Annotated in this window: 53 protein-coding genes, 1 tRNA gene and 1 pseudogene (2 of these 55 cut by a window edge); 27 read left to right on the top strand and 28 right to left on the bottom strand. The window is 66.2% G+C overall.

Annotated elements, in window-relative coordinates; all coding sequences use genetic code 11:
* Window positions 1–573 carry the 5' portion of a hypothetical protein gene (locus tag QSK37_RS33685; protein WP_285629375.1) on the bottom strand. The gene continues 3 nt to the left of window position 1, outside the view, so the window shows 573 of its 576 coding nt (coding positions 1–573); the start codon lies at window positions 571–573; its stop codon lies beyond the left edge, outside the window.
* Window positions 574–3,233: 2,660 nt separating this feature from the next.
* Window positions 3,234–3,434, bottom strand: a complete 201-nt coding sequence (locus tag QSK37_RS33680; RefSeq protein WP_285629374.1) for a hypothetical protein — start codon at window positions 3,432–3,434, stop codon at window positions 3,234–3,236.
* A gap of 206 nt (window positions 3,435–3,640) precedes the next feature.
* Here QSK37_RS33680 and QSK37_RS33675 point away from each other — a divergent pair, with 206 nt between their 5' ends.
* The 4 genes from QSK37_RS33675 (at window position 3,641) to QSK37_RS33660 (ending at window position 7,266) form a co-directional block, all read left to right on the top strand.
* A complete protein-coding gene (locus tag QSK37_RS33675; protein WP_285629373.1) occupies window positions 3,641–4,765 on the top strand; it encodes a hypothetical protein in 1,125 nt (374 codons plus the stop codon).
* 1,050 nt (window positions 4,766–5,815) lie between these two features.
* Window positions 5,816–6,382, top strand: a complete 567-nt coding sequence (locus QSK37_RS33670; RefSeq protein WP_285629372.1) for an ATP-binding protein — start codon at window positions 5,816–5,818, stop codon at window positions 6,380–6,382.
* 207 nt (window positions 6,383–6,589) lie between these two features.
* On the top strand, window positions 6,590–6,913 hold the full coding sequence (locus QSK37_RS33665) for a MerR family transcriptional regulator (protein WP_285629371.1): 324 nt from the start codon (window positions 6,590–6,592) through the stop codon (window positions 6,911–6,913).
* A gap of 38 nt (window positions 6,914–6,951) precedes the next feature.
* Window positions 6,952–7,266 carry a hypothetical protein gene (locus tag QSK37_RS33660; RefSeq protein WP_285629370.1) on the top strand — a complete coding sequence of 105 codons (315 nt, stop codon included), beginning with the start codon at window positions 6,952–6,954 and terminating at the stop codon, window positions 7,264–7,266.
* A 199-nt stretch (window positions 7,267–7,465) separates the two neighbouring features.
* On the opposite strand, the gene QSK37_RS33655 is transcribed toward QSK37_RS33660, so the two are convergent.
* From QSK37_RS33655 to QSK37_RS33640, 4 genes are all read right to left on the bottom strand, one after another.
* Window positions 7,466–7,990 carry a hypothetical protein gene (locus QSK37_RS33655; RefSeq protein ID WP_285629369.1) on the bottom strand — a complete coding sequence of 175 codons (525 nt, stop codon included), beginning with the start codon at window positions 7,988–7,990 and terminating at the stop codon, window positions 7,466–7,468.
* A gap of 1,034 nt (window positions 7,991–9,024) precedes the next feature.
* Entirely contained in the window at window positions 9,025–10,941 is a 1,917-nt protein-coding gene (locus QSK37_RS33650) for an MGMT family protein (RefSeq protein ID WP_285629368.1), read from the bottom strand.
* A 104-nt stretch (window positions 10,942–11,045) separates the two neighbouring features.
* The gene (locus QSK37_RS33645; protein WP_432705630.1) at window positions 11,046–11,606 is read right to left on the bottom strand and encodes a transposase; all 561 of its coding nucleotides are present in this window, start codon (window positions 11,604–11,606) and stop codon (window positions 11,046–11,048) included.
* A 158-nt stretch (window positions 11,607–11,764) separates the two neighbouring features.
* Window positions 11,765–13,252, bottom strand: coding sequence for a hypothetical protein (locus QSK37_RS33640; protein WP_285629367.1), 1,488 nt, complete (start codon window positions 13,250–13,252; stop codon window positions 11,765–11,767).
* Window positions 13,253–13,820: 568 nt separating this feature from the next.
* Between QSK37_RS33640 and QSK37_RS33635 the strand changes: the two genes are divergently transcribed.
* Together QSK37_RS33635 and QSK37_RS33630 are read left to right on the top strand one after the other, a co-directional pair.
* Complete coding sequence (locus tag QSK37_RS33635) at window positions 13,821–15,416, top strand: tetratricopeptide repeat protein (protein ID WP_285629366.1); 1,596 nt, start codon at window positions 13,821–13,823, stop codon at window positions 15,414–15,416.
* Between the two features lie 44 nt (window positions 15,417–15,460).
* Window positions 15,461–15,862: a tetratricopeptide repeat protein gene (locus QSK37_RS33630; RefSeq protein ID WP_285629365.1), complete on the top strand. Its 402-nt coding sequence runs from the start codon at window positions 15,461–15,463 to the stop codon at window positions 15,860–15,862.
* A 1,038-nt stretch (window positions 15,863–16,900) separates the two neighbouring features.
* Here QSK37_RS33630 and QSK37_RS33625 read toward each other — a convergent pair.
* The 3 genes and pseudogenes from QSK37_RS33625 to QSK37_RS33620 form a co-directional block, all read right to left on the bottom strand.
* A complete protein-coding gene (locus QSK37_RS33625) occupies window positions 16,901–20,524 on the bottom strand; it encodes a P-loop NTPase family protein (protein WP_285629364.1) in 3,624 nt (1,207 codons plus the stop codon).
* Window positions 20,446–20,775: pseudogene (locus tag QSK37_RS51865) on the bottom strand (helix-turn-helix domain-containing protein); the annotation flags it as partial. The pseudogene QSK37_RS51865 and the gene QSK37_RS33625, both read right to left, overlap by 79 nt.
* Before the next feature lie 51 nt (window positions 20,776–20,826).
* Window positions 20,827–21,614, bottom strand: a protein-coding gene (locus tag QSK37_RS33620) for an IS5 family transposase (protein ID WP_285629630.1) whose coding sequence is annotated in 2 segments (ribosomal slippage) — window positions 20,827–21,281 and window positions 21,281–21,614 — 789 coding nt in all. Because the reading frame shifts where the segments join, the coding sequence is not laid out codon by codon here.
* 122 nt (window positions 21,615–21,736) lie between these two features.
* Between QSK37_RS33620 and QSK37_RS33615 the strand changes: the two genes are divergently transcribed.
* A complete protein-coding gene (locus tag QSK37_RS33615) occupies window positions 21,737–22,222 on the top strand; it encodes a hypothetical protein (RefSeq protein ID WP_285629363.1) in 486 nt (161 codons plus the stop codon).
* Between the two features lie 24 nt (window positions 22,223–22,246).
* Here the strand turns inward: QSK37_RS33615 and QSK37_RS33610 are convergent, their stop codons facing one another.
* Together QSK37_RS33610 and QSK37_RS33605 are read right to left on the bottom strand one after the other, a co-directional pair.
* Window positions 22,247–22,543 (bottom strand): hypothetical protein, encoded by a 297-nt coding sequence (locus tag QSK37_RS33610; RefSeq protein ID WP_285629362.1) that lies wholly within the window; start codon window positions 22,541–22,543, stop codon window positions 22,247–22,249.
* Window positions 22,544–23,086: a Panacea domain-containing protein gene (locus tag QSK37_RS33605; protein WP_285629361.1), complete on the bottom strand. Its 543-nt coding sequence runs from the start codon at window positions 23,084–23,086 to the stop codon at window positions 22,544–22,546.
* A gap of 179 nt (window positions 23,087–23,265) precedes the next feature.
* On the opposite strand from QSK37_RS33605, the gene QSK37_RS33600 reads away from it, so the two are divergent.
* Window positions 23,266–24,891 (top strand): hypothetical protein, encoded by a 1,626-nt coding sequence (locus QSK37_RS33600; RefSeq protein WP_285629359.1) that lies wholly within the window; start codon window positions 23,266–23,268, stop codon window positions 24,889–24,891.
* 383 nt (window positions 24,892–25,274) lie between these two features.
* Here the strand turns inward: QSK37_RS33600 and QSK37_RS33595 are convergent, their stop codons facing one another.
* Window positions 25,275–26,045: a hypothetical protein gene (locus QSK37_RS33595; protein WP_285629357.1), complete on the bottom strand. Its 771-nt coding sequence runs from the start codon at window positions 26,043–26,045 to the stop codon at window positions 25,275–25,277.
* A gap of 280 nt (window positions 26,046–26,325) precedes the next feature.
* On the bottom strand, window positions 26,326–27,060 hold the full coding sequence (locus QSK37_RS33590) for a phospholipase D-like domain-containing protein (protein ID WP_285629355.1): 735 nt from the start codon (window positions 27,058–27,060) through the stop codon (window positions 26,326–26,328).
* 156 nt (window positions 27,061–27,216) lie between these two features.
* On the opposite strand from QSK37_RS33590, the gene QSK37_RS33585 reads away from it, so the two are divergent.
* The 3 genes from QSK37_RS33585 (at window position 27,217) to QSK37_RS33575 (ending at window position 28,662) form a co-directional block, all read left to right on the top strand.
* Entirely contained in the window at window positions 27,217–27,552 is a 336-nt protein-coding gene (locus QSK37_RS33585) for a hypothetical protein (RefSeq protein WP_285629353.1), read from the top strand.
* A 13-nt stretch (window positions 27,553–27,565) separates the two neighbouring features.
* Window positions 27,566–28,024, top strand: coding sequence for a GntR family transcriptional regulator (locus QSK37_RS33580; protein WP_285629351.1), 459 nt, complete (start codon window positions 27,566–27,568; stop codon window positions 28,022–28,024).
* Window positions 28,025–28,095: 71 nt separating this feature from the next.
* Window positions 28,096–28,662, top strand: coding sequence for an HD domain-containing protein (locus QSK37_RS33575; protein WP_285629349.1), 567 nt, complete (start codon window positions 28,096–28,098; stop codon window positions 28,660–28,662).
* On the opposite strand, the gene QSK37_RS33570 is transcribed toward QSK37_RS33575, so the two are convergent.
* On the bottom strand, window positions 28,630–29,106 hold the full coding sequence (locus tag QSK37_RS33570; protein WP_285629347.1) for an NUDIX hydrolase: 477 nt from the start codon (window positions 29,104–29,106) through the stop codon (window positions 28,630–28,632). The genes QSK37_RS33575 and QSK37_RS33570 overlap by 33 nt on opposite strands.
* 2 nt (window positions 29,107–29,108) lie before the next feature.
* On the bottom strand, window positions 29,109–29,849 hold the full coding sequence (locus QSK37_RS33565; RefSeq protein ID WP_285629345.1) for a helix-turn-helix domain-containing protein: 741 nt from the start codon (window positions 29,847–29,849) through the stop codon (window positions 29,109–29,111).
* Between the two features lie 156 nt (window positions 29,850–30,005).
* Between QSK37_RS33565 and QSK37_RS33560 the strand changes: the two genes are divergently transcribed.
* Complete coding sequence (locus QSK37_RS33560) at window positions 30,006–30,221, top strand: hypothetical protein (RefSeq protein ID WP_285629344.1); 216 nt, start codon at window positions 30,006–30,008, stop codon at window positions 30,219–30,221.
* Window positions 30,222–30,398: 177 nt separating this feature from the next.
* Here the strand turns inward: QSK37_RS33560 and QSK37_RS33555 are convergent, their stop codons facing one another.
* Window positions 30,399–30,764, bottom strand: coding sequence for a GntR family transcriptional regulator (locus QSK37_RS33555; RefSeq protein ID WP_285629342.1), 366 nt, complete (start codon window positions 30,762–30,764; stop codon window positions 30,399–30,401).
* A 127-nt stretch (window positions 30,765–30,891) separates the two neighbouring features.
* On the opposite strand from QSK37_RS33555, the gene QSK37_RS33550 reads away from it, so the two are divergent.
* The 8 genes from QSK37_RS33550 (at window position 30,892) to QSK37_RS33515 (ending at window position 36,725) form a co-directional block, all read left to right on the top strand.
* Entirely contained in the window at window positions 30,892–31,236 is a 345-nt protein-coding gene (locus QSK37_RS33550) for an SCO3933 family regulatory protein (RefSeq protein WP_285629340.1), read from the top strand.
* On the top strand, window positions 31,229–32,578 hold the full coding sequence (locus QSK37_RS33545) for an FtsK/SpoIIIE domain-containing protein (RefSeq protein ID WP_285629338.1): 1,350 nt from the start codon (window positions 31,229–31,231) through the stop codon (window positions 32,576–32,578). Before QSK37_RS33550 ends, QSK37_RS33545 begins: the two co-directional genes overlap by 8 nt.
* Before the next feature lie 21 nt (window positions 32,579–32,599).
* On the top strand, window positions 32,600–33,253 hold the full coding sequence (locus tag QSK37_RS33540; protein WP_285629336.1) for a DUF2637 domain-containing protein: 654 nt from the start codon (window positions 32,600–32,602) through the stop codon (window positions 33,251–33,253).
* Between the two features lie 14 nt (window positions 33,254–33,267).
* Window positions 33,268–33,633 (top strand): hypothetical protein, encoded by a 366-nt coding sequence (locus QSK37_RS33535; protein WP_285629334.1) that lies wholly within the window; start codon window positions 33,268–33,270, stop codon window positions 33,631–33,633.
* Window positions 33,630–33,770 (top strand): hypothetical protein, encoded by a 141-nt coding sequence (locus tag QSK37_RS33530; protein WP_285629332.1) that lies wholly within the window; start codon window positions 33,630–33,632, stop codon window positions 33,768–33,770. The genes QSK37_RS33535 and QSK37_RS33530 overlap by 4 nt, the downstream gene beginning before the upstream one ends.
* 134 nt (window positions 33,771–33,904) lie before the next feature.
* Window positions 33,905–35,251: a replication initiator gene (locus tag QSK37_RS33525; protein WP_432705629.1), complete on the top strand. Its 1,347-nt coding sequence runs from the start codon at window positions 33,905–33,907 to the stop codon at window positions 35,249–35,251.
* Entirely contained in the window at window positions 35,248–35,430 is a 183-nt protein-coding gene (locus QSK37_RS33520; protein ID WP_285629328.1) for a helix-turn-helix domain-containing protein, read from the top strand. Before QSK37_RS33525 ends, QSK37_RS33520 begins: the two co-directional genes overlap by 4 nt.
* The gene (locus tag QSK37_RS33515; RefSeq protein ID WP_285629323.1) at window positions 35,430–36,725 is read left to right on the top strand and encodes a tyrosine-type recombinase/integrase; all 1,296 of its coding nucleotides are present in this window, start codon (window positions 35,430–35,432) and stop codon (window positions 36,723–36,725) included. Before QSK37_RS33520 ends, QSK37_RS33515 begins: the two co-directional genes overlap by 1 nt.
* A gap of 68 nt (window positions 36,726–36,793) precedes the next feature.
* Here QSK37_RS33515 and QSK37_RS33510 read toward each other — a convergent pair.
* Window positions 36,794–36,866: transfer RNA gene (locus tag QSK37_RS33510), tRNA-Arg, on the bottom strand.
* A 248-nt stretch (window positions 36,867–37,114) separates the two neighbouring features.
* Between QSK37_RS33510 and QSK37_RS33505 the strand changes: the two genes are divergently transcribed.
* Complete coding sequence (locus tag QSK37_RS33505) at window positions 37,115–38,248, top strand: glycerophosphodiester phosphodiesterase (RefSeq protein WP_285629322.1); 1,134 nt, start codon at window positions 37,115–37,117, stop codon at window positions 38,246–38,248.
* Window positions 38,249–38,466: 218 nt separating this feature from the next.
* Entirely contained in the window at window positions 38,467–39,666 is a 1,200-nt protein-coding gene (locus QSK37_RS33500) for a sigma factor (protein WP_285629320.1), read from the top strand.
* Here QSK37_RS33500 and QSK37_RS33495 read toward each other — a convergent pair whose 3' ends face one another.
* Both QSK37_RS33495 and QSK37_RS33490 read right to left on the bottom strand, forming a co-directional pair.
* On the bottom strand, window positions 39,667–40,422 hold the full coding sequence (locus QSK37_RS33495) for a hypothetical protein (RefSeq protein WP_285629317.1): 756 nt from the start codon (window positions 40,420–40,422) through the stop codon (window positions 39,667–39,669).
* 109 nt (window positions 40,423–40,531) lie between these two features.
* Complete coding sequence (locus QSK37_RS33490) at window positions 40,532–40,753, bottom strand: hypothetical protein (protein ID WP_285629315.1); 222 nt, start codon at window positions 40,751–40,753, stop codon at window positions 40,532–40,534.
* 253 nt (window positions 40,754–41,006) lie between these two features.
* Between QSK37_RS33490 and QSK37_RS33485 the strand changes: the two genes are divergently transcribed.
* Window positions 41,007–41,810, top strand: a complete 804-nt coding sequence (locus tag QSK37_RS33485) for a GntR family transcriptional regulator (RefSeq protein ID WP_285629313.1) — start codon at window positions 41,007–41,009, stop codon at window positions 41,808–41,810.
* 77 nt (window positions 41,811–41,887) lie between these two features.
* Here QSK37_RS33485 and QSK37_RS33480 read toward each other — a convergent pair whose 3' ends face one another.
* Window positions 41,888–42,562, bottom strand: a complete 675-nt coding sequence (locus QSK37_RS33480) for a hypothetical protein (protein WP_285629311.1) — start codon at window positions 42,560–42,562, stop codon at window positions 41,888–41,890.
* Between the two features lie 390 nt (window positions 42,563–42,952).
* Entirely contained in the window at window positions 42,953–43,594 is a 642-nt protein-coding gene (locus QSK37_RS33475) for a hypothetical protein (RefSeq protein ID WP_285629309.1), read from the bottom strand.
* A 418-nt stretch (window positions 43,595–44,012) separates the two neighbouring features.
* Between QSK37_RS33475 and QSK37_RS33470 the strand changes: the two genes are divergently transcribed.
* Both QSK37_RS33470 and cphA read left to right on the top strand, forming a co-directional pair.
* A complete protein-coding gene (locus QSK37_RS33470) occupies window positions 44,013–44,843 on the top strand; it encodes a cyanophycinase (protein ID WP_285629307.1) in 831 nt (276 codons plus the stop codon).
* 3 nt (window positions 44,844–44,846) lie between these two features.
* The gene (cphA, locus tag QSK37_RS33465; RefSeq protein WP_285629305.1) at window positions 44,847–47,504 is read left to right on the top strand and encodes a cyanophycin synthetase; all 2,658 of its coding nucleotides are present in this window, start codon (window positions 44,847–44,849) and stop codon (window positions 47,502–47,504) included.
* Window positions 47,505–47,507: 3 nt separating this feature from the next.
* Here cphA and QSK37_RS33460 read toward each other — a convergent pair whose 3' ends face one another.
* The 5 genes from QSK37_RS33460 to QSK37_RS33440 all read right to left on the bottom strand — a co-directional run bounded on the left by QSK37_RS33460 (window position 47,508) and on the right by QSK37_RS33440 (window position 52,934).
* Window positions 47,508–48,122, bottom strand: a complete 615-nt coding sequence (locus tag QSK37_RS33460; RefSeq protein ID WP_285629303.1) for a response regulator transcription factor — start codon at window positions 48,120–48,122, stop codon at window positions 47,508–47,510.
* Window positions 48,123–48,241: 119 nt separating this feature from the next.
* On the bottom strand, window positions 48,242–48,970 hold the full coding sequence (locus tag QSK37_RS33455) for a hypothetical protein (RefSeq protein WP_285629301.1): 729 nt from the start codon (window positions 48,968–48,970) through the stop codon (window positions 48,242–48,244).
* 319 nt (window positions 48,971–49,289) lie between these two features.
* Complete coding sequence (locus tag QSK37_RS33450) at window positions 49,290–50,336, bottom strand: C40 family peptidase (RefSeq protein ID WP_285629299.1); 1,047 nt, start codon at window positions 50,334–50,336, stop codon at window positions 49,290–49,292.
* Between the two features lie 532 nt (window positions 50,337–50,868).
* Window positions 50,869–51,873: a metallophosphoesterase gene (locus QSK37_RS33445; protein ID WP_285629297.1), complete on the bottom strand. Its 1,005-nt coding sequence runs from the start codon at window positions 51,871–51,873 to the stop codon at window positions 50,869–50,871.
* Window positions 51,874–52,043: 170 nt separating this feature from the next.
* Window positions 52,044–52,934, bottom strand: coding sequence for a chaplin family protein (locus QSK37_RS33440; RefSeq protein ID WP_285629295.1), 891 nt, complete (start codon window positions 52,932–52,934; stop codon window positions 52,044–52,046).
* A 697-nt stretch (window positions 52,935–53,631) separates the two neighbouring features.
* On the opposite strand from QSK37_RS33440, the gene add reads away from it, so the two are divergent.
* Window positions 53,632–54,615, top strand: coding sequence for an adenosine deaminase (gene add, locus QSK37_RS33435; protein ID WP_285629293.1), 984 nt, complete (start codon window positions 53,632–53,634; stop codon window positions 54,613–54,615).
* Window positions 54,616–54,715: 100 nt separating this feature from the next.
* Window positions 54,716–55,576, top strand: a complete 861-nt coding sequence (locus tag QSK37_RS33430; protein WP_285629291.1) for an aldo/keto reductase — start codon at window positions 54,716–54,718, stop codon at window positions 55,574–55,576.
* A gap of 1 nt (window position 55,577) precedes the next feature.
* On the opposite strand, the gene QSK37_RS33425 is transcribed toward QSK37_RS33430, so the two are convergent.
* Both QSK37_RS33425 and QSK37_RS33420 read right to left on the bottom strand, forming a co-directional pair.
* Entirely contained in the window at window positions 55,578–55,952 is a 375-nt protein-coding gene (locus tag QSK37_RS33425) for a VOC family protein (protein ID WP_285629289.1), read from the bottom strand.
* A protein-coding gene (locus QSK37_RS33420) for a TetR/AcrR family transcriptional regulator (RefSeq protein WP_285629287.1) crosses the window boundary here: on the bottom strand, window positions 55,949–56,376 show its 3' portion. It continues 193 nt past the right edge of the window; 428 of the gene's 621 nt are visible here — the last part of the coding sequence; its start codon lies off the right edge, out of view; it ends in the stop codon at window positions 55,949–55,951. The genes QSK37_RS33425 and QSK37_RS33420 overlap by 4 nt, the downstream gene beginning before the upstream one ends.

The following is a 56,376-nucleotide window of genomic DNA, read 5'->3' as shown; positions in this document are numbered from 1 at the left end:
CGAACGACCCACGTAAAAGATCCTCGTAACCCGCGTCCGCTGCGTGATGGTACGCGGTGCTCCTCTGAACACTCTTGTCTCTCTGACCGTCCTGCGCGTGCGCGGTACCTCTCGGAAGGTTCTACGCTCCACCGTCTCTCTCACGATCCTGCGCGTGCGCGGTACCTCTCGGAAGGTTCTACGCTCCACCGTCTCTCTCACGATCCTGCGCGTGCGCGGTACCTCTCGGACGATCGTGCGCTCCGGTACCTCTCGGACGATCCTGCGCTCCGGCACCTCTCTGGTGGCCCTGCGCTCTGCGGCCGCTCTGCGCTCTGTCGCCTCCAGCCGCTCCCTGGCCTCTCTACGCTCTACCACGCCTCTGCGCTCTGTGGCTTCTGCGGCCTCTCTAGCCTCGCGGCGCTGTGCCACCCCTAGGCGCTCTGCCGCCTCAGCGGCCTCTCTGCGCTCGCGGCGCTGTGCCACCCCTAGGCGCTCCGCCGCCTCAGCGGCCTCTCTGCGCTCGCGGCGCTCTGTCATCCCTCGGCGTTCGGCGGCCTCAGCGGCCTCTCTTGCCTCCGGGCGCTCCGCCATCGCCGGGCGCTCTGCTGCCGGGGCCGCCTCTTGTGCCGGAGGTGCCTCTTGTGCCGGAGGTGCCTCTTGTGCCGGAGGAGCCTCTTGTGCCGGAGGAGCCTCTTGTGCCGGAGGTGCCTCTTGTGCCGCAGGAGCCTCTTGTGCCGGAGGAGCCTCTTGTGCCGGGGGCGCCTCTTGTGCAGGAGCCTCTTGTGCCGGGGGCGCCTCTTGTGCAGGAGCCTCTTGTGCCGGGGGCGCCTCTTGCGCAGGAGCCTCTTGCGCCGGAGCCTCTTGTGCCGGGGGCTCCTCTTGTGCCGGAAGCGCCTCTACTGCCTGCGGGGCCTCTGCGGCCTCGCCTTCGCCCTGGGCGTACAAGCCGGGCATGAACTGGTGAGACGAGGGCTGGATGCTGACACTCGCGAACGCGTTCCCACCGGATATCGCCGGACCAGCCACCGCGACGATAGAGGCGGCAGCCAGCCCAGCCAGCCGTGCGTTTTTCTTGGACATAGCATTTTCCTCTCTCGTGATCGAGCCGTAGATCTTGGTTGAGCCTGCAGCGGCAACGACTCGATTACTTGCGGGCGGTCGCGGCAAGGGTCGGCTAGCCGAAGGTAGTCCAAATCACTTGAAGTTTTCGGCTCGCGATGCCCGCCCCCTTCAGCGTCGTGATTTGACTCTCCTTATCACGCTTCTCAGCGGCGTACGGATTTGTCAAGACCAGGCTCCAGATTTTGCCTGTCGAAAGGTGCTGCCACGGGAACAAGCGCCTATCTACGCCAGCCATAATGTTAATCGCGCTGGTGGCGCCGGAGAACAAGGACGCCCACCGCATGATCACCCGGCTGTTGTCTGAGCCGAAACTCGTGCGGTGGCCGTTGGCCGCAACATGAACCCTGACGACGGGCGGTCACGTTCGATGGCGGCAGGCCGGCTGCCATGGGAACACCATCATTGTACGGAGGCCAGTTGGCCATCCACGTCCACTCGTCGTTGACGTATCGTGCGCTGGTAGATCTCTTGGCCATATGTGAGGTTCAGGCACAAATTTTTCTGAAGCGTGAACATGCCGAGCGGCGTCCCGTATCGCACCGCAGGACTTCGACAGTAGGACGTCTCCACTCGCACGAAACCCGAAACCCTGCAAACCGGAAATTTACCGAAACGTGAATACGCCATTACCCTCGATGGTCCGAGAATCGGCGTCCTACCCCAGGGCTGACCGCATTCTCACTGCGTGAGACGCGAGGATGGTGAGCGGACACGTCCCTCACATAATGGTCGCGGTTCTCGATCGACCACTCGCCGCGCACCAGGGCGGCGAGCCGCTGCGGTGTAGGGGCGTGCCAGCCGGCACCGAGCTGCGACCTAGTTCATTCTGAGGGAAGATCGTGTGAGCGCTATCTGCACTCGATTAGCTCAGCTAGTTGTACAACGTCTTTAGTTGTCCATCAGCCCTGGTCCCGTAGACAACGACCTACAGTTAGCGTTGGCCGAGCCGACAAGACTCAACATCCCACCAGGGCCCGGCGGTCCCTCCGGTAACAGCCTTAACTTAACTAACCGCCGGGTAAACGTTGTCGCCCGACAGTTGACCTTTGCCATGTCACCTTGGGACGACATCACGGCCGCTGATCCAGGACCTGTGTCCCGCCGTCGCGGCGGACTTCCAGGGGGCGGGCCTGGCAGCCGTCCGTGAGCCGGACTACTGCCCACGGTGGTACAAGTAAAACTTTCGCCTCGGACTTGACATACAGCCAAGACGCCCACCAGCGTAGTATTAAACGACGAGTGGGCAGTCTTGGATGCCATTAGCCGTTCAGCCTTAGCCGGCGTCGAGCTAAAGCTTATTTACCTGAAACTATAACGCGATGCATGTCGGCGCCCCGCTCGTTCTGCAATTAGGAGGGCTCACGTCGCCGCCTTCAAAAGCGGCAAATTCTCCGGTTCAACGGTGATCGCTCGGACCGGGGTGGAGAATAGTGAGTGCCATGAAAAAAGTGCACGCCTTCAGGTGGCTGGTTGCGGTGCCGTTGGCATCTCTGACTCTTTGCGGCACCGTAAGAGCGGCCTCCACAACTCAGACGACGTATACGTACGGTCATCTTGCCGCCGTTAGTACGGCGAGCGCTCAGCCGAGTGACGGCAGCGACTCGTGGCCCGACACTGATGAACGGCGGAACACCGTTCCGCTGCATGATCTTCCATTTGCGTCGCCCTGCTACTGCGCCGGAGGGATGTGTGTGTGTTGATTAGCGCCATGCCGAACGCTCCAATCCTGTGGTCGCGGGCTGCCATCTCGTTGGCGTGTCTGACGATTATTTCTACGACAGGAGTCGACGCAGTAAGCAAAATTACGTACGGAGACAGTTATATTGGTGGCGCTGGTCCAAAAAATTTGGTTGTCGCGAGCAAGCTGCGGCCTGACAACCACGTACCCTGCAAGAACTACGAACGTCCGCCACTGATGTCGCCATGTTACTGCGCAGACGGGATATGTCACTGTTGCGGGACGACGGGGAGTAGCGGGTAAGACCCGTTAAGGAAGATACATACTTACTGGTTGCACGGGAACTTGCACAACAAAAAGCCAACCGGACAGTGCGAGTATTTCCCGGTGCTGCGCCAACGTCGACCGCCGTCAACCGGCGGGACAGTGACCCTGTCGCCCCGTTTGGGACTCACGGCGTGACCTCGACCGGGCCGAAGTCGCCGTCGGTCGGTCTCAGCGCGAGGAAGATCCTAGACGCGGTGGTCAGGGTCTCGTCGCTCTGGTCCTCACGATCGGCGGCCGTGAGGTAGAAGTCCGGCGCGTCGCGATGAGTGACGCGCAACCGGACTCTGGCGGCAATCCACCCAGAACCGCCGGGAACGACACTCACAGGTCCGTAGGCACCCAAATGATCTCCGAGGCCCTTCGGATCCGTCCGTACGCTGGGCGAACGCCGAACCGACCGTTCAGGCTGGTCCGCTCCGGAGCAAGATCGTTCGCCCCGGGTGGCTCCCACGGTGGTGCCCGGGAGCCACGTTACATCGGGGACATTCTGGGCAGTGCTGAACGCCGGGGTCGCCGACGAGAAGGGCCGTCATGGGTGAGTCGTCGCAAAGCGTTACGGTTGTGGCTCTCCTAGCGGATCCGGACGCGCCTACAGAGATCGCGCAGCGCATGGCCCGGGTACTGCCTGCTCGGCTCGCGGACAAGGCCGGCCAGCAGCGACGGTTCGACTTCGAGGTGGTCAGTGAGCCCTTCACCGCAGGGACCGAGGATCTGCCCACGTTGACGCGCCGGATCATGGACCGCGGGCGTGCGGAGAATTGGGACATCGTCGTGGCGCTCACCAACCTTCCGTTGCACTCACAGGGACGCAAGCTCGTCGTGGATCTGAGCCATGAGCACGGCCTGGCGCTGCTGTCCCTCCCCTCACTGGGTGGCCTGCGCTTTCAGAGGAGGGCCCGCCGGGCGGTTGAAGAGGCTGTGCTCAGCCTGGCGGGTGCGCGAGCTGAGGCCGAGCAACCTCCTCACCGTCGATCGCTGGGACGCTTCACCGGTCGCCTTGCGCCTGTTCATCCGGGCCCGATCGGCAAGGAAGAGACCTCTGATCTGCGATACGTCGTCAGCGGGCCACGCGGTTACCTGAGGGTGCTCGGCGGTATGGTCCGCGCCAACCGGCCGTGGCGGTTGGTCCCAGGACTCTCGAAGGCGCTGGCGGCCGCACTCGCCACCGGAGCAATCGCCACAGTGAACTCCACTCTATGGAGTCTGGCCGCGTCCCTGGCCACGCCACGCCTCGTGATCGCCACGATCGGGTCTATCGCCCTCTTGATCGGCTGGCTGATCGTGGACGCGCATCTGTGGCATCGAGCCTCGGAGGACTCGCCGGAGGCGAGGAAGCGGGCAGCCCTTTACAACGCGTCAACGGTCCTGACGGTGGGCATCGGGGTGCTCGTCTGCTACGCGGGTCTGATGGTCATCAACTTGGTGTGGGCGCTCTTCATCCTCAACGGCCAAGTGTTCGCCCGCATGACACGAGCCCCGCTCCACGCCACGGAATACTGGACGCTGGCCTGGTTCGTCGCTTCGGTCGCCACAGTGGGCGGCGCGCTGGGATCAGGCCTGGAGAGCGACGAGGCGATCCGGGCAGCCGCCTATTCCAAGCGCGAACAGGAACGTCGCCGCATGCTCAAGAATGACGAGGATCAGCTGGCGACCTGAGCCGCCAGACCGTCCTCTCATATGCCGTGTCGTCCGTGCCCTCGGTGACGTCCCGCGTGGTGGTGTAAGTGATCGTCACCGTGTGCGGGTCGGCGAGCAGTCTCTGGATCGCCCCAGGTCGGGTGGAGGCCCTGGTCTGCAACTTCGCCGGAGCGGTCCACTCGGTTCGCCCACGGCCGTTCGGAGCATGACGCGGACGCCCGCTCCGCCGGCCTTCTTCACGGTGCCGCTACGGCAACCACTCGCCACGGTCGCGAGCGCGATCCACAGCAGAACCGCCCAAGGCCTCTCTGGCCTGGGACCGCATGCACACTCACTGCCCCCGCGAAGAGGCACCACAAGCCGTCGGACGACACTGCAGTCGTTATCAGCGGGTCCGTTGTCGTCAAAAAGGGCCTACTCCATAACCGGAGTAGGCCCTTGACCTGCGCAGCCGGAGGGATTCGAACCCCCAACCTTCTGATCCGTAGCCGACGGTGGCGCACGGCAGACGCGTCACGACCATGGGCTGACGGTTCCTAAGGACTGCGACCGTGTGGCGTCGGCTGTCGTCGTTGTCGTCACCGCTGTCGTCAGACGCTGCGGTGCTCGGCCGACTTGCTGGGCGGCCTCGGCGCGGCGCAGCCCGGCGCCCGCCGGGTGCGGTGAGAGGGCAGCCCGGCCGCTGCGGGCTGATCTTGGCCCGGGACTTCAGGGATCTCGCTTCGGTCGTCCAGTGCTCCGTGATGCCAGCCTCCGCGAGGGCTTATTCAAAAGATCTCGCTCGCCGTGATCGTCCAGGCCGTGCAGATATTGGCCGACTTCAACACAAGACGTCCCTAGCCGTCCCTTGCGTGCCCGTGAGAGGTCCTTGGTGACACGCGAGGCTGTCTGGAGGCGTGACGGACCGTTCAGCTGTCAGGAGTCGCAGGTTACGAGGCGGACGACGCCCCAACCCTGCTGCTTGTGCAGGCGCTTTCGACGGAATGGGGATGTGACGTGCTTGAAACGCGCTCGAAGTTAGCGTTCTCGTCGCGCTGTGCTCGTCACCTCCGGCGTTGGAGGGTCGCAATGGCTGTGGCGCGTCTGGGCCGTGTGCTGGAGGTGAGAACGGTGGCCGGGGGATTCGCCGGCCCGTCCAGGATCCGGGTCTCTCGGGTGCTTTGGCGTACTGACCTCATCGTGGGCTCGGCGAACGGTCCCACCTGGCGGCGGCTGTCCACCGCGTCGACCAACCCGGTCAAGATCGCCCGCGGCTTCGTGGGCCGCCGGCTGTCCCATGTGACCAAGACCGACCGCGAACACGTTGACGACGTGACTCTCGCCACCTCTGAGCTGGTCACCAACGCCATCTGCCACGCGACGGGTAACGGGCCGTTTTGGATTGGGATCGCCGTACGCCCCCGGTGGACACATCTGTACGTCATCGACGCCGACCCCACAGTGCCCGAGCCGACGCCAGGCGATGGTGAGGGCTTGTCCCTGTCGGGGCGTGGGGTGCCGATAGTAGAGAGTCTCGGACTGTTGTGGTTCGTGGCTGGGGTATATGGCAAGACCGCGCACGCGGTCATCCCCCGTACCGGCGAAAAACTGACTGACAACGAGCGCGGCGCGCTGATGCGGCTCGCGATTGTCTGAGTCTGCGTTCCGGCTGCTTCGTGCGCATGCGAGGTGGCTGGGGCGGATGCGGGAGACCGCGGCCGGGGCAGTCCACCAGCCCCGCGCGGTCCTGCGGAGGCTGCGCTAGTTGCCGGGACCGGCGCACCTTCGCCCCCTTCCTTTTCTCCCCAACTGAGATTGGTCTTTGCTGTGCCTTCGATATCACCGGACCGGCCGGACAACGAGTTGCTCAAGCCCCGCGAGGCGGCCGAACTGTGCGGCGTGAGCGTGGCCACCCTCGCCGTGTGGGCCCGAACCGGAAAGCTGACGCCCAACGTGCTGACCCCCGGCGGCCACCGGCGCTACCGGTTAGCAGACATCCGAGCGTTCCTGCAGAGCACGACCACGCCGAAAGAGGCGGACCAGGAACAGCTCGAGGTCGATGCCGTCCGTCTTTATGACCAGGGCTGGAGCATCCGCCAGGTCGCCGACAAGTTCGACTACAGCTACGGCACCATGCGACGCATCCTGCTCAAACGAACGACGCTCCGTCGCCGCCGAACAGCGTGACGCGGGTCCGCTCCATCTTTCTGAAAGGAGAACAGGTCATGGGCCGCACTCGCCTGACCAAGGCTGAGCTGGAGTTCGCGCGTAGCCTTGCCCCACATGTCCTATGGGCGAGGAAATGCAACAACAACGAACCGTCACCCCATTTGACGCTGGAAAAACAACTCGCCATCGCCCTTATTCTTCAAAACGAGAAGTACATCGACAAGTGGTGCTCCAGCCCCATCTACATGGCGTATAACTACGTCTGCAAGGGCAGGACCCGCGAGCATGGCGACCGCGTCGAATGGATCAAGCTAATCAGAGATGCCATCGAGGACTTCAACCGCGAGGACGAGCAGGCGGCTGGGACTTGACTGCCCGGGAAGTGTGCCTGTGCGCTGGGGACACTCGTGGCAGGCGGGCAACATCTAAGAAAGCCCGCCTCGGCAACGGCGACCTACTAGTCACCGAGATGGCCAAGGGGAAGCGGATCCAGGGCGAAGGCTGGCGGGCGTATCGGGGCCTCATCGCGCCGCCGAGTGTCGTGTGCCGGTGAGGTGTCGCGAGGTGGTGTCAGTCTCGGCTGATACCGAGAGTGGATTCGGCTGTAGTCCAGTCGGTAGCGATAGCTTGCTGGGCGGCAGACAGAGTGGCCCTCCCTGCGCAGACGGCAGTGTGGAGGCGGGTCTCGACGGCGTCCTTGGGGTTGTTCGGACCCGCGCCCACCCGGTGGCCGGGAGATGGCGGCTCGACCCACAGGTTGCGCGGGTCGTCGGGGTCCCCGCCCAGCTCGAGGCTGACCAGGTGGTCGTATTCGGCGTCGTGCAAGGAAGCGGTGTAGCCGTAGGAGAGCGCGTTGGCGCGCTTTTCCTTGTCGGTGATGTTGGCTGGCGGGCGGATGCCGCCGGTGAACCCGCCCTTGCGGCAGATCGTCGTCGCGAGGCTCGCCTGGGTGACATCAGGATTCAAGGCACCCGGCGTGCACGACACATCAGGTAGTGGCTGCCCGTCCCCGGTGTGGCGGTAGTGGCAACTGTCGGCCGGCGGCTGGGCCTGCACGGTGTAGGGATGCTGAGGACCTGGCCCCATCGGGATCACTCCCGGCGCCTTCTGGCCCGGCCCACCCGCGTGGCCTCCCGAGCCTGGGCTGTTCGGTGCGGTTCCCGAACACCCCGAAAGGGCAGCGATCAGCACGACGGTCGCCAACACGACATCACAACGAATCAGGCGACCCACGCTTCCTCCAGGAGGGGAAACCGAACATGCGCCCCCGGAGACTATCCAGTACACCGCCCTGCCGTAACCACCCGCACTGCAACGAACACGTCACCCACCGCTGCACACAGCTCTGCCTGCTCAAAGACGGGCCAAAATGCCCAGAACGGACTGGCGGCAACCGACCTCCCTACTGTCAGCTTGGGAATTGAAGGGGAACCGGCCCTCAGCAGCCCTGACTTGCGGCAGCGGCTGCGTCGCGAGTGACCCCTATTGACCCCTGTTCACCCTGGCTAGTTGAACGCTAAGTGCACGCTCCGGGACGCTCCACCTGGACGTCTAGACCATAGACGGGCTCAGGCAGCCGACAGTGAGCCGCTCTCCGACTGCGACGGTCGACAGACACACGGTTTAGGAACGGTTGTGTGCTTAGCATCCTGACCTGGCAAGAAACGACAGACGGTTGACGTGTAGCCGCGGCCTGGCCGCAGGATGGTGGACCGTTACCAGCGATCCGCGGGGTTTGAACTTCTCTTCCCCACGACTCTCGTGGTGAGCCAGGTCACCGTGAGCGGCTCTGCTCTGCTTCCTAAAGACGTCGCGAGTGGGCCGCATGCGGACGTTTGGCTCATCGATGGCTCTTACCTACCTACCGTCGACTCATGACGGAGGAGAAGGATGGGGAGCCGGAACGGCGGCGCATGCGGGAAGACGCTGCGGGCCTATGACCAATCGGACGGGCATTGGCTGTCGCTAGCGCTGGTGCCATGGTCGGTTTGACGCTCGTGACAGCTGTGACCCTGGCCGTACTAGGGTTCCCGCGGCTGACCACGCACACGGCGCTTTCGGTCGGAGAGCTCCTGGACGTACTGAAGCTCGTGTTGGGCACGGTCGCCGGCGTTGGAGCACTGGTTGCGTCATGCCCTGGTGCCAGTTGAGGCTAGGAGGGCGTTGAACGCGTCGACGACGATGTCGGCCGTTTCGCGCTCGGCCAGCGCGTCCGGTTCGATCGAGACACGCTCGTCGTAGTCCGCCGCCTCCAATTGCCGGGGCACATGTTTCCAGCCTGGGAGGTCCGACAAGGCGTGTGCCAGTTGAGCGAGGATCTTGGTCGAGACAGCACGGTCGCGCATCGCCGCGAAGTTGACCGAGAGTACGGACTTCCTCACGCCGGTGTAAATGCTCCAGGCCGCCGCCTCGTCGGTTCCGATGCTGAACTGGGCCGTGACGGAGGGGTACTCGCCTTCGCCGTAGTGGTAACCGCGGAATGCGGGATGACGCTCCGCGTGTCTGTACACCTCCCGAAGTGTTCGTGCGACCTCTTCAGGACAGTACTGGGTGATGGCCTGAAGGAGGCTTTCCTCGTCCCACTGGTGGTTCGTGCGCGATGTCTCCGCAAGACGCTCGCTGGCGGGTTCTGGCACGGCCCCCAGCGTGCCTGCTTCCGTCGGCGCGGAGTCATAGTCGACAACCGGTGGCGGATCGCCAAGAGCCTCTTGGATCGCAATCGCCATCGACTCGAGCCAGTCGATGGTCTCTTCAGCTTCTCTCGCGGTGATGGGCAGCTTCTGTTCGGGCTGTTCAGGATTATGGTCGGCGGTATGGGCGATGTTGTTCCTGCGCCGAGCGATCTCGCGCATCCTGGTCCGAACTTCATCGGACGTCACTGGGGAGCTCGGATCCTGCTTTGTGAGAATCTCCGCCACCTTCACCCAGAGCTTGACATCGCTGACGTGCGCGAATCCCTCCTGGATCTTCTCAGGGTTCTGAAAGGTTTTGAACTCGAACTCCCGCGCTAGGTGATCCCGGAACACGTCTGCGAGCGGCGCAGCGTGATGGTGAATCTTCTCGAACAACGCAACGGGCATGGTCAGCTTGCCGAACTTGGCCGGGCGCGGCATCCCCGGTTGCAGCGCGAGAATGACGCCTCGGTCGATGATTTCCCTGGTGACCCAATGATCGAGTGCTGCAACGGACTGGGTCCAGGCCGCGCGATAGAGGTCGGTAACGTCGAAGGCACCGACCCCGAGGCGTTCAAGATTCTTGCCTCCGCCAACGAGCTGGCGCGCATAGCTGATGTTCTGCTGGAACTGATCGAAGGGGTCCGGAAGCCCACCGGGCTCGTCGAACACCTCAGGCTCCTTCGTCGGCAGTACCCCCTCCCGGGACAGCATCGTCCGGAACTTCTCGGCGGTGATCCGTCTCGCGGGATCCGCCCGATTGGCCTGGTCGAACTTCAGCCCTTCCCGCTCCAGCATCTCGCGCGGATCGTCAGTCCGCTCCGGGTCCGGCCAGCGGAACCCAGGGGAAATCTTGCCGCTCGCCTGCAGAACACGGTGTGCCCCCGGAGCCCCTGCCTCGGCCATGAAACCGCCCACCGACTGCGCCGACATGCCCGCCAACTCGGCGAGGTCTCCATAGGTCGTCCAGAAACCAGAGGTCACCTGGGCGAGCGCTTCCCGCACCAGTTTCCATCGGGGATCGGCGTACGATCGAGTCTCGACCGCTTGGCGCCGTGCGCGGTACTGACGAACCAACGCACGATAGAGCTCGGCTCCAGGAAATTCCTCCAACGCTTGGATCCCGGCTGGAGTGATCGCCCAGCCGTTTCTCTTGGTCATCCATCCGAGCGACGCCGCCTCTCCGGTACGGAATCCCAACTGGGCATGCCATCGAATCTGACCGTGCGCGTTGGGTCTCTGCTGCTCTGGATCGATGACGACCCGCTCCGCGACCGCCTCCCGTACCGCGGCAGGCTGCATGGGGCGACCCTCCTCCCGCAAGACCTCCATAGCCGCACGGAAGACCGGTGCGATGTGCTCAGTAAAGGACATGGGGGCTCCTTGACTTCGGGGCAGGTCCGGGGCTCATCGGCACGGAACGAGATGTTCACCTGCCGTAATCCCTTGCGTAGGACGCGGTCACAGATTCTCGACTCTTATAGTCGTACGGCTTCAAGTCGGCGGGGGCGGACCCGGGAAGATTTTAGGCTTGCCTGCCAGCGTTCAAGCCGTTCATGCTGCTCCCGCCGAACCATACGGCCATCTTCAACAGTCAATGCATCACTGTCACCCAAGCCATGTCTTCTGCCGATAGCCGGATGTGGCCCGCATAGAGCCCGCGACCAGACGGCGCGGGCACCGGTCGTAAGCCCCTTGGCATACAGAGACATGATCGCCTCATCGAACCCCTCGACCCGGCGGGCGTGCTTGCGCACGGTCTTCGGCTCGAACTGCCCCGCCCGGTCGCGTGGAACCTGCAGCGGAACCGATCCGACCTCGGTCAGTACCGTCTTGGGCGAGTGACCATTGCGGTGGTTCCCGTCCGGCCGGACCGGGCGTTCGCCCTTCTCATAGCCCAGATGCTCGGTCATTTCCGTGTCCAGGGCGGCCTGCAGCACCGTCTTGGTGATCCCGGCCAGCAACCCGTCCGGGCCGACCAGCGATACTCCCTGGGCTTTGGCTCGCTCGATCAGCTCGGCGGCCAGCTGGACATCCAGTCCAGCGGCCGCCGGCACCTGCTCGTTGGTTTCTTCAGCGTCGGTCACGGTGATCTTTCCCGGCCAGAGCGTCAGCTCCAGCCTGCCGATCACCAGCCCGCCCACGACCTTTCAGACAGTCCCGCCGCCGGGCTTCTCCCTGGGCTCGACGATGGTTCTTATGCGTCAGGCTGGTCGCGATGCTTGATGAGCTGGGTGATGATCCACGCGGGGAGCTCCCACTCCGAGTTGAGCGCGTAGTCCATGGGGACCTCGGCGAACAGATAGTAGGGCGGCTCCATGTCCATGCCGTCTTTGCCGCCCCACCAGGCGGTTCCGTCGTATTCGCAGCTCACGGTGGCTTCCTCACCGTCGATGCGGACGCTCAAGGCGCCCCATTCACTGCGAGACCAGTGCAGTTCGAGGGTCTGGTCCCTGCCGGCGACCCTGATTTGCTGGTCACCCTCGCCTGCATATTCGCCCCACTCGTCGGGCATCCGCAGTCCGGGCACGGCTGAGAGCGCCTGAGCGACCTCGTACCAGGCCTCATCAGAGTCGCTGAAGCGGCGATGAGTTGCGAATACGACCGCCTCCCCGTCGGAGCGCATCGTCTCGATCGCCTTGTCCCGAATCGTTAGTGTCATCGCGGCCCGCACCAGTAGCCCTGCTCCAGATTGGGTGCCTGTGGTGGTGACCTCACCGCTAAGACTGTTCTGGACGGTCCGGACCGCGTCGGCTTCGGCGAGAAAGAACACATCGGCCACGAAGATGCGCGTATCCGGGCCGGACGGGTCCTCATGATCGAGATCAGCCCGTTTGCGCTTCACCCTGCTCAGGCCGGCCAGCGCGGTCAACCGGGTGAGATGCGCAGCTGTGATCCCCTCGTCGTCGGGGTGATACCGGAGGGCAGCGGTCAACCCGACGACGGAGTCGATGATGGCCCGGTCTATCTCCGAGGTGGAGGCTCGCAGATCGATCGGCATCCGGCCAACGAGACTCTCGGCGATGAGCCATTCGTCCTCGACGCTCGCCGGAAGGTACTCGAACAGGCTCCCGCGGATATCGCGGACGCTACACAACAGTGGTGGCGGATGACCCCACGCTTCATAGGCCCGCTTGATATCACCGTCGGAGCTGAGGAACAGCAGCGCATCGGCCGCCCCGCCGACCTTGGCCAAGACGGTGCGCAGCCAGGCGGAATCACTCCCACCGGTCTTCACCTCGGACTTCTTCTTGGCCGGCGGACGCTGCAGAACCTGATCGCGCAGGCCCTCGAGCGCGCTTTCCCCGGACAGGGACACGACCTCGACATAGGGGATCGCCTTCAGCCGGTCCAGGAACGCGTCGACGACAGCGTCCCGATGCTTGTAGTGATCTTCGAAGTGCAGGACAGGAAGAAGCCCGGCCTTATGCAGCGGAGCCGCCTCGCGGACCGCGGCACGGGCAACGGCCCACTGATTGGCGAGGTGATCGGCCCATTCCCACGCGACCGGCTCCGGCACCCATACCTGGATGCCAATCGTGGAGAGCTCCTTGGCCAACTCGGCAAGGCTGGACAGGTCGGGGCCGACCTGTCCATAGGCGTTGGCGTCCACCACGACGGCTTGCAGCCGTTCCCGGACCTCCTTGGGGAGGAGGCGATTCCCTGACTTCCTGCGAGCGCTCACGCCCCCAAGTATCTCCGGGCACAGAAACGTCACTCCGAGCCCTCGCCGATCGGGGGCCCACCCCTAAGATCAGCAACTCATCGTAGGGCGGCATGGCATCCAGCGGCATGTACGTCCAGAGCGCAGAGCCGGCCGAGTCCTAAGGCGCGCTATCCGTGTTGTCCTCCGCCGGTTCGTGATGTCTCGCCGCATCGCTCAGGCCCTTCTTATCGGCATTGGCCCGTTGCGGCGGCTTGGATTGGTGCGGCCGTTAGCGCGGTAGAAGTGGTGCATGAGGGGTCGTCGATGGGGTCGTTTAGCGTCGGGACTTGGCGCCGTGGGAGCGGTGGTTGCCGGGGTCGCGGTGAATCAGGTGGGCGGTGATTCGACGTGGCCGTGGCAAGCCGTAATGGCTGTCATCGCTGCGATCGCTATGTGGCTGGCAGCCTCGCTGGGGCAGGCTTCAGCCGCGGGAGAGTCGGTAAGTCCGCCGGGCTCGGCGGATCCCGGGTCGCCACCTGAAGTGGTGTCGGCATCTGGCGCTGTGCGCGGTGGTGCCGTTCGCGGTGGCATCCGCATGGATCGCGGTATGACTGACGGGTTGCCGGTGCCCCGGCAGTTGCCCGCCGATCCTGCGTCGTTCGTGGGTAGAGAGACTGACCTGGCGGCGCTCGACTCGCTCCTAACGAAGAGCGGCAATGCTCGCGCTGTGGTGATCTCTGCCATCGCCGGAAGCGGGGGCGTGGGTAAGACAACGCTCGCGGTTCACTGGGCCCACCAGATCCGTGAGCACTTCCCTGACGGAGATCTCTTCGTGAATCTTCGGGGCTATGACTCGGGCCAACCTATGACCCCCAAGCAGGCCCTGGATGGATTCTTGCGGGCGCTCGACGTGCCCTCTGAGAAGATCCCTCCCGAACTTGATGTGCAGGCAGCACTGTTCCGCAGCTTGCTCAACGGGCGCCGGATGCTGGTGGTACTGGACAATGCCGCCAGTGTCGAGCAGGTCCGGCCTCTCCTTCCTGGAACTGCTGGCTGCTTCACGCTGATCACCAGCCGAAGCCACCTTTCGGGGCTGGCCGCCCGCGAAGGAGTCGGTCGTGTGCCCATCGACGTGTTGTCCCCCGAACATGCTGTGGACTTGTTAAGGCAGGTCATCGGTGACTCCCGCATAGACGCAGAGCCGGACATGACGGCCGAGCTGGCCCGGCGTTGCGGTTACCTCCCCTTGGCACTACGGATCGCCGCCGACCGAGCGGTCACCCACCCCCACCTGATGTTGTCCGACCTGGTCGAGGAACTCGTAGACGAGCGTGACCTCCTTGACGCGCTGGCCAGCGACGACGATGAAACGACTGCAATACGCACCGTCTTCTCCTGGTCCTACAAAAAGCTGCCGCCAGACGCCGCACGGACCTTCAGGCTTCTAGCTCTGAATGCTGGTCCTGACCTATCAGGCGAGGCCGCCGCAGCCCTCACTGGATCGACCGGACCCCGAGTCCGGCGACTACTCGATACGCTTACCAGCCAGCACTTACTGGAGCAGACCAGACGAAACCGCTACCGGTTTCATGACCTGCTGCGCGTCTACGCGGCAGAACGCGCGACGTTGGATGAATCTGAGGCCGAACGCACCGTAGCAGTGCGTCGCATGCTCGACTGGTACGTACATACCGCCCTGAGGGCGCGGCGTGTCATTCAGCCCAACGTGTATGAGGTATCTATCGACCCCGTGGACCCTTCGTATCCGCCTCTGGACTTTTCAACGCATGATGAGGCGTTGGAGTGGTACGAGCAGGAGCGGACCAATCTGGTCATCGCGGTCCGGCAGGCCGCCGAGGTCGGCTACGAGCCCGCCGCATGGAAGCTAACCATTGTTCTTATTCCCTTCTTTTCACTGCGCTGGGATCTAGACGAATGGCTCGGATCCCTGCAGCTGGGCCTTGGCGCTGCCCGACGCTTGGGCGATCAAAACGCGGAGGCACTAATACTGCTTGAGCTTGGTGACCTGCACTGGGAGCTAAGGCACTTCGATGAGGCGATCGACCATCATCAACGGGCACTGCCGCTCAGCCAAAACGCCGGTACGTGGTGGACCGAGGGTTTCTGCCATCACGGGCTTGCCTGCTCCTACAGAGATCTAAATCGACCCGACAAGGCCGTCCCTCATTTCCAGCGGGCCTAGAAATATTCCGCAACGCAGGCGAGCGGCGGGGCGAGGGAATAGTGTTGAAAGATCTCGGAGTCCTCTACCAAAATACCGGGAAACTAGAAGAAGCGATTTCCTGTCATAGGCAGGCGGCATCGATCCTCAAAGAAACTGCAAACGATTGGGATCTGGCGGTGCCACTGCGACTGATCGGTGCCGTCTACTATGACATGCGCCGATTCGTCGATGCGGTAGAACACTACCGTCAGGCGCTAAGCATTTATCGGCAGAAGAGGGATCGCCGGGGGGCCGCTCGTACGCTTGTTGACATCGGAGAGGCTCAACTCTCCGACCACCAGGCCGACGCCGCACTTCAGTCCTGGAGGGAGGCGCTCGCCATCTTCACCGATCTCGGCGACCCACTGGCCGACGAGATCAAAACTCGCCTGGCGACCCTCACCGGAGACTCACTAGACACATAGAGCCGCATGACACTCGACGCCGGCGCCCGCGGCTCCGGCCCGCACAGACCGCACGCCGTGCGGCCCCATTGGGCCCGCACGGTGACCGGCCCAGTAACCCAAAGTAAGAGGCAGTAGCGACCTACTCATTACGAGTGAGGCTAGCCATGTCCACAGTAGTCCAGATCTGACCGCTGGCCTGCGCTCTCACCTCTGATGAGTCCATGCGTGCCCAGCGTCGTCCAGAGGAGTTGTTAGCAATCGCGTTAGCAACGCGCCGGCACCAACCCCGACCGTCTGGCGCTCGGGCACACGGTTTGGAACGTTTGCTCGCTCAGCGCCTTGGTCTGCGTGCTCTTGTCGGTCCGATTCCCTGTGCCCGAGCTTTGCCCGTGAGGGGCGCGCGATGACCTCTTCGGTGTGAGGCAGACGTGAATCGAGGTCACGATGACCATCTACGCCCGCGCTTCGCTTGATGAGAAACGGAAGGCACCGCGGAAGCTGGAGGACGCCCTCGGGTGACCTCCCTTGCGTACTGGACCCGGACGTGATGTCCAGGGCCCTCGTCATTTTCATGGAGTGATAGACGGGAATGCGCAAAGTCTTGTCTGGCTTCGCATGGGCCCATGAGATCTTCTGCCGGTAGGGACTTGAGGAGAAGGGCCGTTCGACGACGACACGGCAATGGACTTTGTCGATGCCCTGTTCGGCGGTGACGTAGACGTGAGCGCCTGAGAGCGACGGCTTTGCGGGTGTCCAGAGCGCCCGAATCCGTCAACTACACCGAGGGCGTGAGGCGGTGGCGGCGGCCTCACGCCCGGCCGGGGTAACGCCACCTTCTACAAAGGTGGGGTGGGCGGCGCCGCTGCCAATCGGAGCGTCGGCGCCTTGATCCAGTAAGGCTAGATTAAGCAGTTTGGACCAATTCAAGATCGTGTATCCGCAGGAAGTTCGCCGATGGCCCGGCCCTGTCGGCACCATCTTCGAGAAAACCCAAGCCTCGTAGATAACACCGCAAGTCGAACTGACAACAATTAGCGGTTAAGCGACCAACTTCATTTAACCGTGCCACGGCACGAAAGCAGCCGCAAGAAGACCGCAGTCGGCGGCTTCCTTCACGCCGTCGCGAAACGTTTCCGGCGAAGCTAGTAGACGTTGGAATGATCGCGGTTCTTCAAGCTGAAACCCCCAGCCGTAAAAAACCAAGACCCGACCAGCCGAATCCGCCTCACTAATCCAGCTCGAGTTGGATTGGACTGCGGCTGTCGCTCGTAGGGTGTCGGCAGAATCGAGCAAATCCGCCCGCACCCCTTTCAAGCGAAACTTCCACTTGTCGAGAAGTGGAATTGAAGCAGTTTCCACCAGACTGACTCGCCTAAATCCTGCGTCGCAGATCAGATGAATCTGCAATTCAATTAGCCCCTTTTGACTGAGCCTTCCGATCGCGATCTGGTGAATGGGCTGGAGGATCACAACCGGAAATCCACTGTTTCGACGAGTGGGATTTGCGCTGAGCGTATCCATAATGCTGCTTACACGAAAGATTCGATGTGCAGCATCATTGCTAGATAGCAACTCGGCGTGAACGATTGCCTCGCGAAGTATTCGCTGGAGTCGCTCATCGCTCTCCATCAGCGGACAGCCACGGTCGAGTATGCTTTTCCCATATTCTTGAATGTGGCCGTGGATTGTCTTGCTCGCAATCGAAGATACTCGCCCTGGAAGAGCCGCTAGAAGCCGTTCCCATGTTTCTGCATCCTTGGCGCCGGCGGAGCCGAATCGAACAGTCTTTATCTCCTCTATTGCTGCGGTGCAGCGCGCGAAGTCCCCCTGCGCGGCGGCATTTATACCTTCAAGGAGAGTGAATCTAGCCCGAGTCTCATCTGGCAAAGTTGGTTTGATATCACTAATTTCAATCGCTTTTGCGATACGATCTAGAAGACCGGCCGCGGAATTATCGGCTGCTATCAACCAGCCCAAAGCGCAGGCGAGCCCGACATTATGGATAAGATTTTGAATCGAGAAGTGGTGCAGTGAGCGAGGTTTGATATGCGGTTTGAAGATTTCAAACTCCGCAGTCGCTTCGGACCATTTCCGCTGGTATGCCAGAGTTTCAATGAGTAGACGCCGTACTTCCAAGGCTGCAACAGGGGGGATCGCGTCGGCTTCAGAGTGATCATTTAGGAATGTGCGAGCCAGCCGTTCTCCCTCTTCGTGGCGGTCCTCGGTGATCAGTCGATTAAGATCTGCCAACCCCTCCAACATCGCCGTTACTGGGGTGGACGAAATTTGCCCCACCAATTCATCAATCTTCTCCCGCAGCGAATTAAGCTCGGGATGAGTTGGAGATATCCGAGACTGCGTCTCCAAAACGATGGAGGCCCGCGTGGCGAGAAAAGCGGCTGCGGACTCGCTTTCTAGTGCAACTCTCTTGATATATGCGTCCAGGCCGGAGAGGTTTGCGACGACGAACTCCGCTCCATCGACAGAGTTTTCTTCACGTACGTGAATTTCGGCGAGGATTATTCGGCTTTGGAAAATAAGCAGTTCGTTGGGATTTTCCATGCCGTCGAGCCACGCTAGCTCGCGAACTAGCAATTCAGAGGCAACTCGGTGTTGACCTTGCCCTTCGTAGAAACCTGCCAAGTTGCCGAGGAGCAAAGCGGTTACGTTATTCGGTGTTGCTAGTCTTTCGACATTTTTAACTAGGCTCGCAGCATGTTGAGCTATCACCCATGCACGTTCTCCACTATCCGCCTCGACTGCGTGTTTTAGCCATAGATTGGCATGAAATGCACAACGCGAGATTAGTTCAGTGGTAGTAAAACTGAGCTCGAAGACTTTCCTCAAGATATCTTGCAGTACCGAGTTCAGGGAGATTGTGTCATCGGCGCCTGGCATAGATTCGCCATTGAAAGGTGGAAGAGGTTCTGTATATCGGACAAACGATACCTGAGTTAGACTTCTAATAAGCTCTCGAACCGGCGCGTTAGACTCGTCCATGAGAGTGAGTAGTGCTGGACGATCCGGCACCTCGGCGGGATCTACATACACGGACACCAAGGCCAGATGAAGTGGTATGCGACCCGACGCGAAATAGCATAGCCCGCACAGGAGGGCGCTGACTTGTTCAAATGGTGGCCCTCCGCTCCGCGATATCTGCCTCAACCTGTCTATATTCAAGAGTATGCTAGCGACCAACGTCCTTGGATATCCCCATGGCACGGATACTCTGTCATCCATCGCCCTATCTATTAGCATCGATTGATACATGCTCAGCTGGTCCAACTGGATGCCGCAGCTGGCGAGGTAGCCGCAGGCCAACTCAATGGCCAAAGGCCACCCTTCTAGGGATTCGACGAGATGCACTATTGAGCGCTCTTCCGCTTCAGTTACGGAATGCTCAATAGAAAGTCCCCGCTTAAAGAGTTGGACTGCCTGACTTCGAGACATGCGCGTCATCTCTATACGTCCATGAGCATGACGCCAACCTGCGCTATCGGTCGATGTGATTAGGATGTCTCCATCGCCCAGGCGAGGAAGCCATCCGCGTGCAACTCCCTGAAAAGCATCGTCAAATATCAGGAGCCACTTTCCGGGAAATCCGCGCAGTAGCTCGAATATCTGCTCTTGCATGAACTCGACGGTGGGGCTTGTTGGTTCAACTTCGCGCTCGATCAAGTGCCCAAGAAGGCGCCGGAAAGATGACATAAGTGTCTCCGGGGTGGCGGCATCCGCCCAAAATACCAGGTCATATCGGTCTGCCCACTCCGCGATATAGCTTGCCGCCATGCTTGATTTCCCGATTCCAGAAAGGCCGGTAATGGCGCACAATCGAGGTACGGCCCTATCTGGACTACTGGCGAGAAATATATCACTTATACTTTGCAGAATATCGGGTCGGGGAATGTGGGGAACGGGTGCGATCGGACCATAAACCACTCCCCAGTCTTGCCGGCCGAGCGCTCTTGTTAGGATCTCGTCATCAATCAGAACTTCGCTTGAGAAGTCTTCGATCGTCCATTGAGCAGCTTCCGGTGAGGCGGCCCGCCGCATGATCTCTGCTATTAGATAGCCAAAGATGAGGCCGGCAGATCGATCCCCGAGTCCCGCGCGATTGCGGCTCCGGTATTTTCGCAGCAAATAATGCAGATGCTCGCGTATCTCTTGGTCCTCGCGGGTATCAAATACTATGCGCGCACGACACAGGTGTGCCAGGTGTTCGATATCAAGCTTATTTAGGCTGGCCAGAGCTTTCGGTGCATTTTTTAGTATCTCGGCAAGCGCATCACGGAGGCCGCTAGTATCGGAGCCGTGGTCGATAAGAGCCTGTGCAAGCTTCCTGCAATTGGCGTCAGGGGTGGCCGCTGTAATAAGCTCATATCGCCGAGCTTTGAAAGAAGAGGTCAAATCAACCAGGATCGAGAACGCCTTCGGGCTACTCATGACTCGACCCGTCGCGGCACTTTTTACCTGGGCTGCCAGAAGGCATTCGCCTGCCTCGCTAATTAGATCGAAGTCGACGACGTCGATCATCGTCTCTGAGGAAGGCTCGTGTGGTCCCTCGATGCGGCACGCGTAGACTTCTGCTTGGAGCGTGCTGGTCAACAACGCCTCAAGCGTGCGTACGTACTGGAACTGGAACCCACGCGCGGCAACACGGCCGCCATCCATGCCGGGCATCGTTGAGCCTCACCTTCTTGGACGCATCCGTCCGTAAGGCTACGACTGCCCACTGACATTGGTACGTGGTAGGACGCAACCGAGAGGGACCCGATACTTACGCAACCGGTGTGTGACGCGCCTACCGGCACGTGAGGGGTTGTTCGTTCGAGGAGGACGCGCCTCACGGTGCCGTAGCTGTAGTTAAACTTCTGGGCAACTTGGCGGATGCTCCAAGCCTGTTCGTAGAGACAGACGGCGTCGAGCTCGAACCTCCTCCTGCCCTGGGTTCGTAGGGCCTCTTAGAGGTCCTAACAGAAAGGTCAGCGGACGAGTCTGCGCCAGCAGATGATGGCGGCGGCGAGGGTGAGGAAGGCTTCGTGGATGTCATCGCGGATCTCCCAGCGGATGCGCAGCCGACGGAACCAGTGCAACAACGCGATGGTGCGTTCGACGACGTAGCGGTGCACTCCCAGGCCGGAACCATGAGGTGTGCCGCGGCGGGCGATCAGGGGTTTGATGCCCTTGGCCCAGACCAGACGCCGGTACTTGTCGTGGTCGTAGCCACGGTCGGCGAGCAGGTGGTCGGGCCGCCGGCGAGGCCGTCCGACCCGTCCCCGCACAGGCGGGACCGCGTCCAGCAGCGGCATCAGCTGGCTGACGTCGTTGCGGTTGCCGCCGGTCAGTGAGACGGCGAGCGGTGTGCCGTGGCCGTCGGTCAGGACGTGGTGTTTCGAGCCCGTCCGCGCGCGGTCGACCGGGCTCGGTCCGCTTTTGGGCCGCCCTTGAGCGCCCACACGTGCGAGCCATCGATCACCGCCCGGGACCAATCCAGCTTCCCGGCCGCGTGCAGTTCAATCAACAGCACCTGGTGCGGCCGATCCCACACCCCGGCCTCGTGCCAGTCCCGCAACCGCCGCCAGCAGGTCATCCCCGACCCGAACCCCAGCTCCTGGGGCAAGAACTCCCACGCGATACCCGTATGCAGCACGAACAAGATCCCGCACAGCACCTTGCGACCCTCCAGCCGCTTGCGGCCTGGATGGTGCGTACGCCGCTCCACCTTCGGCAACAGCGGCTCGATCCGCTCCCACAGGCTGTCCCGCACGATCCACGGTGGCTGGGGAGCTTGTCCGTCCCGGAGCGGACCCGAAGCGCAGGGCCAGCCACGGCATGAGACATCCGATCGGTGTGGGTGTCAATGGGCAGGGCGTTCTGCCGCAGCATGGTGGGGTGCCGGATCTGTGGTGGAACGACGTTAAGAACTTTTTCGACCCTGGTTTGATAGGCGCTCTCCCGGATGTGAGCGTCAGTGGCGTTTCCGTTGAGGACTGGCAGGCCGTGTTCGACCTGGTCCGGTCGAGTGGCTGGGCATGGGAGTACCGCGAGGGCAGGGTAGTCGGGTCGTTGCCTTCGGCGGAGGTTGTCTTCGCTAGGCCTGCGGGTTCTGAGACGGGTGATCTGCGCGTGTGGCCTGATCCGGCGGCGCTGGTGATCTTCCGCCCGTATTCGGCCGATTCGATCGACTTCGATGTTGATCTGCGGGAGTTGCAGGGCCAGCGGCGGCTGGATCTCTTGTGCGCTTTTCTTGCCACGATCGGCCGCAGGCTGGGTAAGCCGGTGTTGATGGCGGCCAAGGGTGATGAGGAGCATCCCGTTCTTGGGTTCTGGCCCGAGGCCGACCGCGTGGTCTTGCTCGCCGATCCGCGCCGGGTCTGAGGTGGTGATCACCCCGCGATGGCGCTAGATCGGCAGTGACAGCGTCGCGAAGCTATTGCACTTCACCGTTCGTGTTAACTCAAAAATCCAGAAGGAACACGCCACAACTACGCCATCCCGCGCTGAGTCAGGCACCGGACCGAACCACAGGTTTGGCTGGTCGGCCTCACGACGGACGCCCTTGTACGGGTCCTCGCTACGGCTCATGATCCACGTCGTCACCAGGCGTCGGAGACCGTCTGGAGGGTTCTCCAACGCAGCCCAGATGTCGAGGCATTCGATGAAGTTCTCAAGCTTCCACAGAGCCGACGCGTCAGCCACCTACATGAGCCTAGCCCGCAACTCCTCCAGATTGTCCGGGATCGATGGTCTGTCCCGGCGCTCCGCTGCGTCCTTCAACCAGTCAGCGACCGCGGCCGAGTCCAGAAGCTCCTCGTCCTCGATGTCAGCAGCGCCGGCGGTTCTGAAGTAGTCCCGGATCCACTCCCGCTCGATCCTGGCACTCATGTTCGGTCGACGGCCACGGTCCGCGGTCTGCCATGGCGTCTCGCTGTGTGTCAGGTTTTCGAGATCGTTGCCGGTCAATGCCCCGTACCGACTCAGAACGTACCCGATGGTGTTGAGCTCAGCTTCGGACAGTTCAGCGTGGTCGGCCGGCGCAATCCCGTCCTTCTCCTCACGCCATAGCGTTCCGACGACCGGCCCCATGTTCCACGCAGAGATCGTCTCTGAGAACAGGGGTTCGTTGAATGTCGCGAGGTGGTGGCCTTGGCAGTAGTACAGGAGCTTGTGAAGTTTCTTCGTGCCGAGCCCTGGCAGCCGGCTGCGCAGGACTGCGGCTACGTCGTGCGCTGACACGGTCATGGGCTCAGGATACGAGTTGTGTGCAGGAGACTGAAGGTAAAACGCGTGTGATCTCAGTCAAACACATGTTCGACCATGGCTCGCTACCGACCGCTCCCCTGGGACGACTCCGAAGATCAGGCGCAGGCCAACGTCAACCTTGACCTGCGTCCGACGCTCAGGGGATACCGTTACCGGCTATGGCCGGGTTGTCACCATTGAACCGCGCGTTTACCAAGATCCCTTCACGGGCGGAGAAACGCGACGCCGTGGCGTTGCGTGAGACGTTCGTTGACTCCGGTGTCGCCGAGCAGCTCGACGTGATCGATCACCAAGTTCTCTACGGCCGCCGAGGCACTGGGAAGACCCACGCTGTGTCCTTTCTAGTCGCGGAGGTCAAGACCCGAGGGGACGTCGCCCTCAACATTGATCTGCGCACTGTTGGATCCCCTGATGGCGTGCTGGACCCCTCTTCAGCCCCGCTGCCTCAGCGGGCATCGCGGTTGCTGGTCGACATGCTCGGCCAGGTCCGAGACGGCTTGATGGACGCGGTACTCGAAGACGAAGACCTGATCCAGGACGCAGCCTTCGTGGACAAACTTGATGGGCTGCTCGCTGCGATCACCAACGTCCAGGTATCGGGTGACGTGGAGCTGTCTGTGGAGGCGGAGCGGAAGGACTCAGCGAAGAGCGGTGGCTTGGTCAAAGCAGCGCTCGCACCCAAACCAACGCTAGAGGCTCAGCTCACTGCCGAGAGCTCGCGAGAAGGACGAGACCTACTCCGTGAGACCCGTCGAGGCGCAGAACGCCTGAGCCTGAACTTCAGTGATGTCGCGCGTGCCCTCCGTGAGCTAGCCAAGACGCTTTCAAGTCATCGGATCTGGCTCATTCTTGATGAGTGGAGCAGTGTTCCCCGTGACATCCAGCCCTACCTCGCGGAATTCCTTGTCCGATGTGTCCTGCCCCTGCAGCCGTTCACGGTCAAGATCACCGCGATCGAGCAGCAGAGCAGCTTCCGCGCGACGCCTCGCGAAGGCGTCTCTATCGGGATTGAACTCGGTGCGGACGTGGGGGCGAACCTTGCCTTGGATGACTTCATGGTGTTCGAGCGGAACGAAGACCAGGCTCGTGACTTCTTTGCCAACCTGTTCTTCAAGCACCTGACCTCCGGTGCGGATGGTGCCTTTCAGGTCCGCGGACTCGGTACGCCCGCTGACCTGATCAAGATAGGCTTCACCGATACCCGCGCTTTCGACGAGCTTGTCCGGGCAGCTGAAGGTGTTCCGCGGGATGCCATCTACATCGCTGCCCACGCGGCGATGCAGGCTCGTGATGGCAAGATCTCGGTTCCTATCGTCCGTGACTCGGCGCGGAATTGGTACCAAACAGATAAGGCACGTGCTCTACGTAGTCAACTCGAATCCGATCGGCTGCTGAAATGGATCATCGAGAAGGTCATCCGGGAGAAGAAGGCCCGCGGATTCCTGGTCAATGAACGCGACGCCGACGACCCCGTCCTGTTGTCCCTGTTCGACGCCCGCGTCCTGCATATCGTCCGTCGCGGCTATTCCGCCCAGGACCACGCTGGAGAACGTTTCGACGTCTGGGTCATCGACTATGGCGCCTACGTGGACCGTATCAACACCACCTACGCTCCTCAAGGCATCCTGCCGTTCGACGGCGAGGACGGCGCCCTTCAACACATCGACCTCGAAGTCCCTGTGCAGGACCTACGCGCGATTCGACGAGCGATTCTTGACCTTCAAGAGTTCTACGCAGCCACCGGCATCCAGGCACCACAACGGCGCTCAAGCTCGACCCGCTAAATGCGCATGGCTTGATCTTCCGTAAGACAGCTAAAGGCCGGCCTGGTCGTCGGCGGCCGTCGTGGCCGAGGCAGCCAGCGCCGCTTGCTGCAACAGCCGAATTCGGCAGGTCAGCACCTGATCCGTAGCAAGATCAAAACCGCCTAGACACATCCCCAGATGCCCTTGGCCGGCGCCGCAACGTCCTGCCCGTCCACATCCGTCCAAGGTCATCCACCTCTGCTGTTAGTGCCACCGTTAGCATGCACGTCCGTCCCGGAGGGTGCGCCCGCGCGAACGGCGAGACGGTGTGACAGACGGATTCGCGCGGGCGTACCCTCCGGCCCCGCGGGGGCTGGGGGTCGCGAGACCCCCGCTTCGCGCTCGCTCAACCGAGGTTCGGACTACACGGGGCCGTACCTAACTCGCCATCGGGAATTGATATATCCCTTTGACTCTAGCGGGGGGCGACGATCAATTTTCCCGACATCCTCGGACAGGTCGATCTCATACAAATTTTCGCTTCCGAGTACCGTGTCTGTGAGAAAGTCTTCGGAAAAGATGGCCAGAAGACGGTCGTCTGTAAGGAGCCGAGCACGCTCATCCAAGGCGATCGCGAGGATCATGATGTCGTTAAGCGTGTTCCTGAAATTGTTTTTGATGGTATAGCGCTCTGTGAAGTCTCGCAGCAGGTCTTGCGCGAGACGAGCTGATCTATCGGTAAGTGGCTTACATTTAATGCCGACGTCACACAAGAAGCGCAACCTTGATTTGATCACTCGCCGCGAAGCCGCGTCGACACACTCGGCGTACGCCAGAATGAATGGCACCATGCGTGCATTTAGAGCATTGGCGATCGCTCGATGCGAGTACTCGACCGTCACGGGGAAAGTGTCGCCGAACTCCAGTATTATAGAGTCGGTTCTGCGCTTTCCACTCCGCAGGCGGGCTGCTGGCGGATGACTCCTGGCATAGTCGGCGAGAGCACGCGATACCCATATACCTCTATCTCGCTTCGGAACTAGAGGCAAGTAATAATCGTTGCTTTCACCTCCCGATTTTTGAAATAGCAAAAACTCCTGGGCAACTACGGAAGAGATCCAGGGATCACTCGACTCCAGGGATGTCCGTCCTTCCGAAGCATGCACGAGAAGTTGCGTGTCGAAGAACTCCATCGGCACCTCCCAGAGGTTTAGCCGGACAGTAGGCTCGGGTCGGCCTTGAAACTGTAGTCGCGCCAGGATGGCGAGGGGGAGCTATTTCACTTCCCTGGTGGTTCACTGTCGGGCTGCGGCCGGTCAGCCGGGGCGGGTCGGCCCGAAGAGGCCGCACGCTCGGCCCGGGCTGACCGGCGGCGACCGCGTAGCGGGCGCCCTTGAAGACGTGAAGATAAGTCTCTTTCGATCTTGGTCTGGCCGGGCGCGGCCAAGCTCAAGACGGCGTTGAGGGGGCGGTTTAGCAGGCGCTGGTCGCGGGTTGGGCTTCGGTCCAGACATGCTCGAAGGCGTCGAGGTAGGCGCTCGCCGGCCCACTCTCCTCAGCAGTACGGAAGTGGAGGATCGGGGCCTGGGCGGCTGGGGTCGCGTAGATGTGTGGATTGACCATCACATCGGCGTCGGCGCGGTAGATCGATGCGTACAGCGGGCTTCGGTGCAACCGCAGCTCGACTCCTTCGACCTCGCGCAGTGAGCGGTAGAGGGTGAGCGCGTTACGGACGCGGGCGGCCATGACCTCGGCGCCGATGCCTTCTTCGGCTCCGCGGTCGGCGATGTGGGGATCGTCGGGGTCTCCGAGCAGGATGCGGACTCGTACGCCGGCGTTGGCGCGGTCGGACAGGATGCTCTGAATCCCGGCGTCCTCGGCGAGGAACAAGCCGCTGTAGACGAGGATGTCGATCTCCTGCTCAGCGCCTCGGAAGATATGCCGCCATACGTTGTGCGGGACGGTGCAGCGCTGTGGGTACATCGCGACCAGGCCGCAGCCGGCCGTGCGGCGGCGCTGGTCGAGCTCGGGCCACAGGTCGGACTCCTCCACGCCGACGAGATCGGCGACCGCCCAGCGGTGGCGCGGGTAGGGGACGCGGCCGGTGATCCAGCGTTCGACCGTCTTCGGGTCGACTCCCAGGGCTGAAGCGACGTCGACGGCTTGCAGACGCGCGCCGATCAGCGCATGGCGAAGGTTCTCGTTCACGGGTGACCTCCCGCGAGGGCTCAGGACACGGGCGACGCTAACACAAGAAGTCCCTAGACGTCCCACACTCAAGGTATAGACGTTCCTCGTCAGGCAGGAAGCTCTTCAACACGGAGCGTGACCAGATCGCTCATCGAGTCGGCGAGGAGTCCCCGGATGGAGCAGCCTTCCCCATCAGCGGAGAGGCAGGCGCTGGCCGATCTCCTCGGCGCCCTGCACCGTCGCGGTGTCAGCGCGATTGCGGGCGTCGACGACACGGGTTGGCCCTGTCTGACGGTGGCCGACAGCAAGTTGGTCACCCGGCGCGTAAACGTCAACCTGAGCCTTTGGTGGTTCACCTGGGGCAACGGACACGACGAGCGCGTGTCATCTCATCGTGTCGAGGACGCCGCCGACCGGATCGCTCGCGTCGTCGAGAAAGGCTGGCCCGAACAGGCGGCAGTCGACTCCGGCGGGTACCGGTCGCAGGCCCTCGACGAACACACGTCCTGAGGTCGGAATCGGAGTGGGTGAGCTACCGAGCGGCTACCGCGTCTTCCCCCTGATCGCGGAGCGGCTCCGGATGCGGATCACCTCCGGGCGATATCCGGCGGGCGGTTACCTCCCATCCGAGGCGGAGCTGTGTGCGGAGTTCCGCGTCGCGCGCAACACCGTCCGCCGCGCACTGGGCGTCCTGGAAGAGGACGGCCTGATCGCCACGATTCCCTCCAAAGGGCGGCTGGTACGGCACCGCGATGACCCGGCCGTCGCGGTGCCGTACCTCTACGCCGCCATCGCCGCCGAGTTGAGAGACAGGATCAGGTCTGGCGTCCTTGCGGTCGGGGCGATGCTGCCGAGCGAGACCGATCTTCGGCGTCGCCACAGCGCATCGCGGAACACGGTCCGGCAGGCGTTCATGCTGCTGGAACGGGAAGGACTGATCATCACCAAGCAGGGCAAAGGTCGTTTCGTCCGTGATCACTAGCAAGTGAGACGTCCTGGGACGTCCATCCTCAAAGCCGCCTCGCCATCTGACGCCGACCTATCGTGAACCGTATGGAACACGCCTCGTGGGCGCGCGACCTCGCCCGGCAACTCCTAGAGCGTCCTCTTCCTCGACGTTGGGCGCACACGCAAGGCGTCGCCGGCCGCGCCGAGTCCCTGGCTCCTCTCCTGGCCGGTGAGGCCGATCTGCTGGCCGCCGCCGCGTGGCTGCACGACATCGGCTACTCACCCGAGATCGTGGACACCGGGTTCCACTCGCTGGATGGGGCGCGTTATCTGCGCGACGTCCACGGCGCGGACGAACGGCTGTGCCGGCTGGTGGCGCATCACTCGTGCGCCACGTACGAGGCGACCGAGCGCGGCCTCCACGACACGCTCGTCGCCGAGTTCGACCCCGAACGTCCTGAGCTCGCTGAGGCACTGACCTACTGCGACATGACGACCGGCCCGGACGGGATCCACCTCGACGTCGCCGACCGGCTCGCCGAGATCCACTCTCGCTACGGGCCAGAGCACCTGGTCAGCCGCTCGATTTCGGCCGCGACACCGTGCATCACCTCGGCGGTGCGGGCCATCGAGAGCGCGCTACCCGATGTACGGACGGACGTCTCCGGCTAGGTAGTGCTCGATCCGCATCCGCATTGAGCGGTCCATGGCGAGTCCGGTGACGTCGTCGCGCGGCACCCAGCGGACCTCGCGAGATTCGTCACTCGTGGTCGGTTCTCCGGAGACGGGCCGGGCCGTGAGCACGATGGAGAACTCCTGCCGTGCCTCGCCGTCCGAGGTGTAGAGGACCACATGCCGGGGGTCGGAGTAGATGCCGACAAGCCCGGTGATCTCACAGGTGACACCGGTCTCCTCCAAGGTCTCCCGGACAGCCGCCTGCGGCAGCGACTCCCCCAGGTCGATCGCGCCCCCGGGCACCGCCCAGTTGTCATTGTCGGTACGACGGATCATCAACAGGCGTCCAGCGTCGTCGGCCACGACGACGTTCACGGACGGGACCAGGCTGTTGGCGGCCGGCGCGTTCGGGTCGTCGAAGTAGTCGATGCGGCGCGCCATGGTCAGGAATCCAACGGGGTGGCCTCGTCCCAGACCCGCTCGAAGCTTTCCAGGTAGGTCGTCACCATGTCGCCTCCTGGCACCCGCTGCAGATGGAGCGCGGGCGAGTTGGCCGCGGTGGCCCCGTAGATATGGGTGTTGACGAGGATCTGGTCGTCGCTCCGGTAGATCGAGTTGTAGAGCACTGTGCGATGCAACCGGATCTCCACCCCGTCCAGCCCCCGCAACGGCTTGTAGAGCACGAACGCGTTCCGGATCCGCGCCGCCATCCCCTCGCCGACGCCTTCTTCCTCGCCACGCTCGGCCACCTGCGGGGAGTCCGGGTCGCCGAGCAGGATCCGCACCCGTACGCCGGCCGCGGCCTTCTCGCTGAACATCCGGACGATGCCGGCGTCCTCCGCGAGGAACAGGGCGCTGTAGACGAGGACGCCGATCTCGCGCTCGGCTGCGGCGAACAGACGTCCCCATGCGTCCCGGGGAATCGCCCAGCGGTGGGGATAGACGGTGAGGATCTCACTCTCCGACGCGGAGGCGACCTGCTCGGAGCTCAAGGCGTCCGGCCACAGGTAGCTCTCGTCCACGTGCAGGAAGCTCGCCACGGCGTAGCGATGCTTGCGGTACGGCGTGCGTCCCCGGGTGATCCACCGCTCGACCGTCTTCGGGTCGACCGCTACGGCCTCGGCCAGCTCGGCCACCGAGGCACCACGTTCCAGCAATGCCGCGCGCAGTCTCTCGTTCGCCATGCCACCCGTCTCGAAAGGACGTCCAGGGACGCGGCAATCGTAGACCGGACGTCCTGCACACGTCCCATCCTGTAGTGATCCTGTCCCCCTTTCGCGCCGCATTCTCGGTGTCACAGTCCGCAACCGAGGCGGACTCCGGGAGAAAGGAGGACGAACATGACCGACCAGGTTTTCCCGCCCGAGGAGGAAGGCACCTGCGAGTGCGGCGCACTGCTGGAGGAGGGCCGGACGTCGTGCTTCAAGTGCCGGGCCCGGGCGCGGTGGCTGCGGCGTCAGGTCGGGCGGCGCATCGCTGCGCGGCGCCCTGGAGGAACTCGGCGTCCGGCCGGGCGGCCAAGCCGTAAGGCCGAGGCGGGGGTGAGCTGGACATGAGCGCACTCCCTCTGGTCGCCGCCGGACTGGTCGGCTGCGCCGTTCTCGTCGGCTTCGTCATCGCGCTGCTCGGGATGCGTCACGAGGCGCCCTGGACCCGTCTGGACACGACGGCGCCGAGCCGGACGGCGGGTTACGCGCGGTGGCTGAACGGCTGCCGTGTCCTGGACAGCCGGCCTACTTCTTCGCCGAAGCGGACCGGCCTCCCAGCTCGGCAACGGTCGCCTCAAGCCGTTCGATGCGGCGCGACTGCTCCCGTAGCGCGGCGCGGATCTCGGTGAGCGGGTCCTCGCTCGTGCCGGACGGTTCTGGTGCCGCGCCCTCGCGGACGAAGACGCCCTTGCCCTGCTGGCCGACGACCAGGCCTTCCGTACGGAGGATTCCGACGGCCATCTTCACGACGCCGAGCGAGACCTCGTACGTCTCGGCGAGCCGGGCGGTCGACGGCAGCGGGGAGCCCGGGGCCATCTCGCCGGTACGGATCCGCTCGCGCAGGTCGTCGGCGATCTGCAAATAGCCGGCCCGCCCCGTCCTCTCGACCATCCGCACCTCTCCTGTCGCCTGTCGGCCTCTAGTTCAGCACAACCGGTCGACATGGCCAACCACGAAGTCCTTGACTGCACAGTCGACTAGGTCGACTATGTTGTCTAAGTAACTAAGGAGGTTCCCAATGCGCAATATCCCGATCCCTGTCGACGTCGCCAAGCTGACGTTCGTATGCGTCGCTGCGCCTCGTCCCCGGTTGCTCAACAAGGAGACCGGCGAGGTCAAGACCGACAAGAGCGGCCAGACGGTGTACGAGGTGGCGCTGTCGGCCACCGACGAGTCCGGCCGGATCGAACTCATCCGCGTCGGGGTGTCCGGTGAGCCGCCGGTCACCGTCGGCACGCCCGTACTGCCGGTCGACATGGTCGGCTACGTCTGGGAGATGACCCGGGGCGGCGAGGCCCGCTGGGGCATCTCCTACCGGGCCGCCTCAATCGTCCCCGCCGAGGAGGGGATCGCCGTTGCCTGAACCGGCGTGGGCGATCCTCGGCACCGCCGCCTCGTGCGCCGTCGGGCTGTGGGCCTGGCGCCGCTTTCACTACCAGTCGTTCTGGCCGGTGGCCGGCTTCCTGTTCGCGGCCATCAACATCCGCATCACCTGGCGTTCGGTCGCACTCGGCTGCGGCCTGACGAAGAAGCGGCACCGCTGGTGGTTCACCGTGGTCCCACGGGCGGTCGCGTCCACGGGCATCGTGTCGGTCCGCCGCCGCTTCCAGCGGGTCGTCGTCGACACCGCCCCCTGGATGTGGCTGCCCCGTCCGACCCGGCACGGCTGGCGTGTCAGCCTGTCGCTGCTGGAGGGCCAAGTGCCGGGCGACTACGCCGACGCGGCCGAGCGGCTGGCGCACTCCTGGGGCGTCCACGCCGTACGGGTGTCCTCACCCCGTCCCGGGCGCGTCGTCCTGGCCGCCACCGTCCGCGATCCGCTGGTCAAAGTCGACGTGCTTCCGGCGTCCTCCGACCTGCTCAAGGTCGCCGTCGGGCGGCTGGAGACCGGGCGGCCGTGGGTCATCGACTTCCGTACGGTCCCGCACTGGCTGAACGCCGGTGCCACGCAGTCGGGCAAGTCGAACCTGGCGAACGCCCTGATCGTCGGCCTCGCCCCGCAACCGGTGGCCCTGGTCGGCCTCGACCTCAAGGGCGGCGTGGAGTTCGCCCCGTACGAGCCGCGGCTCTCAGCGCTGGCCACCACGCGGGACGAGTCGATGCGGCTGCTCGCCGACCTGGTCGGGCTGATGGCCGACCGCATGGGGCTGTGCCGTACGGCCGGTGCGCGCAACGTCTGGCGGCTGCCTCCGCAGTTGTGCCCGGTGCCCGTCGTGGTCTTGGTCGACGAGCTGGCCGAGCTGTTCTTGATGGCTGACAAGTCCGAGAAGGACGACGTAGCGCGGACCTCGACGGCGCTGCTGCGCGTCGCCCAGCTCGGCCGGGCGTTCGGCATCTACCTGTTCCTGTCCGGACAGCGCATCGGGTCCGACCTGGGACCAGGGGTCACCGCTCTGCGCGCCCAGTGCTCGGGCCGGATCTGCCACCGGGTCAACGACCCGGAGACGGCGACGATGACCCTCGGCGACCTCGACCCCGACGCGCTGGTGTCCGCCCGCGCGATCCCGGCCGAGACACCCGGCGTCGCGATCGTCGCCGGACAGGACGGCCAGTGGTACCGCGCCCGGTCCTTCTACGTCTCCGAGGAAGCCGCCGAGCATGCCGCGCACGCCCACGCCGGTCGGACACCGTCCTGGGCCGAGATCACCGCCGCCCGTCTTTCGCCGGTTCCCGATGACCACCGTCCCGCGCTGCAAAGCGCATGACCCACCAGAGAGGGGGACACGATGCGACGTCTCGTCGGCCTGCTACTGGACTCCGGTCCGGTGGTCGTGCTGGCCGTCATCGCGGGCGCCGGATCGTTCACCCACATCCGCGACACCGCCGCTCAACACGGCCAGCGCGGCCCGATGGCCTGGGCCGTCGCCGTCTGCGTCGACCTGACCTGCGTCATGGCCGCCCGCGAACGGCAACGCGACAAACGGATCGGCCGCAACGCAGGACCGGTGTCCTGGCCGACCCTCGTCCTGGTCGGCGGCATCACGCTGTCGCTGGCCGCCAACCTCGCCCAAGCGGGTCCATCCGCCTGGGGCCGGGTGGTCGCCGCGACGCCCGCCGGGGCCTTCCTCGTCGCGGTCTCGATGCTCGAACGCCGCTCGTCCGGCCGTCGTCCTGCCTCGTCCTCGGCGGGCGTCCCATCCCCGGCCCCGCCGTCCTTCGGCCGTCCGCCGGACGGACGCCAGGACGAACCGCCGCGCCAGGACGAACGCGTCCCGTCCGGACCGACACCGGCCGACTCGCTCGTCGCCTACGCCCGCCGCGTCGCCGACGAGCACCACCAGCGGCACGGACGCCCGATCACCCGCGACGCGCTCCGCGCCCGCCTTGGCGTCTCCAACCAGCTCGCCTCCGACCTGCTCCGCCAGATCCGAACCGCATGAAAGGAGATCACTCGATGACCACACAACCGATCGTTCCTGGCGACCTGTTCGCCCGTCACCAGACCATCGCCGGCCTCCGGGCTCTGGCCGACTTCCTTGAGACCAACCCGGCCATCCCGGTCCGCGAGTACGGCTATGAGTACACGGTCTTCGCTCGCGACCACACCGAGGCGGCCGAGCGAGCTGAGATCGACCGGATCGCTGCCGCGCTCGGCGAGACGGTGTGCGACGAGACCGGCCGCGGCGGGCACTACCGGGTTCAGAAGGCCTTCGGCCGCATCGCCTACACCGCCGTCCACATCCCCGCTCACCGCCAAACCGCGTACGAGGCGCTGATGACGTACGCGCCCACCTTCAACACCGACCGGGACGTCGCGTGAGCGAAACCAGCACCGACACCGACCAGCCAATCCTTACGCCGCCCATCCAGCACTACCAGTGCTGCCACTGCGGCAGCACCGGTCTGGACTCGATCGGTGACGTCTGTCCGCACTGCGAGGGCCTCGGCTTCTGCTGAGCCTTCGGCGCCCCGGCCTGGCCGTACATCCGCCAAGACGCCTGCCAGGTCGGGGGCCATCCCCATCACCCAACGAGTGAGAGGAGGTCTCCATCTTGCCCACATTCACCACCGATCCGCACGCGATCGCGGGCATGATCACCCGCCTGCACGATCCGGAATACGCCCGATGGGCCACCCAGATCAGACAGACGGGCGGCTGCCGACAGCCGATCCAAATCCGTGGCCACGTCGAACACCTCGACCCCGCCACCGGCCAGGTCCTGCACCGATACTCCACGCACCGCGAGCCCGGTGGCGTCCTGCGGGTCGCCTGCCGGACTCGGCGGGCCTCTCGCTGCCCGTCCTGCGCCGAGGTCTACCGCGCCGACACCTACCACCTCATCCGCGCGGGACTGGTCGGCGGCAAGGGCGTACCCGAGGCGGTGAGCGCGCACCCGTGCCTGTTCGTCACCTTGACCGCCCCGTCGTTCGGGTCGGTCCATACCCGGTGTGAACGCAACGGCCGGGTCTTGCCCTGCCACGCTCGGCGCGGCGCATCGGTCTGTCCGCACGGCACGCCGATCTCCTGCACCGCCCGGCACGCCGCCGACGATCCCCGGCTCGGCGAGCCACTGTGCGGCGAGTGCTACGACTACGCCGCCAGCGTCCTGTTCAACTCCGCCGCACCCGAACTGTGGCGCCGGTTCACCGACGCCCTACGCCGACGCCTCGCCAAACTCGGTGGCCTGACCCTGTGCGGGTTGCGCGAACAGCTCCGGGTCTCCTTCGCCAAGGTCGCCGAATATCAGCGAAGGGGCGTCGTCCACTTCCACGCCATAATCCGTCTCGACGGCCCAGACGGACCGGACACCACACCACCGGCATGGGCAACCGCGGAACTGCTGACCGACGCCGTCCGCCATGCCGTCGGCGCGGTCAGCGTCACGATTCCCGCTGGGGGCGGGGAACCCGAACGGGTGTTGCGCTGGGGCGAACAGGTCGACATCCGGCCCATCACCACCGAGGGTGACCTGACCGACCAAGCCGTCGCCGGCTACGTCGCCAAGTACGCCACCAAGGCCGCCGAGTGCGTCGGCACCCTCGACCGTCGGATCAACCTCCTCGACGACCTCGACGCCCTACCGATCCGCGAACACGCACGACGCCTGATCGCCGAATGCCTCCGGCTCGGCGTCATGGACCACCTGGCCGACCTGCGGCTCGTCCAGTGGGCGCACATGCTCGGATTCCGCGGCCACTTCTCCACGCGATCCCGCCGCTACTCGACAACGCTCGGTGCCCTGCGTGCCGAACGTGCCGAACACGCCCGCGTCGAGACCACCACAGGACGCCTGCCGTACTTCGACGAAGACACCGTCCTCGTCGTCTCGCACTGGGCCTACGCCGGACGTGGCCTCTCCCCCGGTGACGCACTCCTCGCCGCCGCACTCACCGGAACACCGCCACCTGACCCCGGCAGCGCCGGGAGGGTCGCATGAGCGAACCCGCCGTGCTCACCGTCGACGAGGCCGCCGAACGCCTGCGCGTCAGCCGCTGGACCGTCTACAACCTCATCCGTTCCAACCAACTTCGAACCGTCAAGATCGGCCGCCGCCGTCTCATCACGGCCGCCGCGATAACCGAATGCCTCGACCGGCTGATGGAGGTGGCCGTCTGATGACCAAGACCGCAATCGCAACGCCGGAGGAGCCGGAGGGGCGTAAGCCCCGTGGCCGCAAGCGGGCCAACGGTGAAGGCACGATCGTCCAGCGCAAGGATGGTCGTTACGAGGCCAAGGTGTTCATGCCGACCACGGCAGGCACCGTGAAACGGGTCAGCGTCTACGGCCGCACCCGCGAAGAATGCCACGCGAAATATGTCGAGCTAAAAGCCAACGCGCAGCAGAACATTCCGGTCGCAGCGAAGAGCCAGACGGTCGCCGAATACCTGACGTACTGGCTCGACGAGGTCGCCCGCCCGTCGCTGCGGCCGGCGACGTTCCGGAGCTACGAACTGAGCGTCCGCCTGTACATCGCACCGGGCCTCGGCAAGAAGAAGCTCGACAAGCTCCAGCCCCGGGACGTACGGACCTGGCTCAACCAGGTACGCGTCACCTGTCAGTGCTGCGCCCAGGGAAAGGATGCCAAGCGGCCCAAGCAGCACAGAGACCCGGCCAAACAGCAGCGCTGCTGTGCTCTCGGGCGATGCTGCAAGGAGTACCCGTCGCAGCGTTCGGTGCAGTACCTGCACGCGATCCTGCGGTCGGCGCTCCAGCACGCCGTCCGTGAAGAAGGACTGTTCCAGAACGTCGCGAAGAAGGTCCGGGTATCGGCCGGCGAACGCAAGGAGATCGAACCGCTGTCGCTTGACGAGGCCAAGCGCCTGCTCAAGACCGCACGAGATGATCGCCTGTACGCCCTGTACGCCGTCGCACTCGGCGTAGGCCTGCGGCGCGGGGAGGCGCTCGGCCTGCGCTGGGAGGACGTCGACCTCGCCGACGGCGTTCTCCAGGTCCGGCAGACGCTCCAACGCACCAAGGACGGCCTGGTCTTCCTGCCACCGAAGACCGCGCGGTCACGCCGGGTCATCGCACTGCCGAAAACCCTCGTGACCGCGCTCAAGGAACACAAGAGCCGCCAGGAGACGGAGGAAGACGCCGCAGGGGAGCGGTGGACCGAATCCGGGCTCGTCTTCACCACGGCGATCGGCACACCGATCGAACCGCGGAACCTCAACCGGCACTTCAACGCGCTGTGCGACGCCGCCGGCATCCGACGCGTCCGGCTACACGATCTGCGGCACACCTGCGCGACGCTGCTCCTCGCCCAGGGCGTCGACGGACGGACCATCATGGAACTGCTCGGGCACAGCGCCATTGCCGTCACGATGAACATCTACACACACGTCCGGCTCGACGTGCTCCGTTCGGCGGTCGACCGCATGGACGGCGTCCTGGGCGATGAGGAGTCGTAGCGGGACGTTGTCGTCACCGTTGTCGTCAAAAGGCCCCCCGCGTGATCGCGAGGGGCCTTTGACCTGGGCGCAGCCGGAGGGATTCGAACCCCCAACCTTCTGATCCGTAGTCAGATGCTCTATCCGTTGAGCTACGGCTGCTAGCTGCCCGACGAGTGTACCGGCACTCCACGGCGACGCGCGAATCGGTACTCCAGACCGCGTCATCCCGCTCGTTCCCCAACCTTTGTCCACAGGCGAGCCCCTCCTGTGGACAACCGCGACGGCCCAGGTCGGTGACGGCGTGGCCGGGGCTGGCCGGTTCCGGACCCTGTCCCCTTCAGGATCAGGTCTCCCATTCGTCACGAGGCCGTCGTAACCTCCGCACGTTCCGAACCAGGAGGTCGCTCATGTCACTGTCCCGACGCTTGCTGGCCGGTGGGCTGGCCCTCGTCACCGTGGGGTCCGCGTACGCGGCGTTCGGTGGCTCCAGTGGGGCTTCCTCGGCGCCGGCGCGGAAGAGCGCGCTCAGCACGCTCGGTAGGCAGAAGCCGATCGTGATCGCGCACCGCGGGGCCAGTGAGTACCGGCCCGAGGAGTCGCGGAGTGCCTACCTGCTCGCCATCGAGATGGGCGCCGACTACATCGAGCCGGACGTCGTGACCACCAAGGATCATGTCCTGGTCGCGCGGCACGACAACTGGCTGAACGACACGACGGATGTGGCGAAGCATCCCGAGTTCGCGAGTCTCAAGAAGACCAAGACGATCGACGGGGTCCAGCACACCGACTGGTTCACCGAGGATTTCACCTTCGCCCAGTTGGAGACGCTGCGGCTCAAGGAGCGGCTGCCGGATCTGCGTGCGGGCAGCAGCGCGTTCGACGGGGTCGACCGGATCGCCGGCCTGGACGAGGTCCTGCAGATCGCCAAGGACCACCACGTCGGTGTCTACCCCGAGACCAAGCACCCGACGTACTTCCGCGGCATCGGGCTGCCGCTGGAGGACGAGCTGCTCAAGGATCTCGCCAAGTACGGCTTCAAGGGCCGGAACGACAAGGTGTTCATCCAGTCCTTCGAGACCTCGAACCTGCGGGCGCTCAGCAAGAAGACGAGCATCCGGCTGATCCAGCTCATCGACACGCAGGGCGCGCCGTACGACTTCGTGGCGAACCACGACCCGCGCACGTACGACGATCTGGTCAAGCCGGCCGGGCTGAAGGACGTCGCCTCGTACGCGTACGGCATCGGGCCGGGGCTCACCCGGATCATCCCCGTGGACTCGGGCAACCACGCGCTCCCGCCCACGACGCTGGTCCGTGACGCCCACCGCGCCGGGCTCGCCGTGCATCCGTGGACGGTGCGGCCGGAGAACTACTTCCTGCCGGTGGAGTACCGGCAGGGCGACTCCGGCTCGCCGAACTTCCCGCGGGCCGAGGGCGACGCCTCGCGGTACCTCGCCGACTTCTACCGGCTCGGCGTGGACGGGATCTTCTCCGACGACTCCGCCCTGGCGGTCTCGACACGGGCCCGCGTCTTCGGCTGAGAGACCACCTGACCGTCACCGTACGGCGAAGGTTCTATAACGGCCGCAGCCAACGATGCCCCGTGCGCTCCCCGTACGGGGCATCGTCGTTTACCGCCACCCGAAGCACGGTGCCATCAAACATCGCACCAAAGGGCAAGTTGCACTATTTGCGCTTTTTACGGTGAGCTTGCTTTCTTCCCCTAGGGTTTAGGCAACCTGAATCGTGGAGCACGTACATGGCAAGGTGGTCCCGCTTCGCCCCCGACGCCGATCGTCGTCTCGTCAAGGGACTGCACGACGGGGACGACGATGTGATCGCCACGCTGTACGACGTGTACGCCGAGCGCCTGTACGACTACTGCATGGCACTGCTGGACGACCGGCGGGCCGCCGCCGACGTCGTCCACGACGCCTTCATCGACGCGGCGCGCCGCGCGCCGCGGCTGCGTGACCGGGCCCGGCTCCGTCCCTGGCTGTACGCGGCGGCGCGGCGGCGCTGCATGCAGCGCAAGCTCCAGCTCGAACCCGCCGAGGACGACCCCCTCAAGAGCCTGGACTTCCTCCACCGTGAGGCGCTGTTCCTGGCGCTGCGGCACGACCTGACCGGCGAGGACCTCGCCATGACCGTCGGCGTCACGCTCCGCCGCGCGGAGGCACGGCTGAACCGCGCGCAGCAACGGGTGCCGGACGCCGAGGAGTACCTGCTCGGCGCGACCGCGCCCGTGGTGCCCGCGGCCCTGCGGCACCGCGTCCAGCACACCGGCACCGATCCCGAACTGGCCGGATACCGCGCCGAGATCGCCGCACGCGGCGGGGCGCTGACGCCGGAGGGCATGCCGCGCCAGCCGGACGCGCCCTCGCCCCTGGCGCGCCGGTGGGCGTTCACCAGCGTGGGCCTGTTCTCCGCGCTGGCCACGGCGTTCGTCGTGCTCCTGGTGATGAACCCGAGCCTGCCGGTGCCCGACATCCAGTGGCCCGGGGGCAAGCCGCACACCTCCACGTCCCCCGCGCCGCACCCCCGCCGGTCGGCGCAGGCCGGTGCACCGGGCGCCGGCGACGACCAGCGGCCGACCACCGAACCGCAGTCGATGAACTCCCCGACACCGACCCCCTCGCCCACGACGTCATCGCCGGGGCACAGGCCCGGCGCGCTGGTGGTCAGCCCCTCCTCGATCCGCTTCCGCAACCACGCCACGATGGCCGCGCTGGTGATCAGCGCCCGAGGCGGTCCGGTCAACTGGACCGCCGCGGCCTCCTCGCCCCAGGTGACGCTCGCGCAGTCCGGCGGGACCATCGACGATCACGGCCGGGTGGAGATCGAGGTGACGCTCAACCGGGGGCTGATCACCCTGCCGGGCACGGCCACCATCACGGTGAGCGGCGGTACGGGCCAGGTGGTGCCGGTCTCGATCGCGTGGGACATCTCCGTCCTGTGATCAGGCGCCTGCCACGACGTGCGGCCAGGCGTTCAGCGCCGACCGGACCGCTCCGGGCGGGAAGTGCACCCACGCGCGGGTCTCGGTCTCCTTCACCGACACGCTGATCGCGTCGTAGAGGTCCGGGTCGATCAGTCCCGGCCCGTGCCGGATCACGTCGTCGTACAGCCGGTCGGAGACCACACAGCCGAGCTCGCGGCCCGTGGCGGCGAAGGCGGTCTTGAACGCGGGCGCCTCCAGCAGCCGGAACGCGTGCACCAGCGTCCGCCCGGCCACCCCGTACGGGTCGAAGTGGACGTGGCCGGCGTGCAGTGCCATCCGCAGCCGGATCTGCGCGGGTTCGCTGGAGAGCTTGTTGTGCCGGCGCAGCCCCGCGCGTACGCGCTCGGTGAGCGGCGAGATGAGCAGCTCGGTGGCGACCAGCGCGGGCACGACGATGAGGACGCCGTCACCCCGGTCCTCCCGGTGACACCCACGCCACGGCACCCCGGTGTCCTCGAACGCCTCCTCGAGGATGCGGTACAGCCCGGCCCGTACGTAGAGCTGCACCTCGTCGTCGCGCCGCCGGTCGCCGAAACCGGCGATGTCGAACGCCACGACCGCGCACTGCAGCGCTCCCTCCGGGGCGTACGGGCGCGGGCGCAGCACCCGGGCGGACAGGCGGCCCATCGCCCTGCCCATGCCCGCCGCGGCGGCGACACGGGCGTACGAGGCGGACCGGACGAGGCCGGACGCGCGGGCGCGAGGGGTTTCCATCGAGATCGGTCCTCCTCTCGGCGAGCGGGCGTCACCGCTCCGCGCCGGGCAACGGCCTGCCCCTCACGACGAGGACGTGAGGGGCAGGGAGAGACGGGTCCGGGAACGCCTACGCGGCGTTCCGGTCCAGCGGGGCGTCCTGCGGCTGCGGCCGCCGGACGTAGACCCCGGCCCACCGCCGGGCGCGCGCCGAACGCTCGTCCGGGGCGTACGGGGTCAGCGGGTCGCGGCTGCTGGACCTGATGAAGCCCCAGAGCAGGTTGACGGTCGTGCCGAAAACGGCGACCGCGACGACGAGCAGGACCATACTTGCCGAGTCGAACCAGTGCACGAGCTTTCCCTCTCGCTCGCACCGCACCGAGGTGCGGGTTTTGCCATCCGCCCCCTGACGGGCCCGGCGGAACACCGCGGGCCGGTGGCGACCTGGCGACTCTGCCGTATCGCCCTTACGACGTGATCAACATTGGTAGGATGGAATCATCCCAACCATTCCGTCAATACCCCTAAACGGAATCATTAACCGTGTTTGACCGGGTTGATCCGTCTGGCCAATATGAGGTGGCCGGGCGGTTCGAGGAGTGATGATGGCAGGGTCCAAGTGGCGCACGATCGCCGACGACCTGATCAAGAAGATCGACAGCGGCGAGATCCCCCGGGGCTCGCAGCTCCCGACCGAGCTGGAGCTGCAGGTCGAGTACGACGCGTCGCGCAACACCGTGCGCGACGCGATCAAGTGGCTGACCCAGCGGCAGCTCGTCCTCGCCCAGCCGGGCCGCGGCACCTTCGTGTCCCGGAAGATCACTCCGTTCGCCGTCGAACTGTCCCCGCGGCACGGCTTCGGGAACGGCGACGACGACGAGGGCGGCGCGTACGTCGCGAGCGCCCGCGTCCAGAACCGCCGGCCGAGCACCTCCGACCCGCGCGTGGAGATCCGCAAGGCCGCCGGCCTCGTCGCCCGCCAGCTCCAGCTCGACGAGGGCACACGGGTGGTCACCCGCTATCAGCAGCGCTTCATCGACGACGACCCGTGGTCGCTGCAGACGTCGTTCTATCCCATGGCGTTCGTCACCCGGGGCGCCGAACGCCTCGTCGACGCCGCCGATGTCGAGGAGGGGGTGGTCAAGTACCTTCAGAGCTCGCTGGGGCTCACGCAGGCGGGCTACCAGGACCTCATCGCCGCGCGCCCGCCCGACCAGCAGGAGTCGGTGTTCTTCGGCCTACCGGACAACGCGAGCGTCAGCCTGATCGAACTCTCCCGCACCGTGTACGCCACGACCGGCGAGCCGATGCGGTTCACCGTCACGGTCTATCCGGCCGATCGCAACCAGCTGTACTACAACATCGGCGAGGTGCCGGAGTCCCGCCTGGAGGTTCCCGGTCCCGCGTAGCGCCGAATGCGCCGCCCGGCCAGGGTGGCGATGCGACTGGGGCCGCTCCTTGGACGCGGTGGTGCGCCGCTCGGCGACTAGATGGGGGCGGCGGGGTTCGGGAGGGCGGCCGGCCGGCCGTCGGTGCGGCCCAGGTCCTGGATCGGGCCCCAGGGGTCGGTCAGGCCGTTGAACCAGTTGTTCGGCAGGGCGCGAAGGTACGTCGCCGCGGGGAGCCGGATCGCGCCGTAGGCGCGCAGGATCTTGATCGTGTTGCCGAGGCAGTTGTTGAAGACGAGGAGGTAGCCGGCGTTCCTGCTCGCGGCGACGGCGATCGTGGCCGCGGCGGCGATCGCGACGGTGGTCGACTGGCACCGGTACTTGTCGTACGGCTTGGCCCAGGGCGTGGTCGCGGCGACCTCCGGGTCGGCGGCCGGGTTCCGGAAGGTCCGCAGCATCTGGTCGCGGGTTCCGGTCAGGACCCAGGTGCCGTTCTCCCTGCCCCGGCGGATCACGGCCCTGCCGCGGCTGCCGTTCTGGCGCCGGTCCACGGGCACGGACTCGGTGGCGCCGAACATGTAGGTGTCGTCCCCGGGCATCTTGAACGCCCAGCCGGTGTGACCGAGCCCGCCCGCGCCGGCGGTCCGGGCGAACACCCACGCCTCGCCCGGACTCCGGCGCCCGTTACCGCGCGCGGGGAACACAGGCGGAGGGGACGGCCACTCGTCCGGCCGGGCCCGGGGGTCCTGGGTCAGCTTCTCTCGCTCTTCCAAGGCGGCGGTCGTGCACTCCGGAACCTTGCCGGTGAAGATCGCCGATCGTCAATCGGACGGAGGGAAGGTGGCTCACAGTGACGGCCGGCGACCGTCACGCCGGTTCGTCAGATGCCCGGCGGCCTCGCCGGGTGAGCGCCGACGTCCGGGAACGCCGCCACCGGACAGGTACGTGACGTCCCTGGCGCACCGACATTCACCTCAAATCACCAGTCACCGCCCAATTAGAAAATCCCCACAAGAATCCGTTCCAGGTCATCTCGCCCATGAGTGCGATCATTCAAGAAACGGCCGGCGGCCGCCCGGGCCGCGACGGCGCGCGGGCGGCGACCGACCGGGGACGTGGAGGAACCGGTGAGCGGAGGCCGCGCGGGGGATGACGTGGACGGGTCAGGCGCGACCGCCGGGCAGGGCGACGAGCTCCGCGCCGCCTCCGCTGACCGATCGCAGCGCCGTCGCCGGAGCCACTCGTACCTGGTCGGGACGCCGGACGAAGCCGTGGTACTGGACACCCTTGGCGTTCACGCGTACGGGCTGGAACTCCTCGGGGTCGAGCGAGCAGAACCCGGTGCGGACAACGTCCTGGTAGAGGCTCTGCGAGACGATGAGGGCGAGGTCGCGGTCCTGCTGGTCGGCCAGGAGCCGGCGCAGCGGCTTGGCGTCGAGGAGCCGGCTGACCACGATCGGCGCGTCGCCCGCGGGGCCGAACGGGCCGGGCGTCAGAGTGCCGTGGTGTATCGCGACCCGCAGCCGCAGGCGCCTTCCGCCCACGACCTTGCGGTTGACCTCGCCGAGGACCGTTTCGAGCTGGCGAGTGAAGTCCCCGACGACGGCGGAGACGTCCACGTCCTCGGGCAGGACCACCAGCTCACCGTCGCCGCTCACCTGCTCGTACCAGTGGCGCCGGTCGAGCCCGGCGTTCTCGGCGGCGACATTGAGGATGCGTTTCAGCTCCTCCTGCGCCCGTAGCTGTTCTCGCGCGTCACGCGCGCTGTACTTCTCGACATCGACCGCCAGGACCAGACGGTACATAAGACGAACGTTGCCGAAACCGTTCGTGCACGACATGGGCACCTCCAAAACGAACTGGGCCGTCCGCCCCCATTCGCTCCACTTCGGAGTGAGTGTGCCTCTCAGAGGGTTACCACGCCGCCTTTTCCCCTTAGGTCCCTGCGGCCACCTCCATGATCTCAGGAATCACGCGTCCCTTAGACGCACGGAGCGGAGCGTTGGTTCACTGACATCGTTCAAGTAAGGGGACCGTCGCCTCATGGATAGCGCAAACTGAAATACCAGCCGGTATCTCAAAAGGCTTCCCCGCACCGCACGAAGCCGGACCATACCCCCCAGAGAATCACCCGCTTCGGCCGACAATTGGCCAAGAAAACCGCACCATGCCCGGTGTCACAGCCGGCGACTACTTGCTGTGACAAGAGGGTAGCTAGCTGTCGTGACCGACATAACGGGGGGGAGCGTCGGCAGCGGCCGGCTCCTGGTCATCGGCGGCAGGGAGAACCGCACCTGCGGCACCGGACCGCTCAAGGAGTTCGTCAGCCTCTCCGGCGCACGTCGCTCACGCATCGTCGTGGTGACCACGGCCACCGGCGTCCCCGAGCAGGTCACCGCCGAGTACACCACGGTCTTCCGCCGCCTCGGGGTCCCGTCCGTGACGGAGCTGCGGCTCATCGGGCGCACGACCGCCGACGACCCCGCCTCGCTCACCATGCTGGAGCAGGCGACCGGCGTGCTGATCAGCGGGGGCGACCAGTCACGGCTCAGCATGCTCGTCGGTTCCAAGACCAACGTCCTCCTCCACCGCCGGCTCCACGAGGACGGCCTCGTGATCGCCGGCACCAGCGCGGGCGCCACCGCGCTGGGCCGCTGGATGATCCTCGGCGGTGACGGAGGGACGGTCACGACGTCGTCGGTACGCATCGGACCGGGGCTCGACCTGCTCGGCAACGTCCTGATCGACATGCATTTCGCCGAACGCGGCCGGCTGCCACGGCTGCTCAGCGGCATCGCCCTCGACGTGCGTTACCTCGGCGTCGGCATCGACGAGGACACCGCGATCGTCGTCGACGGCGATCGTTTCGAGGTGATCGGCCGCGGCGTGGTCACCGTCGTGGACGCCGATCGGGCCACCGTCGCGCAGGACCATGCCGCGAACGACCCGATGGCGCTGTTCGACGTTCGTCTGCATCTCCTTCCGGCCGGCTGCTGTTTCGACCTGGAGCAGCGCAAACCGTGGTTCGGCCCAACACGGGAAGAAGAGGAGTAAGCCGTGCACCTGGACCATCTGCGCTGGCTCGGCGGTCCCAATCTCTACGTCTCGCGGCCGGTGGCGATCGCCCGCCTGGAGCTCGAGGAGCTCACCGGACGAGAGACCACGGACTTCCCCGGCTTCGCCGACCGGCTGGTGCCGTTGCTGCCGGGCCTCACCCAGCACCACTGTTCGGCCGGACGGCCGGGCGGCCTGCTGGAGGCGATGGCCCGCGGCACCTACTTCGGGCACGTCACCGAGCACGTGACGCTGGAGCTGTCGTCGATGATCGGCCGGGAGGTCTTCTTCGGCCGTACGGTCTGGGCGGGCGCGCCCGGGCGCTACGACGTCATCCTCGAGTGTCCGCGCGACGAGCCGCCCGAGGACCCGATCGTGGAGCGGCTGCTGCGGCTCGCCATGCGCACCGTCACCGAACTGCTGGCGGGCGGCACAGCGGTCCTCGGCCCGGAGGTGACCGCCCTCGCCTCCGCGTACGGGCAGACCCGGCTGGGCGTCAGCACCGCGGCCCTCGCCGAGGCGGCGCGCCGCCGTGGCATCCCGGTACGCCGGATGGGCCACCTGAACCTCCTCCAGCTCGGGCACGGGCGGTACCGCCGGATGGTGTGGGCGGCCATGACCGACCGCACGTCGGCGGTGGGAATGGAGACGGCGGCGGACAAGATGCTGACCAAGCGCCTCCTGGAGGAGGCGGGGCTGCCCGTGCCCAGCGGATGCATCGTGACCTCCGCCGAGGAGGCCGTGGCGGTCCTGACGGAGATCGGCGGCCCGGTCGTGGTCAAGCCGCTGTCCGGCCACCACGGCGAGATGGTCTCGATCGAGCTGTCCGACCCGGCGGAGGTGAGTGCCGCCTTCCGCGCGGCCGCGACCGTGTGCGAGGAGGTGCTCGTCGAGAGCTACGTGCCGGGCCGCGACCACCGCGTGCTCGTGGTCGGCGAGCAGGTCGTGGCCGCCGCCGAGCTGAGCCCGGCGCGTGTGACGGGCGACGGCCGGTCCACCATCGCCGAGCTGGTCGCCCGCGCCAACACCGACCCGGCGCGCGGCGAGGGACACGACCGACCCCTGACCCGCCTGGCCCTCGGCGACACGGAGCTGGCCCACCTCGCCGGCCGTGGCCTGAGTCCGGGCCATGTGCCGGCCGACGGCGAGACCGTCGCCCTGCGCCGCAACGCGAACCTGTCCACCGGCGGCACCAGCAAGGACGTCACCGATCGCATGCACCCCGACGTCATCCGGCTGTGCCGCCGGGTGGCGGCGACCGTCGGCCTGGACGTGTGCGGCATCGACCTGCGGCTGCCCGACATCGGCGCGCCGCTCCCGCCGGAGGCGAGCGGCGTCGGCGTGATCGAGGTGAACTCCTCGCCGGGACTCCGCATGCACCTCGCGCCGTACGAGGGCCGTTCACGTGACGTCGCGGCCGACATCATCGACCAGATGTACCCGCCGGGGGCCACCGCGCGCGTCCCCCTGGTCGCCGTCACCGGCACCAACGGCAAGACCACGACCGTGCGCATGGTCGCGCACCTGCTCGGCCAGGACGGCCGCCAGGTCGGCATGAGCACGACCGAGGGCGTGTACGTCGGCAACGAGCTGATCTACAAGGCCGACGCGTCGGGTCCCCGGTCGGCGCAGATGGTGCTGGGCAACCGCACGGTCGAGGCGGCCGTGCTGGAGACCGCGCGGGGCGGCATCGTACGCCGCGGGCTCGGCTACGACCGCGCCGACGTCGCGGTCATCACCAACATCACCGACGACCATCTCGGCGTCGACGACATCGACACGGTCGAGGACTTGGTCGAGATCAAGGCGCTGGTCGCCGAGGAGATCCGGCCGGGCGGCCACATCGTGCTCAACGCCGACGACCCGCGTGTCGCGGGCTTCGCCGACCGCCCGGCCGTACGGCGGCGCAAGCCGGTGGTGCGTTACTTCGCTCAGTCCGGGACGAACGAGGTCGTCTCCCGGCACCTTCGCGCCGAGGGCGTCGCGTACTTCGTCGAGGACGGCTGGCTGGTCGAGGCCGAGAGCGGCCGTACCCGTGCGCTGCTGCCGGTCGGCGACGTCGCCGGGTCCTTCGGCGGCAAGGCCGACTACATGGTCGCCAACGCGCTGGCCGCCGCCGCGGCCGCCCGCGCGCTCGGCGTGTCGATGAGCCTGGTGGCCCGTGGCCTGCAGACGTTCGACCCGCACCGGTGCAACCCGGGCCGCGGCTGTTCCTTTCGCGTGGAGGAGACTCCGATCATCGTGGACTACGCGCACAACCCCGCGGCGGTCGCGGCAGTGGGCGGGCTGGTGCGACGGGTCTGGGGGCGCGACGGCGTGGCGACCGTGACGCTGCCGGGCGACCGGTGCGACGACCTGGTGATGGAGACGGCGCGCGAGGTCGCGCGGGCCTTCGACCGCGTCGTCGTGTACGAGGACGAGGACCTGCGGGGCCGGCGCGCCGGAGAGATGACCAGGCTCATCATCGACGGGCTCACGCAGGAACGGCCGGACGTGCGGATCCGCACCGCCGGCGACCTGAAGGACGCCGTCGGCATCGCCCTCGGCCTCACCACCCCCGGCGAACCCCTCCTGCTGCTGTACGAGAAGCTCCAGCCCGTCGCGGACCTGCTGCAGACGCTCGGCGCCGCCCCGACCCCGACGTCGGAGACTCCCCGCTGACCGTCAGGTGTCTCCCAGCCATTCGCGCTCGGTCGCGATGCGGATGGCGTCCATCCGGTTGCGCGCGCCGATCCGTACGAACGCGCGGGACAGATGGTTGCGCACCGTCTTGGCGCTGACGGACAGTTCGGCGGCGATCTCCGCCGTCGAGGCGCCTGCGGAGGCGATCCGCAGGATCTGCCGCTCACGGTGGGTCAGCGGGTTCTCGTCGATGGCGCGGGCGATACTCGCGAGGTCCGGGTCGACCACGCGACGGCCGGACGCGACCCGGCGTACACACCAGGTGAGCAGTTCGACCGGCGCCTCCCGGGTGATCATGCCCAGCGGCCGGACGGACATGGCACGGCCGAGAGCTCCCGGGTCGTCCCGGCCGACCAGCATGACCGTGGCGCACGCGGGCACGGTCCGCGTCAGCATCCCGGCCACGGTGGCCCCTCCCTCCGGCGGCAGGTCGACATCGATGACGGCGACCTCGGGCGCCACCTCGGCGGCGGTCGAGACGAGCCGGTCACCTTCCTCGAGTTCGGCGACGACCTCGATCCCCGGCTCCTGGGTGAGATAGGCGGCCAGACCGATACGTAACAGGTGCACATGCTCGGCGACGAGAGTACGGATCACGAGTCGTTCCCCCTTTGACGGACGATCGGAAGTCACCGGCCGCGCCCTCCTGGCGCGCCGGTCCTCGAACGGGGCTGCCGGTGGCAGGGACACGCCGCTGCCCACCGGCCGATTCGTGGTCAGTCAGGAGAGAAGGGTGGCTTGTCGGGGATATGGCGGCCGGGCCTTCGCCAGGTCGGAAGGGTAGTGGTCCAGAGGCCGGAGGCAGGACGGTCGACGCGCAGGACCTCGCCGGTGCCGCCGGACGTCTTGCCTCCCCCGCAGCCGCCGTCTCCGCAGCCGGAGACCGGGGCCGGGACCGACGGCGGCACACCGACCTGCGGCGAGGGCGGTCGCGGCGTGGACATGACGGGTCCGGTCGACCCGATCCGGTACGGCCTGGTCACCGGGCGGACCGGTCTGGCGAGTCGGGGAGGGGACGGCCCCCTCCGCACGCTGTGCGGGACGGCGCGTTCCACGGGGACACTCGCCCGTCGGGTCGGCGTCGTGCCGGTCCGCCGATCCCGCGTCGCGCACGCGTGGTGGTGGCCGGCGTGGCCTCCGTGGTCGTACGGCAAGGCGGCGGCCAGGCGCCGGCCGGACGGTCCGATCGGCCGTCGGGTCGCGATGCGCGGCCGGGCCACGCGGTGCGGGACCTCTCGCGTACGGATGGGCCGCGCCGTAGGGGTGGCGGGTGCGCGGTGGGTCGCCGCTGACCGGCCGGGGAGCGCGCCCTGGGTGCGGCTGTTCGCGTGCGAGGCGCGGGTCTCGGCACGTGCCTCGGCGCCGGCCTGGGACAGCGCCTCGACCGCTAAGAACGCCAGGACCAGGCCGAACACGGTGAGCAGCAGGCGGAGAGCGTGCCGCAACGCCGGACGCAGTCGCGAGGTGCATAAGGCGGGGCGGTCGCGCTCCGCCGGATCGGTACGGGCCCCGGCCTGCCGGGGCGACTCTCCCGAGCCCTCCGACGCCGCAGCGCACGGTGCCGTGGCGGACGGCGCCGGGAGGTCACGGCAGGCCGTTGTCCGGGGCGCCCTTCGCGGCGACCCCGGACAACGAACGCTATCGGCCATCTCCCGCCCCCCGCCGACCTTCGGCTTGACCTCGACTCTTCCCCCACGAATGTGAAACATTCCACACCATCGGGGATGTCCGGTCCCGGCCGTCATTCCGGTCGGCGGGCCTCGATCAGGGAGCGTTCCCCAGAAGTGAGCGCAGGTCGATGCCGTCATTGCCGGTGTCGCCGGCGTCATCGTCCCGGTAGTCACCGCCGTCGCCGAAGTCGCGGTCGAACCGCTGCTCGTCGTTCTGACGCCGTACGGTGACCGGCGGACGGTGCGGCCGCGTGCCGGTGCGCGCTCCTGCGTGCGAGCCGGCGTGCGCCCCCGGCTTGGGCGCGGGTCGAGGCGCGGGGTCGGCGTGGTGGTGGTCGCCACGTGGCGCCGACATCCTGAGCAGTGGAACGGACAGCAACCTCGAGCCGGTCGACGGCGCGTGCGCGGCGGGGCCGGCCGGCTCCTGGGCCCGGTCGCTCGCCGGCGGCGGCGTCACCGGAGCGGTGGACGGCTGCCCGGCCTCGTTGTACGGACCGGTCTGATCGTCCTCGGGCCCCTGGACCTCCTGCTGGATTCCGTCCGGTGCGGTGGCGGGCGTCTCCGCCGGTATGGGCGTCTGAGCCTGCGCGGGCGTCTCCGCCTGCGGGCCGGCCGGGACGTCCGTGTGCGCGTCGTCGTGCCGCCGGTGCGGTGCGGCGTGCGGGTGCCGCTCGGCCTCGTGCTGCTTGGCGAGCGCACGCACCCAGTGCGGCCACGCCTGGTACGCCGGCGCCCCTGGCCGGGCCGCTCCGGCGAAGACCCGCAGCCGCCACCCGGACAGCGTCCCGCGCTGGACCCGGGCACCGGTGTGCGGCGCGTGAAGGAAGTGCCGACGTCCGACGTAGATGCCGACGTGATGGTCGCCCGAGAAGAACACCAGGTCACCGGGACGCAGGTGCTTCAGGCCCACCTTTCTGCGGATCATCCGGTGCTGGAGGTCGGCCCGGTGCGGGAGCCGTAGGCCGCCCTTGCGCCAGGCGGCCATCACCAGGCCGGAGCAGTCGTACGTGCGCGGGCCGGCGCCGCCCCACTGGTAAGGCTTTCCGACCTGCCGGTAGGCGAACCGCACCGCCGCGCGCGCCTTGACGGACTGGGCCTTCATCCGGGCCATGTACCGCTCGTAGGAACGCAGGACACGCATCTGCCGCTGCGTTGGCGCGGCCGAGGCGAAGTCTTGGGAACGCGGCAGAGTACGAGCCACCGCGGCGAGCGGGGTCGATACGACCAGCACAGCGCTGATACCGAGGACAGGACATCGCAGTAAAGCTGGAGCGGCCAGTTTGGCCCAGAGACTCCAGGCTTGTGACTCAGCCTGGTCCACCGAATCCATCCGCTGACCTCCAAAGGGTACGTGTGAGCCTTTCTTCGCATCAGCAGATACCCCCTGCACTTGGCGCCGTATCATCGCCTCTTTTCGCCTCAAGACTCACCATCGGGATTTAGATCCGCCGCCAATCCCGAAAAGTAAAACGAGGGTTTTTCGATAACCCTATATGGCCCAAGATCACCGCACGGGAAGTGCAAGGGAAACGATGTAATTTCATCGCCTCCGCCGTGAGAATCGGCAGAACAGGAGGAGATAGCCGGTCGCGACCGGATTCTTGCCGCAGGAAGGGGAGAGATCGTGATTTCACCTTGTCTGCGCCCGGCCTCCGCGAGCCAGATGTGCGGAGTCAGTCGGGCAGTTCGCGTACGACCAGGCCGAGCGCGGTCGCCAGGTCGATCGTCCTGCGGGGTGTTGAGCACTGTCCGGCCAGACTGGTCTGGTCGAGCCGACCGTCACGTGCTTGGAACAGGAAGCGTGCGGCCGGATGCCGCCGCAGTTCGTCTGTGGCGAGCTCGCCGGCGAGGCGATGCGCCGTGGCGACCAGGGCAGGAAAGGACGACCGCAGTTCCGCCGCCCAGTTTTCGAGCTTTTCCAGCCAGCCGCGTGTGGCGGCGTCGGGCGCCGAGGAGAACCTCGCGATCGCTTCAGCCAGCTCCGGCCAGGAGAAGTCACGCCACGGCCTGGTCTTCAGGACGGGCAACTGCCATTGGCGCTTGGCGAGCGACCAGTGATCCGCGTGCGCCCTCACCGAGTGCACGGTGAATCCCGGCACGCACAGCGCGGTCAGGTTCCAGCCGTGACAGGCGCCGGTGTCCAGGCCGAAGATCCTGCCGTCGCGGATCATCGGCTCGGGCCCGGTCACGTGATGGCCGAAGACAACCGGTTTGGTGTCGGTGTAGTGGTCGTGCCAGTGGCCGTCGGGGAACAGCGTGGCGAGTTCTCGTTCGCCGCTGGTCGAGCCGCAGAGGATTTCTTCTTTCTGGTCGGCCAGCGGGATTCCGGGCAGCATCGCGGCGTGGACGACGCGGACATGGTCGTTCTCGAAGTAGTACGGCCGTGTCCGCATCCAGTCGACCGTTTCGGTGTACCGGTCGCCCAGTTGCAAGCGCGTGATCTCTTGCGCGTAGGAGAAGATCCCGCGCACGTGCTTGCGTTCGTGGTTGCCCATGACCACGACCGAGTTCGGGCGTTCACGGAAAAGTCCGACCACCTCACCGGGCGCCGGTCCGCGGTCGACCAGATCGCCGACGCTGACCAGCAGATCGTCCGGGCGGAGGTCGACTTCGTCGAGTAGTTCGAGCAGCTCGTCGAAACAGCCGTGGATGTCGCCGATGATGATGGTGCGCCGCACCCGGGCGAGCCTAGGCAGGCATCGATTCGGCGGGCAAAGGAATATCCGAAGCCCGAGGGCGCGGCGTTGGCAGGGGCTGAGTGCGGAAAAGGAATGTCCGCCCGCCCGGTGGTCCGGGCGGACGGACAGGTGATTCGGCCGATGCCGAGAGACTGCCCCAGTGTCAGGGTTCAGCCGAGCAGGCCGGCGACGCCGAACGTACGGGCCGCCGTGCCGATTCGGCCGCTGGACGCGGTTCCCTCGCACGCGGCGGTGGCCATGCCGCCCAGGGCGCCCGCGTTGCCGCAGATCCGGATCGGGGCGCGTACGGGCGCCTTGACCTGATTGCCGCTCAGCACGCCGTTCTCGCCAGAAGTGCTCATCTCGACGGGACGGGCCTCCTGGGCGATCGGAGCGGCGACCGGTGCCGCGGCGGCGGGTTCCGCCGGAGCGGCGGCCGGTGCGATGGCCGGTGCCTCCGCCGGAGCCTGGGCCGGAGCGGCGGCCGGAGCCTGAGCCGGAGCGGACGCGGACGCGATGGCCGGTGCCTCGGCCGGAGCGATGGACGGAGCCTCGGCCTGGACCGGGGCGGGCGCGGCTGCGGTCTCCGCAGGCGCGGCGCCCGGAGCGCCGATGGCGGCGGTCGGAGCGCCGGCCGTCTCGCTGGCCATGGCCGGAGCCGGAGCCGTGACCGCGGCCGGTGCCGCAGGCGCGGCCACGACCGCTGCCGGAGCGGCCTCGGTGGTGCCGATGTTCGCCTGGCCCTTGCACGCGGCCGTACCGATGCCGTTCGCGCTGGAGATGGCGTTGCCGCAGATGTCCATCTGCGGAGCCGGGTCATCGTCCGCGCGGACGTGCGCGTAGCGGAAGCCGCTGCCCGGCACGACCGTGCTCAGCAGGTTGACGTGGTTACCGAACAGACCGATCGGCGCGATGACCGAAAGGTGATTGAGCAACTGGTTACCGCCGAGGATGCTGTGGTCGCCCGTCGTGTCGTCCGCATTGGCGACGCCGACGCTGGCCGCGCTGACGGCGGCCGCGACCAGCGCCACCCTGGCGGCGCGAGCGGTCCATTTGTGCATGTCTCCCCCAAGGGTGTTGGTTTTCTTCACTGGTGGTTCGGGAGGTTCTCGCCCGGGCGGTGCGGCGGCCCTTGTCCGCGCCGCCCTGGCGTTAACCGGCGATGTGGATCACCGCTCGGAGTTCTCGTGGAGAGTGACTTCTTGACCCGGACACGACCGGCGCACGTTGTGCGGCGGCATCAGCGGAAAAGTTACATTCGGGGAAAGGCGGCCACGCGGCGGCGGCGAACAGCATGAGGCATTGACGGCGAATACCGCCGACGACAGGCGTCGTCCACATCTTCAGCCTTTGCCGCTTCACACACCCTCCAAGTGGCCGGTGATCTCAGAAACGTCGTACCTCGATGCTGAACGAACGCAACATTAACACCGGCCCCAGTGGTGTCCGTGGGGCCCGATCCAGATACGTAAAACCACTCCCCACCTGCGGCGTGATTGAAAAAGATCACGTCCCGTGCGGTCCATGATCGCGCCAGACGAAGCAAACAACGGGTCATATCCCACCCGGTACGGGGTTGCAGAATTTGGCGCTTCCATTACTCATCGAGCCGCCAAATGAAGGGATGCGGGACACGGCCAGTATCGGATTATTCAGCCATTCACCGGAAGCGGCCGTCGTATTTCTCCAATGCCGCCAAGGCCGAAATGCCGCCGCTCGCGCGCCGGGAGGTCCGTGCCGTACGCGATGCTTGTCCCCATGCGCGACCTGACGCTCCTGCCCAAGGCTCACCTGCACGTCCACCTGGAGAGCACCATCCGGTGGACGACGTTGCGGGAGATCGGCGAGGCCACCGGGGTCCCGGTGCCGTCGCGGCCGGAGGACGGCCCGCCGATGTTCGACGGGTTCCGCCAGTTCGCCGACCACAACACGCTCATCAGGAGCTGCCTGCGCCGGCCGGAGGACTTCCGGCGGATCGCCCTCGAGTACTGCGCGGACGAGGCGGCGCAGGGCACGCGCTATGCCGAGGTCACCTTCACGGCGGCCTCGCACGGCGAGCGGCTCGGCGACCTCGGCATGCCGTTGGCGGCGGTGCTGGACGGCCTGGCTGAGGGCCGGGCGGCGTACGGCGTCGAGTGCCGGGTCATCCTCGACCACTCCCGGCGCCGTTCGGTCGAGCGAGCCCGGCGGACCGTCGAGCTCGCCACGTCTCGCGAGGAGGTCATCGCGGTCGGGCTGGCCGGTGACGAGGCGCACCCGCTCGCACCGTTCGCCGAGGTGCTCCACGCGGCTCGCGACACCGGGCTGCACCTGGTGCACCACGCCGGGGAGACGTGCGGGCCGGACAGCATCCGTGAGGCGATCACCGTCGGCCGTACGGAGCGGCTGGGGCACGGGATCCGGGTGCTGGACGACCCGGACCTGGTCGCCGAAGTACGCGAACGCGGCATTCCGCTGGAGGTCTGCCCGTCCTCGAACGTGACGCTCGGCGTCGCCGCGTCGCTCGACGCGCACCCGCTGCCGCGGCTGCGCGACGCCGGCCTGCGGGTCACGCTGAACACCGACATCCCCTCGACGGCCGGCACCTCACTGGCCGAGGAGTACGCCCGCGTCCGTACGGCCTTCGGCTACGACGACACGGCACTCGCCGAGCTGTCCCGTACGGGCGTCGACGCGTCCTTCGCCCCGGCGGCGACCAAGGAGCGGATCCACCGCGCGATCGACGAGTGGCTGCGCTCCTGACCCGGCGACATGGCCAAGGCGGGACCAAGGCGTAAGTTGATCTCATGGCGGGCGATCTCCGGCGAACAGCGCCGCCGCCCACATCGGCACGGGAGGGTTCATGGCGATCGAGACGGCAGAGTTCGGGCGCACCGGCCACCTGAGCACCCGGGTGATCTTCGGGGCCGCGGCTCTCGCCAACGAGCCGCAGCGGGTCGCCGACGAGATGCTCGACGTCCTGCTCGAACACGGTGTGAACCACATCGACGTCGCGGCGTCGTACGGCGAGGCCGAGGTACGGCTCAAGCCGCTGCTGGCCCGCGAACCCGGCCGGTTCTTCCTGGCCACCAAGACCGGTGAGCGCAAGGCCGGCCCGGCCCGCGAGGAGCTCCACCGTTCGCTCGAACGCCTGGGCGTCGACCACGTCGACCTGCTCCAGCTGCACAACCTGGCCGACCCCATCGAGTGGGACATCGCCCTGTCCCCGGGCGGCGCGCTGGAGGCGGCGATCGAGGCGCGGGACGAGGGGCTCGTGCGCTTCATCGGAGTGACCGGTCACGGCGCGCAGATCGCCGCGACGCATCGGCGCAGTCTCGACCGGTTCGACTTCGACTCGGTGCTGCTGCCGTACAACTACGTGACCATGCGCAGCCCGTACTACGCCGACAACTTCGACGCGCTGTACCAGACCTGCCGGGAGCGGCGGGTGGCGGTGCAGACGATCAAGTCGATCGCGCTGCGCCACTGGCGTGAACGCCCGCACACCCGGTCGACCTGGTACGAGCCGCTGGAGCGGCAGGACGACATCGACCTGGCCGTCTGGTGGGCGCTCAGCCGTCCGGGCATCTTCGTGAACAGCGTCGGCGACGTCGGCCTGCTGCCGCGCGTGCTCGACGCCGCCTCCCGTTACACCGCCGCCCCGGACGATGAGGCGATGAGCGCGCTGGCCGAGCGGTCCGCCGCGGAGCCGCTGTTCGTCTGAGTCACCGCGGCGACATCACCTCGTACAGGTTGCGCGCGGCGTCGGCGAAGAACAGCCCGCGCGGGCAGAGCGGATGGTCGACGCGGCCGTTGCCGGGCGTGGACGGGCTGTTGCCGAAGGGGATGTTCCGTTCCCGCAGGCGGGCGAGGATCCGGTCGAAGGTGTCCGGATCGACGTCGAAGGCCAGGTGGTGGCCGGCGGGCTCCTCGACCGTCATGTAGTCCAGCGTGAGCCGGTCGTTGACCCGCACCGGGACGAAGTGACCGTGCGCGCCCGCCGGCGGCAGGCACTCCAGGCCCATGATGGTCGCGAAGAAGCGGGCGGCCGCCTGGTTGTCCGTGGCCGTCACGATGGTGTGGTTCAGCGTCACGGTCATCGGTCGCCTCCCGCGAGGGCACCGTGGAGGAAGACGTCGACGAGGCGCTCGGAGCTCACGGCACGCTCGCCGTTCACCCGGGGGCGGGCGAACAGGAAGCCGAGGAAGATCCCCGCGGCGTCGTCCGCGTCCAGCCGCAGGTCGTCCTCGCCGGGCTCGAACAGCTCCGCGACGGCGGCCCGGATCGCGACCATCGACTCCTCCCGGCTGTTGGCCGGGGGCGGCTCGCCGCCCGGCCGCCGGGGCCCTCGCCCGGACGCGTACAGGGCGCCGGCCAGCGCCCCCATCCGCGCCAGGTAGGCGTCCAGGGTGTCGACCGCCTCGATCAGGCGGGCGGGCAGCGGCTGGTCGAGCGGTATCGAGGCGATCTGCCGCACCACGTGGTCCGAGCGCATCGCCTCGGCCATGCAGGCGCCCAGCACCT

The sequence above is a fragment of the Actinoallomurus iriomotensis genome, from assembly GCF_030269445.1.
GTDB lineage: Bacteria > Actinomycetota > Actinomycetes > Streptosporangiales > Streptosporangiaceae > Actinoallomurus > Actinoallomurus iriomotensis.
Note: the sequence above shows the minus strand (reverse complement) of the source record. Positions and strands in the feature narration are given on the sequence as shown.

Excerpts from the sequence above, each read along its gene's own strand:
- QSK37_RS33675 (WP_285629373.1), top strand. The coding sequence starts at position 3,641 with ATGGGTGAGTCGTCGCAAAGCGTTACGGTTGTGGCTCTCCTAGCGGAT.
- QSK37_RS33670 (WP_285629372.1), top strand. The coding sequence starts at position 5,816 with ATGGCTGTGGCGCGTCTGGGCCGTGTGCTGGAGGTGAGAACGGTGGCC.
- QSK37_RS33660 (WP_285629370.1), top strand. The coding sequence starts at position 6,952 with ATGGGCCGCACTCGCCTGACCAAGGCTGAGCTGGAGTTCGCGCGTAGC.
- QSK37_RS33650 (WP_285629368.1), bottom strand. The coding sequence starts at position 10,941 with ATGTCCTTTACTGAGCACATCGCACCGGTCTTCCGTGCGGCTATGGAG.
- QSK37_RS33635 (WP_285629366.1), top strand. The coding sequence starts at position 13,821 with ATGACTGACGGGTTGCCGGTGCCCCGGCAGTTGCCCGCCGATCCTGCG.
- QSK37_RS33625 (WP_285629364.1), bottom strand. The coding sequence starts at position 20,524 with ATGCCCGGCATGGATGGCGGCCGTGTTGCCGCGCGTGGGTTCCAGTTC.
- QSK37_RS33605 (WP_285629361.1), bottom strand. The coding sequence starts at position 23,086 with ATGACCGTGTCAGCGCACGACGTAGCCGCAGTCCTGCGCAGCCGGCTG.
- QSK37_RS33600 (WP_285629359.1), top strand. The coding sequence starts at position 23,266 with ATGGCCGGGTTGTCACCATTGAACCGCGCGTTTACCAAGATCCCTTCA.
- QSK37_RS33595 (WP_285629357.1), bottom strand. The coding sequence starts at position 26,045 with ATGGAGTTCTTCGACACGCAACTTCTCGTGCATGCTTCGGAAGGACGG.
- QSK37_RS33585 (WP_285629353.1), top strand. The coding sequence starts at position 27,217 with ATGGAGCAGCCTTCCCCATCAGCGGAGAGGCAGGCGCTGGCCGATCTC.
- QSK37_RS33575 (WP_285629349.1), top strand. The coding sequence starts at position 28,096 with ATGGAACACGCCTCGTGGGCGCGCGACCTCGCCCGGCAACTCCTAGAG.
- QSK37_RS33570 (WP_285629347.1), bottom strand. The coding sequence starts at position 29,106 with ATGGCGCGCCGCATCGACTACTTCGACGACCCGAACGCGCCGGCCGCC.
- QSK37_RS33565 (WP_285629345.1), bottom strand. The coding sequence starts at position 29,849 with ATGGCGAACGAGAGACTGCGCGCGGCATTGCTGGAACGTGGTGCCTCG.
- QSK37_RS33560 (WP_285629344.1), top strand. The coding sequence starts at position 30,006 with ATGACCGACCAGGTTTTCCCGCCCGAGGAGGAAGGCACCTGCGAGTGC.
- QSK37_RS33555 (WP_285629342.1), bottom strand. The coding sequence starts at position 30,764 with ATGGTCGAGAGGACGGGGCGGGCCGGCTATTTGCAGATCGCCGACGAC.
- QSK37_RS33550 (WP_285629340.1), top strand. The coding sequence starts at position 30,892 with ATGCGCAATATCCCGATCCCTGTCGACGTCGCCAAGCTGACGTTCGTA.
- QSK37_RS33540 (WP_285629336.1), top strand. The coding sequence starts at position 32,600 with ATGCGACGTCTCGTCGGCCTGCTACTGGACTCCGGTCCGGTGGTCGTG.
- QSK37_RS33535 (WP_285629334.1), top strand. The coding sequence starts at position 33,268 with ATGACCACACAACCGATCGTTCCTGGCGACCTGTTCGCCCGTCACCAG.
- QSK37_RS33525 (WP_432705629.1), top strand. The coding sequence starts at position 33,905 with ATGATCACCCGCCTGCACGATCCGGAATACGCCCGATGGGCCACCCAG.
- QSK37_RS33520 (WP_285629328.1), top strand. The coding sequence starts at position 35,248 with ATGAGCGAACCCGCCGTGCTCACCGTCGACGAGGCCGCCGAACGCCTG.
- QSK37_RS33515 (WP_285629323.1), top strand. The coding sequence starts at position 35,430 with ATGACCAAGACCGCAATCGCAACGCCGGAGGAGCCGGAGGGGCGTAAG.
- QSK37_RS33505 (WP_285629322.1), top strand. The coding sequence starts at position 37,115 with ATGTCACTGTCCCGACGCTTGCTGGCCGGTGGGCTGGCCCTCGTCACC.
- QSK37_RS33500 (WP_285629320.1), top strand. The coding sequence starts at position 38,467 with ATGGCAAGGTGGTCCCGCTTCGCCCCCGACGCCGATCGTCGTCTCGTC.
- QSK37_RS33495 (WP_285629317.1), bottom strand. The coding sequence starts at position 40,422 with ATGGAAACCCCTCGCGCCCGCGCGTCCGGCCTCGTCCGGTCCGCCTCG.
- QSK37_RS33485 (WP_285629313.1), top strand. The coding sequence starts at position 41,007 with ATGGCAGGGTCCAAGTGGCGCACGATCGCCGACGACCTGATCAAGAAG.
- QSK37_RS33475 (WP_285629309.1), bottom strand. The coding sequence starts at position 43,594 with ATGTACCGTCTGGTCCTGGCGGTCGATGTCGAGAAGTACAGCGCGCGT.
- QSK37_RS33450 (WP_285629299.1), bottom strand. The coding sequence starts at position 50,336 with ATGCGTGTCCTGCGTTCCTACGAGCGGTACATGGCCCGGATGAAGGCC.
- QSK37_RS33440 (WP_285629295.1), bottom strand. The coding sequence starts at position 52,934 with ATGCACAAATGGACCGCTCGCGCCGCCAGGGTGGCGCTGGTCGCGGCC.
- add (WP_285629293.1), top strand. The coding sequence starts at position 53,632 with ATGCGCGACCTGACGCTCCTGCCCAAGGCTCACCTGCACGTCCACCTG.
- QSK37_RS33430 (WP_285629291.1), top strand. The coding sequence starts at position 54,716 with ATGGCGATCGAGACGGCAGAGTTCGGGCGCACCGGCCACCTGAGCACC.
- QSK37_RS33425 (WP_285629289.1), bottom strand. The coding sequence starts at position 55,952 with ATGACCGTGACGCTGAACCACACCATCGTGACGGCCACGGACAACCAG.